The following is a 55827-nucleotide window of genomic DNA, read 5'->3' as shown; positions in this document are numbered from 1 at the left end:
ATTCGATATCGACCATGCCGCCGGCGACATATTTGAGGTCCCAGATATCGCCGTCGCCCTTTTCCTCGGCGATGGCGTCGCGCATTTCGGCGACGTCGGTGGCGATCACCGCAGCGACGCGCGAGCGCGTCAGCACGTCACGGATCACACCCTCGATCCGGGCGCGGAATTCCGGCAGCGCCGAGATCACCCGCGCGCGAGTCAGCGCCATGTGCTCCCAGGTCCAGGCCTCGCTCTGCTGGTAGTCGGCGAAAGAATCGATCCGCGATGCCAGCGGACCGGCGCGGCCCGACGGGCGCAGCCGCATGTCGACATCGTACAAGACGCCGTAATTGGTCTTGATGCGGAACGCCGAGATCAGCCGCTGCGTCAGCCGCGCGAAATATTGCGAGCCGTGCAGCGGGCGCGGCCCGTCGGAGTCCGGCGCCTCGCTGTCGAAATCATAGATCAGGATCAGGTCGAGATCGGACGATGCCGTCATCTCGCGGCTGCCGAGCTTGCCCATCGCCAGGATCGCGGTCTGCTGACCCTTGACGCGGCCGTGCTGGGTGGCGAACTGATCGACCACCAGACCGTGCAGCGTATGCGCGATGCCCTCCGCAACGTCGGCAAAGGCGAGACTCGCCTGCGGCGCCGTGACCGTGCCGGACAGGATGCGGGTGCCGATCAGGAACAGGCTCTCCTGCCCGAACAATCGCAGCCGGTCGAGAAATTCCTCGTAGGAATTGGCGTCCTGCAGGGTGGCCGCTAAGCGCAGCGACAGTTCATGCTGGTCGGGCATCGCGCCGAAGAAGCGCGGATCGATCAGCCCGTCCAAGATCTGCGGCTGCCGCGCCAGCATGTCGCCGAGCCGGGGGGCGGCGCCGAGCACGAGAGCCACCAGCGCCACCAGGTCGCGGTTCTGGCTGAGTAGCGAAATGAGCCGGCCGCCGCGGTGCAGCGCCTGCAGCAGCTGGTCGAAGGCGATCAGCGCGTTGTCCGGCTCTTCGGCCTTGACGAGGCCGGCGATCAGCGCCGGGATGAAGTCGATCAGCGCCTGCCGCGTCGTCTCGATCTTCAGCACGCGGTACTCGCCGGCGGTCCAGTGCTGCAGCGTTTCCGCCACCATCAGCGGCTTCTTGAAACCGAGTTTTGCGAGATGGTCGAGCAGTCGCGGGTCGGTCGGCCCGGTGCTGTAGTCGATGTCCGGCAACTGCATGTCGCCGGCCGGGTCGCCCTCGAACAGCCGGCTGTAATGGCCCTGCACGCAATCGAGCCGCTTCAGCAATTCGCGCGCGAACGAGGCGCGGTCGGTATGGCCGAAAAAGCGCGCGAAGCGCTCCATCGCCTCGGCGCTGTCCGGCAGCGTATGGGTCTGCTCGTCGGCGACCATCTGCAAGCGGTGCTCGACGCCTCGAAGGAAGCCGTAGGCCTCGGTCAGTTCGTCGCGGGCCGCAAAGGTGATCCAGTTACTCTCCGCCAGGATCGCCAGGGCCTCGAGCGTCGGGCGCACGCGCAGTTCCGGATGCCGGCCGCCGGCGATCAATTGCTGGGTCTGCGCGAAAAACTCGATCTCGCGGATGCCGCCGCGGCCGATCTTGACGTTGTGGCCCTCGACAGAGATCTCGCTCTGGCCGCGAAAGGTCTGCATCTGCCGCTTCATGTCGTGGACGTCGGCGAGCGCGGCAAAGTCGAGATGCTTGCGCCACACGAACGGCGCGATCTCCGACAGCAGCAACGCGCCCGCTGCCTCGTCGCCGGCGCACAGCCGCGCCTTGATCATCGCCGCGCGCTCCCAGGTGCGTCCCTCGCGCTCGTAGTAGTGCAGCGCCGAGGCGGTCGAGACCGCCACCGGCGTCGAGGCCGGATCGGGGCGCAGCCGCAGATCGACGCGGAACACGTAGCCGTCGCCGGTGCGCTGCTGCAGCAGCCGCGACAGGCCCTGCGCGACGCGAACGAAGAACGGCTGGGGCTCGACGTCGGGGCCAAGCGCATGCGCCTCGAGATCGAAGAACACGATCAGGTCGATGTCGCTGGAATAGTTCAGCTCGCCGGCGCCCATCTTGCCCATCGCCAGCACGATCAACCCGCTGCCGGCTTCCGGCTGTTCGGTGTCGCGCGGCAGCAGCCGGCCGCGCGCCGCCTCCTGGCACAGCAGATAGCGCAAGGCGGATTGCACGGCGATGTCGGCGAGGTCGGTCAGCGCCCGGGTCACCCGCATCACCGGCCAGAGGCCGCCGATGTCGCACAAGGCGATCAGCAGCGCGGCCTCGGCCTTCAGCCGCCGCAGCGACTGCATCACACGCGCATCGTCGCCGCTTGCGGCAACGTCACGCGCGGTCTGCGCGATCAGCGCGGCGAGATGGGCGTCGGGTTCGCAGCGCAGCAGCCGCAGCGTACGCGCGGGATCGGCGCGGATCAGGTCGAACAGATACGGAGACGCTTCGGCAATGCCGAGCAGGATCGCGCGGGCGACGGGGAATGACACGACGGCGGCACGCAACTCTTCGGCCTGCGCCGGCTCGATGTCATCGAGCCAGGCCGCAAACCGTTGCTCGGCGGCATCGGGTGCAGACAGTTGAGGTGCGCTGACGAAATGCGCGGCCAGATGGAACTGGCCGGCATCGTCTGTCGCGGATGAATTCATGCCTGCTTCTGTGGCACATTCGATGTTTGGGCCGCAAGGCCTTCGCGGACGACGATGGGCAACACCAGCGTGGCGCGCAGGCCGGGATGGCCGTCGCCGAGTTCGAGCGCGCCACCATGCAGGGTCGCGACCGCAGACGCCAGGCTGAGGCCGAGCCCCGATCCCGGCTGGGTGCGGCTGGCCTCCAGCCGAACGAAACGCTCGACCGCGTGCTTGCGATCGGCCTCGGGAATGCCCGGCCCATGATCGGTGACGCTGAGCCGCACCTCGTCGCCGTCGCGCTGCGCCTCGATCAGAATTTCATGCGCGCCGGGAACCGGAGCCGAATTGGTACCGGGCGGCTGGGCGGCATCCGGCCGGCCGTATTTGATGGCATTCTCGACCAGATTGGCGAGCGCCTGACTGACCAGTTCGCGGTTGCCATGCAGCCGCGCCGGCGACGCCTTGACGTTCAGCGTCAGCCCGGAATCCTCGGCCAGTGGCTCGTAGAGTTCCTGAATGCCTTCGGCGACTTCGGCGACGTCGAAATCGTCCATGTTTCCACGCGCCTGGCCGGACTCGGCGCGCGCGATCATCAGCAGCGCGTTGAAGGTGCGGATCAGCCCGTCGGACTCCTCGATGGTACGCTCCAGCGCCGCGCGGTATTCCGCCTCGTTGCCGGACCGCGCCAGCGCCTCCTCGGCGCGGTTTCGCAACCGCGTCAGCGGCGTCTTCAGATCATGCGCGATGTTATCGGAGACTTCCTTCAGCCCGGTCATCAGCGTCTCGATCCGCGCCAGCATCGCGTTGAGGTTTTCAGCGAGCCGGTCGAGCTCGTCGCCGGAGCGCCCTACCGGCAGCCGGCCGGACAGGTCGCCGGCCATGATGCCCTGCGTGGTGGCGGTCATGGCGTCGATCCGGCGCAGCACGCGGCGCGCCACGAAGATACCGCCGCCCAGGCCCAGCACGACGACGATCAGCACCGACCATTGCGCGGCATTGGCGACGATGCCGAACAGCCGCCGCCGTTCCTCAAGGTCGTGACCGATCAAGAGCCGAAAGCCGCTGCTCAATTGTTCGACCCGCACCAAAGCGTGGTGGTTCATCGTCTCCTGGTCGTCGAGCCGGCGGTACATCGTTTCGGACCAGCCGGTCGAGGCCATCACGCCCGGCTCCAGCGAGGCGACATTGCCGGCGATCGACTGCCCGGCCGGCGTGGTGACCAGATAGAGATTGGCGCCGGGCCGTAGCGCGCGGTTCTCGATCGCGAACACGATACCGCGCAGGCCGCGGCGGCCGAACAGGTCGCTGAGCTCGCTGATCTCCGCATCGACCGTGGTGGTGATCTGCTCATTGATCAGCCGCCGCGTGTTCCAGGCAAAATAGCCCAGCAGCGACGCCGCAAACAGCGCGAACAGCAGCAGATAGGCCAGCGTCAGGCGAAACGCCGTGGTGCGAATGAGTTTACCGAATGCCGTCACGAACAACTCTCAGGGACTATGCGGCCGGCGGCGCCGGGCGCTCGGTCATACTACCAGCCGGCCGCTGCAACCGACAGGGCGGGATTATGAGAGGTTGGTAATGTGCGGCCGAGCCGGTGATGGGTTAAAGCGGACGCCCAGACTGTCCGCACATCGGACAGCTAAGCGGAGCGCTCCGCGATCACCACCTGATACATGCCGTTGAAGCGCGTGCGCTTGCTCCAGCGGAAGCCGCCCGCGACCGGTCCGGCGTATTGCTCGATCTCCTTCGACCACATCGCCAGCGCAAACGGTTCGAGCCAGGTGAACACCTGATGCATTAGCGGTTTCAGCGGATGCCAGCGGTTCGGCTTGTGATAATCGACGAAGATGACCCGCCCCCCTGGCCTCACCAGCTTCAGCATCGCCGGGACGATCTGCAGCTTGACGTCGTCGGGCACCTCATGGAGCAGGAAGAAGCACGTCACGACGTCGAACTCCCTTTGCTCGGGGTCGGCGGCATCGCCGCGCGCGACATTGGCTTGCGACAGGCCCAGCAGCTTGTCGCGCGTCAGCTCGACCTGCAGCGGTGCGATATCGCGCACTTCAAGACGGCCGCGGCGGCCGATCTGTTCGGCGATCTGGCGGGAGAAGTTGCCGTAGACGGCTGCCGGCTGGAAAATCCGGTCGCCGGGCTTCACCGCCGCCAGCACGTCGTCGATCAGGCGCTGCGCGTTGCCCCACAGAATGGCCTGAACCACGACTTGCCGATCGAGGATATGGGTGAGCCACGGCGTCAGATAGGCCCAGGTGTAGACATCGCGCAGATAGGCGGGAACAGGCTTGGCGGCCAGTTCTCCGGAAGTGATATCAAGCACGTCTAGGTCCCCCTGGGGAATGGATAGGATGGCAAGGCCGTTCAAAATCCGATGCCCAGCAGGACGACGGCCGCCGCCAGCGTCAGCACGGCAGCGACGCCGTACGTCATCAGTCGCAGTATGGAGAGAGGGCCGGCGCGCATGTCCTTGAGGGTCAGGAATATCCGCTCCGCGCCATGCCAGAAGAACAGCGCGATCACCGCCAGCAGCACGAGCTTGGCGAACGGATTCTGCGCGAATGCCAATACGTGGTCATAGTCCGCAAAATTGGCTGGCAGTCCCCAGCCGCGCGGCATCATGAATCCGGTGATGACGATCAGCGCCGGGCCGAACAGCGCCGACAGCATGCCGCCGGCGCCGAACAGCAGCCAGAACACCGGGGCGTTGGTACGTTTCGGCGCGGGCCGAACAAGGGTGGTCTGTTTCACGACAGCGCTCCGATGATGATGACCACGACAAGCAGGCCGATCGAACAGGCGACCGCGAAAGCCAGTGCCACCGCGGTCATGGTCGATGGCGCAACGAGGTGGCCGCCGAGGATCAGTTTCGGCATCGTCTTCGGCAGGATCTGGAACCAGGTCATGACATGCCAGAGCATCACGGCGAGCAGCACCAGATGCAGCAGCAACGCGCCATTGCTGGTGGCCCACTGGCGATAGGCCTCAAAGGCCGCGGGGCCGCGCCACAGACAGACGAGGCCTGCGAGCAGGATCGCGCCATAAAGTGCGACGCCGACGCCGGTCAGTTCGCGCAGCGTATAGGCGCGATAGGGCTTCTGCGCCCACCAGTTACGCGGCTGGACGCGGTGATACGGACGACGCTCGCTCATGACGGGGCTCCCGATCGCACCGCGTGCAGGAAGAAGTCGAGCGCGCTGTTGGTCTTGTTCTGGTTGACGGCATTGGCGGGATCGACCGACTTCGGGCAGACGTCCGAGCAGATGCCGACCGCGGTGCACGACCACACGCCGTCCTCGCCATGGATCTGGTCGAGCCGCAACTGCTTGCCGCCGTCGCGCGAGTCGCTGTTGTAGCGTTGCAGCATGGCCATCGCGCCCGGCCCGATGAAGTCGGGATTGGCGCCGAATTGCGGGCACGCCGCGTAGCACAGCATGCAGTTGATGCAGTCGCTGAAGGATTCATAGGCAGCCATCTGCGCCGGCGTCTGCAGATAGGCGCCGTCCTCGATCCGCTTCTCGGCCTTCGGAATGATGAAGGGATAGATGCTCTCGATCTTCTTGACGAAATCGCCGACCGACACCACGAGGTCGCGCTCGATCGGGAAGTTCTGCAACGGCTCGACGGTCGCCACGCCGCCGGGCAGATCGCGCACGAAGGTGTTGCAGGCCAGCATCGGCTCGCCGTTCACCATCATGCCGCAGCTGCCGCAGATCGCCATCCGGCACGACCAGCGGAACGACAGCGTGCCGTCCTGGGTGTCCTTGATGGTCTGCAGCGCCTGCAGCACCGACATGTCGTCGGTGTACGGCACCTTGTAGCTGACGAACACCGGCTCCTCGTCGGAGGCCGGACGATAGCGCAGCACGCGCAGTTCGATCGTCTTGGTGGGGGTGATGGTGTCAGACATTCGCAGCGTCCTTGGAATCGGGGGCGCGCGGCGCGTTTACAGGCACTCCCTTTTGTGCAGCTTCTTCGTGCTCGCCGGCCGCGCCATAGGCGCGCTGCCCGGGCGGCGACTTGGTGATCTTCACCGCCTGGTAGGTGATCGCGGGCGCGGCATCGCCTTGATAGTGCGCCAGGCTGTGGCGCAGGAAGTTGGCGTCGTCGCGCGTCTCATAGCCGTCGAGCCGCTGGTGCGCGCCGCGTGACTCGGTGCGGGCCACCGCCGAATGCGCCATCGCCTGCGCGACGTCGAGCTGGAAGCCGAGTTCGATGGCGGTCACCCAGTCGGTATTCCAGGCGCGCGACTTGTCTTCCAGCGTGACGCCGGCATAGCGTTGCTTGAGTTCGCCGAGCTTGTCGCAGGTCTCCTGCATTTCCGGCCCGAGCCGATAGATGCCGCAGCCCTTCTCCATGCTGGCGCCCATTTCGGCGCGCAGCTTCGCGTGATGCTCGCCCTGCCCCTTCTGGTCGAGCAGCGCCAAGGCCTTGGCCTCGACGGCTCCGGCGAGATCGGAGCGGCGCGCCGCCGAGCTGCCGCGCGCAAAGAGCGCGGCCTGTTCGCCGGCGACGCGGCCGAACACGGAGAGTTCGGCCAGCGAGTTGGAGCCGAGCCGGTTGGCGCCGTGAATGCCGACGCTGGAGCATTCGCCGGCGGCATACAGCCCGGCCAGCGGCGAGGCGGTGTTGATGTCGACCTCGATGCCGCCCATCGTGTAGTGCACGGCCGGGCGCACCGGGATCGGCGCCTCCGCCGGATCGACGCCCATGAATTTCTCCGCCAGTTCGGCGATCAGCGGCAGCCGCTCCAGAATCTTGGCGCGGCCGAGATGGCGCAGGTCCAGCATCACCGCTTCGCCCTGCGGCGTCGTCACGGTGTTGCCCTTGCGCTGCTCGTGCCAGAACGCCTGGCTGAGCCGGTCGCGCGGGCCGAGCTCCATATATTTGTTACGCGGCTTGGGATCCGCCGGCCCGAGGCCGTAATCCTCAAGATAGCGCCGGCCGTCCTTGTTGAGCAGGAAGCCGCCCTCGCCTCGGCACGCCTCGGTAATGAGAATGCCGGTGCCCGGCAGGCAGGTCGGGTGATACTGCACGAACTCCATGTCGCGCAGCGGCACGCCGTGGCGATAGGCCATCGCCATGCCGTCGCCGGTGACGATGCCGCCATTGGTGTTCTGCCGGAACGCACGCCCTGCCCCGCCCGTGGCGACGACGACCGCGCGGGCATGGATGGTAGTGAATTCACCGGTCGCCAGCGACAGCATCACAGCGCCGTGGATGCGGCCGTCCTCCACCAGAAGATCGACGCAGAAGAATTCGTCGAACCGCTTGATCGAGGGAAACCGCGTCGAGGTCTGGAACAGGGTGTGCAGGATGTGGAAGCCGCTGCGATCGGCGGCGAACCAGGTGCGCTCTATCTTCATGCCGCCGAACGCACGGACATTGATATTACCGTCCGGCTTTCGGCTCCACGGGCAGCCCCAATGTTCGAGCTGCACCATCTCGCGCGTGCAATGCTCGACGAAGTACTCGACAACGTCCTGCTCGCACAGCCAGTCGCCGCCGGAAACGGTGTCGTTGAAATGATTGTCGAGCGTGTCGTGGGCTTGCACCACGCCGGCCGAGCCGCCCTCCGCCGCCACCGTGTGGCTGCGCATCGGATACACTTTGGAGACCAGCGCGACGGTCAGTTCGGGCGCGGATTCGGCCGCGGCGATCGCCGCCCGCAGGCCGGCGCCGCCGGCGCCGAGGATCAGGACATCGGCGTCAAAATGGTGCATTTGTCTTCCGATCGATGAGAACGCAGGGCCGGCGCGGCGCCGGCAGGGGAATTGCCCGGCAAGAGGTATCCGGCATGATGTGGCAGGTACCGTCGCTCGCGCCCGAAGGCTGGAACGACTCGTGGTCACCACGCGAGGAGTGCACGTTCATCTGGTTCCTGTAGCGTCGGAATGTCTGCTGCCCTGCACAATCATAAGCACGCTAGCGGTCATGCCGATTGATCTCGCTCAACACGCCGCGCATGACGCATTAGGGGAACGCGGCCTGACGCCCGGCGTTTGCCTGAAGCCTGCGCGTTCGTCGGCAGCCATCGCCGCGCCGTAGACCACGATCGCCGCCAATGGTTGAATGCTTTCAGGAGAATCCACGATGAAGCGCGTCACCACAGCCCTGGTTCTGGGCCTTTCGCTGGGAGCGGCCCTGCCCGCGGAGGCCAGGGACACGCCGCTGGCCGGCTATCGCTGGAAGAATCGCGTGCTGGTGGTGGTGGCGCCGAGCCGCCAGGACGGCAATCTGGTCGCGCAGCGCCGCATCTTCGAGCAGAATGCAAAGGGCATGGCAGAGCGCCAGATCGTGCTGATCGAAGCCGCCGGCGACGACGAGCGCGCGCGCGGAATTCGCGCTCAGCTCGGCGCAGACGACAAGGCGTTTAAAGTTTTGCTGGTCGGCAAGGATGGCAACACGGCGGCATCCTCGACAAAGCCGTTCAGCGCCGCGGAATTGTTCGGGAAGGTAGACGCCATGCCAATGCGCCGCGACGAGATGCGGCGCTAGAACGGCTTTGGTGGCAAGATAGCCGCGTCAGACCAGCGCGGCTTCAATACAGGCGACGCCCTACTTCACGCCGTCCCGGATCATATAGCCCGCGCCGCGGATGGTGTGCAGCAGCGGGCGTTCAAAACCCTTGTCGATCTTGCTGCGCAGCCGCGAGATGTGAACGTCGATGACGTTGGTCTGCGGGTCGAAATGATAGTCCCAGACGTTCTCCAGCAGCATGGTGCGGGTCACGACCTGGCCGGCGTGCTTCATCAGATATTCGAGCAACCGGAACTCGCGCGGCTGCAGCGTCAGTTCTTCGGTGCCGCGGGTGACGCGATGCGACAGGCGGTCGAGTTCGAGGTCGCCGACGCGGTAGCTGGTCTCTTCGGTGGGGCCGCCATTGCGCCGTGACAGCACCTCGACGCGCGCCAGCAGCTCGGCAAAGGCATAGGGCTTCGGCAGGTAGTCATCGCCGCCGGCGCGCAGGCCCTTGATGCGGTCATCGACCTGGCCGAGCGCCGACAGGATCAGCGCCGGGGTGTGATTGCCCTTCTCGCGCAAGCCGCCGATCACCGACAGCCCGTCGCGCTTGGGCAGCATGCGATCGACCACCAGCACGTCGTAGTCACCGCTGTCGGCCAGCGCAAAGCCTTCGTCGCCATCGCTGGCGTGGTCGGCGATGTGGCCGACCTCGCGAAACGCCTTGACCAGGTAGTCGGCGGATTCGCGGTCGTCTTCGATGATGAGCAATCGCATCTGGCGAGGGGATTCCGTTGCGGTGTCAGGCGGTGTCTTGGACAACTCGGTCAACATGGCGCGCACCGGGCTTTCATGCAAGGCGGCGGGATGCCTCTTGCGTCGTCCCGCAAACGAGGAAGGAAACAGGCGGTGAAGCTGGGGGAAACTTCACCGCCCGCTGATGCCTTCCGCACGAAGGGGGCGCTTCGCGCGGAAGGGGTTGGACGGGAACGAGCTTGTGGCCCGCTCCCTGGGAAAGTGCCGTCGGCGGGGGCGACATGCGTCCGGCACTCTCCGTTAGTGATGCCTAATTCGGATCAGCCTTTGGCGAGCGGGACCGCGACGAAGCGCGAGGAACCGCCGGAGCGAACCCGGATCAGCACGCTGTTCTTGTTGTCGTTACGCGCGGCGACGATCGCCTCGCGCACGTCACCGGGGCTGGTGACATTCTTGCCGGCGACTTCGAGAATGACGTCGCCTTCCTTGAAGCCACGCTCCGCCGCGGGGCTCTTCGGATCGACCTCGGTCACCACGACGCCATCGCGGCCGGCGCCGGCGACACTGCTCGACGGGGCCACCGTCAGGCCGAGCCGCGGCTCATTGGTGCCGCGGGACGAGTTGCCGCGATCGCCCTGGTCGAGATCGGCCTTGGCTTCCACCGTGTTCGGCAGCTGGCCCAGCGTCAGGGTCAGAACCTTGTCCTGGCCCTTCTGCAGCACGTTGATCTTGACCGAATTGCCCGGCGCGAAGCCGCCGATGGTGCGGGCGAGTTCACGGGCATCCTTGACCGGGGTGCCATTCACCGCGGTGATGACGTCACCCGACTGGATGCCGGCCTTCGCCGCCGGACCATCGGCCTGCGGCTCCGCCACCAGCGCGCCTTCGGCCTTCTTCAGGCCGAGGCTGTCGGCGATGTCCTGCGTCACCGGCTGGATCTGCACGCCGATCCAGCCGCGGCTGACGCTGCCCTTGTCCTTGAGCTGGGTGATCACTGTCTGCACGGTGGAGGCGGGAATCGAGAACGCGATGCCGACGCTGCCGCCGGACGGCGAGTAGATCGCCGTGTTGACGCCCATCACTTCGCCGGAGGTGTCGAACGCGGGGCCGCCGGAATTGCCCTTGTTCACCGCGGCGTCGATCTGGATGAAATCATCATACGGGCCGGAGCCGATGTCGCGACCACTGGCCGAGACGATGCCGGAGGTCACGGTGCCGCCGAGGCCGAACGGATTGCCGACCGCCAGTACCCAGTCGCCGATCCGCGGCTTGGTTTCCGACAATTTGGCGAACGGGAAGTTGCTGCCGCCCTCGACCTTGATCAGCGCGAGGTCGGTGCGCGGGTCGGTGCCGATCACCTTGGCGGTGTAGGTCTGGCCGCCATCGGTGGTGACCTCGACCTTGTCGGCGCCGTCGACGACATGGTTGTTGGTCACGGCAAAGCCGTCCGCCGAGACGAAGAAGCCGGAGCCCTGGCCGCTGACGACACCGCCACGGCCGCCGCCGCGCGGGGCGCCGCGCATACCCGGCGGCATGCCGTCCTGGCCGAAGCGCTTGAAGAAACGCTCCATCGGCGAACCCGGCTGGAACGGCGAATCCTCATTGCCGCCATTGCCGTCCTCGCGCGACGACACCTTCTCCTTCATGTTGACCTTGACCGAGATCACCGACGGTTTGACGCGCTCGACGATGTCGGCAAAGCCGACCGGAGCCGCAGCCTGCGCCTTGACCTGCTTGTCGACCTGCGCATGCGCTGCGGTCGAAAAGACGTCGTGCGGCGCCGGGCTCAGGCCATAGGCGGCAACGCCGAGGCCGGCCACCACGGAGGCCATCAGCGCAATTTTTCGCGCAGCGAACAGCGGGCGGCGGACCGGCTTGTAGGAAGGCATCTGGTTGAAATCGGGCGTCTGGTCGGTCATCGAAAATCTCCGGATAGAAGGTGCGGGGGGCAAGGGCACCGTGTGATCCGAAGATGGGACTTGCCACCTTACCGCGCACTGGCGAGGGCATTAAGCTTTGGTAATGCAGCGCGGCAGGCGTGCGGCGGGAGGTCGCAGACGCTCCCGCCGGAATTCCTGATTTCCGTGCGGGAAGCAGATTTTCGCAGGCTGATCTCGCAAGACTAGCTGCGCAGCCCCGGTGCTTCCTGGCCGCTCCTAGCTACATATTCCGTATACCCACCGCCGTACTGGTGGATGCCGTCGGGCGTCAGCTCCAGCACGCGGTTGGAGAGGGCGGCGAGGAAGTGGCGGTCATGCGAGACGAACAGCATGGTGCCCTCATATTGCGACAACGCCGTGATCAGCATTTCCTTGGTGGCGAGATCGAGATGGTTGGTCGGCTCGTCGAGCACCAGAAAATTCGGCGGATCGAACAGCATCAGCGCCATCACAAGCCGCGCCTTCTCGCCGCCTGACAATACGCGGCAGCGCTTCTCGACGTCGTCGCCGGAAAAGCCGAAGCAGCCGGCCAGCGCACGCAAGGAGCCCTGCCCGGCCTGCGGAAACGCATCTTCCAGCGACTGGAACACGGTGCGCTCGCCGTCCAGCAGCTCCATGGCGTGCTGCGCGAAATAGCCCATCTTGACGCTGCCGCCGAGCGCCACCTGGCCGTCATCGGGCACGGTCGTCCCGGTCACCAGCTTCAACAGCGTCGACTTGCCGGCACCGTTGATCCCCATCACCGCCCAGCGCTCGCGGCGGCGGATCGAGAAGTCCAGTCCTTCATAAATCGTGCGGCTACCATAGCCCTTGTGGACGTTCTTCAGGCTGACGACGTCCTCGCCAGAGCGCGGCGCCGGCAGGAAGTCGAACGACACCGCCTGCCGTCGCTTCGGCGGCACCACGCGCTCGATCTTGTCGAGCTTCTTGACGCGGCTCTGCACCTGGGCGGCATGGGAGGCGCGCGCCTTGAAGCGCTCGATGAAGGAGATCTCCTTCGCCAGCATCGCCTGCTGGCGCTCAAACTGCGCCTGCTGCTGCTTTTCGGCCAGCGCGCGCTGCTGCTCGTAGAACTCGTAGTTGCCGCCATAGGTGGTCAGCCCGCCGCCGTCGATCTCGACCACCTTGTTGATGATGCGGTTGATGAACTCGCGGTCATGCGAGGTCATCAAGAGCGCGCCTTCATAACCTTTCAGGAACTGTTCGAGCCAGATCAGGCTTTCGAGATCGAGATGGTTGGAAGGCTCGTCGAGCAGCATCACGTCGGGCCGCCGCAGCAGGATCTGCGCCAGCGCCACACGCATCTTCCAGCCGCCGGACAATTTGCCGACGTCGCCGTCCATCATCTCCTGGCTGAACGAAAGACCCGACAACACTTCGCGGGCGCGGCCTTCCAGCGCATAGCCATCGAGCTCCTCGAAGCGCGCCTGCACCTCGCCGTAGCGTTCGATGATGGCGTCCATCTCGTCGATCCTGTCGGGATCGCCCATCGCCGTTTCCAGCGCCTTCAGCTCGGTGGCGACCTCGCTGACCGGGCCCACGCCGTTCATCACCTCGGCGACCGCGCTGCGGCCTTCCATCTCGCCGACGTCCTGGCTGAAATAGCCGATCGAGACATTGCGCTCGACCACGACCTGGCCCTCGTCGGGCAGCTCGCGGCCGGTAATCATGCGGAACAAAGTGGTCTTGCCGGCGCCGTTGGGGCCGACCAGCCCGATCTTCTCGCCCTTCAGTAGTGCCGCGGAGGCCTCGATGAACAGGATCTGATGGCCATTCTGCTTGGAGATATTGTCGAGACGGATCATATGGGGGCGTGCCTTGGCGGTATTCGGGAGAAGGTTTGGGCCGCCTTATGGCACATTGCGGCTGCGAAGGGGGATCAGATTGGTGGCAGCCCCCGGCGCGCGGCGCGGGATCAGGGCTTGTCGGCGCCCGACCCGGCCAGCACCCGCTCCAGGCGGGCTTCCTCGTCGGCGGTGAGCGTCAGCGGCGTCATGGAAAGCGTGCCTTGGGGGTCGGGCCGGGACAGCGTTCGGCCGCCTTATGGCACAGGATAGCCGCTGCCTCGCCTGCGAGCGCGCCCGAATGGCCGATCCTTCACACCATCGGCCATGAGTACGTTCGCTTGTCCGCCAGAGGCGCACAGCACGCAGCCAAGGAGCTTTCTTCCCAGCTTGGCTGAGATTATCGGTTGAATGACGGCTGCTTTTTTCACACCCAAGGGTCGCAGAATGCCGCAACGTATTGACCTGCTCGCCGCGATCGCCAGCATGGCAGCAGAGGCCGCACCGGACAGGATAGCGCGGATCGCCATCGACGGCGTCGACGGCGCAGGGAAGACAACCTTTGCAGACGAGCTTGCCGATATCGTGCGCGATCTAGACAGGCCCGTCATCAGGGCGTCCGTCGATCGCTTTCACAACCCGAAGGAGGTTCGCTATGCGCAAGGCAGGCAGTCCCCGATCGGATTTTTCGAGGATTCGTATAACTATACTTTATTGAAGCAATATCTTCTGACCCCGCTCGGTCCCAGCGGCAGCGGCCGATACTGCGTCGCGGCGTTCGATCTCCACTCTGACACAGGCGTCCCATTCGCCGCGCAGGACGCTCCTCCTGGATCGATTCTGTTACTGGACGGCATCTTTCTGCATCGGCCGGAGTTACGCCGCTGTTGGGACGCGTCGATCTTCCTGCGTGTCGATTTTGCGGTCTCAATTGCACGCAACGCGATCAGGGACGGCACCTCCCCGGATCCGTTGGCCGCCTCCAATCGTAGATACGTGGAAGGGCAAAGGATCTATTTGAGCACATGCGCGCCGGAGACCCATGCCACCGTGGTCGTGGACAACAACGATCTTGCAGCGCCCGCGATCGTAGATCCAGCATCCAGGGAGCGTGGTGCGACCTAGGACTGCTTTTCCGCCTCGCCGCCCAGCACCCGCTCCAGGCGGGCTTCCTCGTCGGCAGTGAGCGTCAGCGGCGTACCGTCGGCGCCGGTCTCGACCACGGGGCGGCGCCGGTAGCTGCGCCACAGCGCCACGCCGCCACCCAGCAGCAGCACCGGGGTCAGCAGCCACAGCAACAGCGTCTGCAGTTCGAAGCGCGGCTTCAGCAACACGAACTCGCCGTAGCGCGCGACCAGGAAATCCATCACCTGGCTGTTGCTGTCACCGGCGGTGATCCGCTCGCGTACCAGCAGGCGCAGGTCGCGCGCCAAAGGCGCATCGGAATCGTCGATCGACTGGTTCTGGCACACCATGCAGCGCAGCTCGCGCGACAATTCGCGGGCGCGGGATTCCTGCGCGGGATTGGCGAGGATCTCGTCGGGCTGCACGGCGTAAGCGGGGGCCGCGAACGCGATGGATAGCAACAGCAGGACTTGACAAAAATATCGCATAATGCGATTTTTCTGCCCATGCCTTCGGTCGTCTTTGAGCCGCCCGCGAGACGGCAATGGATGAAGCTGCCCCAGCAGTTGCGCGAGCGCATTCTGGCCAAGCTCGAGGTTTTTGCGCGAACCGGACAAGGCGACGTGAAAAAGCTGAAAGGACAAGATGGTGCACGGCTCCGGGTGGGAGATTATCGCGTCATCTTCTATCAGGAATTCGACGAGATTGTTGTCATTGCCGTTGGCCATCGACGAGAAATTTACGACTGAGGTGAAGCAATGAAAGTCGAATTCAGGAAAACGCCCTCCGGCGAGGTCGCGATCATTCCCCGCGCGGAGTACGAGCGCCTGATGGTCCTGTCGAACGAAGCCGAGGAGGACATCGGGACCGCAAGGCTCGTTGCGAAGGCGAAGCGGGACAAGGGAGTGCGCCTGCCGCTTTCGGTCGTTCAGCAATTGGCCAATGGCGAGAACCCGATCCGGGTGCTGCGGCAGTTTCGCGGCATGACGCAGGCTGATCTGGCCACCGCCGAAGGCGTGCAGATCACGCAGAACTATCTGTCCGACCTCGAAACCGGCAAGCGGAAAGGCCCGATCGCCCTGCATCGTAAACTCGCGAAGGCGCTCGACGTGCCGCTGGATTGTCTGGATCCCATTGCAGTCACCGACCAAGAGGCAGAGCCGGAACGTTTTGCTCGCCGCAAATCAGTGATCGCGGGCATGAAGCGGTTGCGAGGGCAGCGCTGACTCTCACTCCGCCGGCTGCAGCGCGCGCGAGGCTTTCGCGGGCTGCAGCGCGCGCGAGGCTTTCGCGGGCTTCGGCGCGCCGACGCGCAGGCGGCGATCCGACAGCGACAGCAGCCCGCCGAACGCCATCAGCAGCGGGCCGAACCAGATCAACAGCACCATCGGCTTGTGATAGATCCGAACCGCAAGGCCGCCATCGGCCGCGGTATCGCCGAGCGAGATGTAGATCTGGCTGAAGCCGCGCGACAGCAGCGCTGCTTCGGTGGTCGAGGATTGCCGCGCGGTAAAGTTGCGCTTCGACGGCGACAGCGTGCCGATTACGTCGCCGTTCAGCCGAATCGTGAAATGCGCCAGCATCTCCTGGAAATTCTCGGCGCGCCGTTGCGTGATGTCGTCGAGCCGCAACTCATAGCCGGCGAGTTTCGCGGTGTCGGTCGGCTTCAGCGTGCCGATATATTCGCTGTTCCAGGTCGTTTCGCAGACGATGCCGATCAACGCCACGCCAACCCCGGCATGGGCGAAGGCCGTGCCCCAGGTCGAGCGCGGCAGGCCGCGGGCGCGGCGCCATGTCGTGCCGAGGGGCGCCCGGAACAGGCTGACGCGCTCGGCGATATCGGTGACGGCGCCGGCGATCACGAATACCGCAAGGCCGATCGCCAGCGGCGCCAGCGCCGCGCCGCCCGAGGTCCAGGCCCACACCATCGCCACCGCGACGAGGGCGGCGATGCCGGCGGCCATCAGCCGCTGCGCGACGCCGGCGAGATCGCCGCGCTTCCACGCCAGCAGCGGCCCAAACGGCACCGCCAATAGCAGCGGCACGAACAGCGGGCCGAAGGTCAGGTTGAAGAACGGCGCGCCGACCGAGATCTTGGCGCCGGTGATCATCTCCAGCGCCAGCGGATACAGCGTGCCGACGAACACCGTGGCGCAGGCAGTGGTGAGGAACAGGTTGTTCAGCACCAATGCGCCCTCGCGCGAGATCGGCGCGAACAGTCCGCCCTGCTTCAGCGCGTGCGCCCGCCACATGTACAGCATCAGGCTGCCGCCGATGAAGAAGCACAGGATCATCAGGATGAACACGCCGCGCGTCGGATCGGTGGCAAAAGCATGCACCGAGGTCAGCACGCCGGAGCGCACCAGGAAAGTGCCGAGCAGCGACAGCGAGAACGTCAGGATCGCCAGCAAGATGGTCCAGACCTTGAGCGCATTGCGCTTCTCCATCACCACCGCGGAATGCAGCAGCGCGGTGCCGGCCAGCCACGGCATCAAGGAGGCGTTCTCGACCGGGTCCCAGAACCACCAGCCGCCCCAGCCGAGTTCATAATAGGCCCAGTACGAGCCCATCGCGATGCCGAGCGTGAGGAACACCCACGCCACCAGCGTCCACGGCCGCACCCAGCGCGCCCAGGCGGCGTCGATGCGGCCTTCCATCAAAGCGGCGACGGCGAAGGAGAACGAGATCGAGAAGCCGACATAGCCGAGATAGAGCATCGGCGGATGCACCGCGAGGCCGATATCCTGCAGCACCGGATTGAGGTCGCGGCCCTCGATCGGCGGATTGGCTAGGCGCAAAAACGGGTTCGAGGTCATCAGGATGAACAGATAGAACGCGCTGGCGATCCAGCCCTGCACTGCCAGCACATTGGCGCGCAGCGTCAGCGGCAGGTTGTTGCCGAAGGCGGCGACGAGGCCGCCGAACAGCGCCAGGATCGAGACCCACAGCAGCATCGAGCCTTCGTGGTTCCCCCATACGCCGGTGATCTTGTAGAGCAGCGGCTTTGACGAATGCGAGTTCTCGACGACGTTGGCGACGGAGAAATCCGACGTGATGTACAGCGCCGTCAGCGCGGCGAACGACAGCCCGACGAACAGCAGCTGCGCCAGCGCGGTCGAGCGGCCGACGTTCATCAGCGCGGGATCGCGCAATTGCGTGCCGAGGATCGGCACCGTCGACTGGATCAGCGCCAGCGCCAGCGCCAGCACCAATGCGTAGTGACCTGCTTCGGCGATCATCGCGTGATACTCGCAGGCGCGTTCGGCGCGCTCGTCGCGACCGGCTTGCCGCCCTCGCCTTCCTGCCACCTTCCCTGCTTCTTCAGCGCGTCGGCGACTTCCTTCGGCATGTAGTTCTCGTCATGCTTGGCCAGCACGGTATCGGCCCTGAACACACCGGACGCATCCAGCGCGCCTTCGGTGACCACGCCCTGCCCCTCGCGGAACAGGTCGGGCAGGATGCCCTTGTAGGTCACCGGCAACGTCGCGCCGCCGTCCGACACCTTGAAACTGATCGCCAGATTGTCGCCGCGCACCAGGGAGCCCTGCTCGACCATGCCGCCGAGCCGGAAGCGCTTGCCGACCGGCGGCTGCTTTTCCATCGCCATGGTCGGCGTCGAGAAGAACACGATGGAGGAACTGAGCGCGTTGAGCACCAGCCCGGCGGCGATCGCCAGAACCACCAGCGCGCCCCCGATCATCGTCAATCGTCGTTGCTTGCGAGTCATGATTGCCTCTCAAGAAGCATGATGTCATCCGAAAACCGCTGCACACTTTTCGGCATCATGCTTACCCGTCAAATCCGAAGCTCTTGAGCCCGTCGTTGAGCTGCTGCAGCTTGCCGGCGTCGGTGCCGACCGCCTGGCGTGCCTCGATCAGCGCGCCCTTCGCCTTGTCGCGATCGCCCAGCACCATATAGGCACGCACCAGCCGCAACCATCCCTCGACGTCGCTGCCATCCTGCTTCAGGCGCGTGGCGAGGCGATCGACCATGCCCAGCACCATCGCGTTGCGGTCGCCCGCTTCCATGCCCTGCGCCGCAGCCATCGTCTCGCTGGACAGCGCCGGCAGCGCGGGGCCGCCGACCCGCGCCAGCGCGGCCTGCACCGTCGTGCGCCACGGCGCGTCCGCCGGCGCCTTGGCGAGCATGCCGCCCCAGATCGCGGCGGCGTCCTGATTGCGGCCATCCTGCTCGGCGGCAAGCCCGAGGAAGTAGCGCGCCTTGACCTCATTGGCGTCTTGCGCCACCGCGCGTTCGAATTCGGCCTTGGCGTCGGCGGTGATCACGCCATTGGCGGCGGCCGCGATGGCCTCGCCGAGATCGGCACGGCGGCCGGGGCTGTCGCCGGCATGGGCGATGGCGTTGCGGTAGGCGGCGACCGCCTCGTCGAAACGACCGAGCTTGACCAGCACCGGCGCCAGCACGTTCCAGCCGCGGCCGTCGGTCGGGTTCTGTTCGAGATGCGCCTGCACCTGCGCCACCAGATTATCGAGCGGCTGCGCCACGGTAGGCGTCTGGCTGCGCGACGCCAGCGGGACGTCAGGCATATCGGGCGAGCCGAGCCGTCCATAAAACGCCACGGCGATCAGCGGCAGTCCGATCAGCGCAACCAGCGCGACAGCGCGGCGAAAGATCGGGCGGTTCTTGGCGGGAACCGCGCGTTCGGCCTCGTCGGCGGCGAGCAGCCTGCGGCTGATCTCGACCCGGGCGGCGGTGGCTTCATTCGGGCCGATCAGCCCGATCTCCGCATCGCGGCCGACCTCGGCCAACTGGTCCTTGTAGACCGCGGCCTCGGTGCCGCCGGCCGTCGAGCGCGCCCGGCCGAGCGGCCACAGCACGGCAAAGATCGCCGCGGCGGTCATCAGCGCGAACACAAACCACAGCGTCATCGACAGTTTCCGTCCCGGTGTCACCGCCTCAAAGCGGTCGTCACGGGTCGGGTTACACCATTTCTGAACCGGCCGCGCAATTGACATTTACGGCACTGCGTGAGGGAAAAGTTGATGTGAATCAACGTGTAGGGCCCAGGCGGCGGGTTCGGCAGAGACCTCTGATGAAGTTCAAGCAGCAGGCGGCGCTTCGATGAACGCCGAGAACCGGGAACACCGTCGCGGAATTCACGGTCCGATTGGCTACTTGTTGCGGAGCAGAAGCTTCAGGATGCCGTCCGCGTGCGTTCCAAAGGGCGGTCGCATCATTTTCGCGATGTTCCATCGGGGTTGGCGGAACAGGACGCGCTCGTGCGAAAATGAATCGAAACCCGCCTTGCCATGATAGCGCCCCCAGCCGGAAGGGCCGATCCCGCCGAACGGCAACGCGCTGATGCCGGCGTACAGGACCGTTTCGTTGATACTGACGGCTCCCGATTGCGTCCGCGAGATCAGCGCGTCAAGGCGATCGTTGACCTCACCGAACCAGTAGATGACGAGCGCCGACGGCAGCCCGCGAATGGTCGCCGTGGCTTCCTCGATGTCGTCATAGGCGATCACGGGAAGCAGCGGCCCGAAGATCTCTTCCTGCATGACGGCGCTGTCGGGCGACGGCGCGTCGATCACTTTCGGCGTATGGCGCGGCGCCGCCACCGCCGCATCGAACAACGGAATGACGCGCTGGTTGTTCTCCAGATCGTGCTGGCGCGACAGCGCCCGGTCGGACCCGATCGCGGAATAATCGCCGTTTTCCGGCTGAGGATACAGGCTGGCTGCAGCGCGCCGCAGCGCGGCGATCAATGCATCCTTGCTCTCGCGCGGCACCAGGACATAGTCAGGTGCCACGCAGGTCTGCCCGGCATTGATCAACTTGCCCGCCATGATCGACTGAGCAGCCATGTCGAGATCCGCGCTGCGGTCGATGACCACCGGCGACTTGCCGCCCAGTTCCAGAATGACGGGCGTCATCTGCCGTGCCGCGGCCTGCGCCACGACGGCGCCGACGCGCGACGAGCCGGTGAACAACAGCAAATCCAGCGGCAGCTCGGTCACGGCCCGGGCCACCTCGGCATCGCCCGTCACCACCGCCACGACCGACGGATCGAAGGTCTTGCCGAGATGGGATGCGATGAGGTCGGCGGTGCGCGGCGTCAGTTCGGACGGCTTGATCAACGTCCGGCATCCGGCCGACAGCGCACCGATCAACGGCATCAAGGTCAGTTGCAGCGGATAGTTGGAGGGCGCCACGATTCCGGCGACGCCTCGCGGTTGCGGCCGGATTTCACCGGCAGCGGGCCAGAACGGAAAACCGAGCCGGATCTTTTTCGCCGCGGCCCAGCGCTTCAGCCTGGGCAGCGTATCGTCGATGGCCGACAGCACGACCACGACTTCCGTGAGCAACGTCTCGTGCCGCGACCGTCCGCGGAAATCCGCATCGATGGCGGCGACATAGGCATCGGCGTGATCGATGAGGCTTCGCCGCAACGCCTTCAGCGCGCCGCGACGCTGGTCGAGCGTCAGGCCTCCGTCGAGCAGGAACGCGGCGCGCAGGCCGTCGAAGGCGGGCTGGACAGCGGGGGCCGAGGTCGATTGGGCGATCATGTCTGTCACGCTGTCGGTTGATAGGATCGGCCGCGCCACTCGACCGATTTTCCACGGTAATAGCCTATCAGGGCATTCCACTGGATGGCGAGCGTCAGGATAACCCCGAGCGGATGCAGCAGCACGGCCCGCGCGGGCTCCCCGCATTTGACGGCCTGGGCGATACGCGCGGCGGTCTGCAGGCCGACGAGCCCGGCCAGCAGCGGCAACGGCGCGACGGGCGCACCCAGCAATCCGGCGACAAGCAGCACCGACGGCAGCAACCAGCCGCCGATCAGCAGCGTGCTCCAGACCGGCAGGGCGACCGGCTTGGCCATGCCTTCCGTCGCATTCTTGGAAAACCCGCTCCACACGGCGGCGGCGGTATCATACATGCGGCAGGTTGCAAGCGGCGTTGCATCGACAAGATCGGTGCGAAAGCCGGAGCGGCGGAAATGCCGCGCCAGTTGCAGCCCGTCATGCATGGCCAGAGCCACGGCGGCATGGCCCCCACAGGCACGATAGGCCTGGGCGCGCACCATCATCAACTGGCCGCAGGCCGCCGTGAGGGCTTCGTTCGCGGGCATCGCGCGCATGAAAAAAATCGGCAGATAGCCATAGATCAGGCCGTTGATCATCGGCACCACCGCGCTTTCGACGATGCCGACGACGCGCTGGCGCGGCACGCCGCTGACCAGATCGACATCGGCGTTCGTGAGCGCCGCGGCCGCATCCGGCGCCAGCGTGACGTCGGCATCGACGAACAGCAGGAAGTCGGACTGCGCGTGGGACGCAAGCAGATGGCAGGCGTGCGGTTTGCCCTTCCAGTTCAGCGGCAGCGGCGGCGCTGTTACCAGCCGGAGTCGGGCATCGCCCGAGGCGCGCTTGGCCACGATAGCGGCGGTGCTGTCGGTCGATCCGTCATCGAGCACGATCACCTCGATCGTCGCGCCGCGGCTGGCCAGCGCCGCATCGATGCAGGCCAGAATCGTTCGCTCTTCATTGCGGGCCGGGATCAGGATGGCGACCGACGGGACTTTCCCGGAAGCGCGCGGGCGGCGCAGCAACAGGCAGTTGGCAAATGTATTGCAGACCGGAATGAGGCCGAGACACAGGGCCAGCACGACGAGGGCGGTCATCACTTGTCTGCTCCGTGTTCGGCATGAAAACGTCGGCCCTGCACCATCGCCCGCAGACGGCGCCAGGCGTCGTAGAACGGGTTGACGCCCATCGTGCCCTCGAGCCAGAGGTCGAAGGCGTTTGCATCGCGCGCGATCGACGCGGCCCCCAATCGGTCCATGGTGCGTTCGAGCGCGGCTTCCAGCCGCGCCAGTCGCTCGGACACTGGCAGCGCGCCGAGCATATCGCCATCGACCGCCTCGCCGAACTGCAACAGCATCTCCGGCTGCTTTTCAAGCCACAGCGGATATTCGATCGCCAGCGGAACGAAGGTCACGCCGGCGACGTGGTCCGGAAGGTGGGCGATGCCGGCGCCGCACGCCAATGGCCGTTCACGCGGATCGGCAAAGCGCCCTTGCGCGGCGACGATGAGCAACCCGTTGGGGAGCGCCAGCACCGCCTTGCTTGTGGCGATGAAATCGGCGGCGCCGCGCCTTGTGTTCTGCGCCACGCCGAACGAACCGATCTTGCCGAGGAAACCGTACTGGTCGAGCATCCCGGCATCGACCGGCGTGTAGACGCGGTGTTGCGGAAACAGATGTTTCGCCAGCAAGACATAGACCACGCCATCCCACCAGGACGGATGGTTGCTGTAGATCACGATCCGAGCCGTCGCGGCTGTGGGCGGCGGCATCGCGCGGGCGATGCGCGCGGCGTGAAAGCCGCTTTTGAAAGTCCGCTCGAATATCCAGCCGAACAGCCGGAAGACGGGCACCGACCGTTGGGCAATGGCGAGCGCGGCGCGATCGTCCGCGCTGCGCTTCAACATGGTCACGTCGCGGGGACCGCGCGGCGGTCGGCATCCAGCGCGTCCGCCGCGATCCAGCCGGACATCATCACCATCGGCATGCCCGGCCCCGGATGCGCGGCGCCACCGGCCAGATACAGGTTCTGCACGAAACGGCTGCGATTGCCCGGCTTGAACGCGCCGGTGAACTTGCCATGGCTGGCAAGGCCGTAGATGGCGCCGTTCAGCACCTTGTAGCGGTCATGGATGTCCTGCGGCGTGAGGTGCCGCTCGAACACGATGCGGTCCTCGATATCCGTCAACCCGGCGGTGCGCTTCAGCTTGTCGAGAATGACCTGACGATATTTCGGGAACATCTCCGACCAGTTGTGATGCGGCCGCAGATACGGCGTGTGCACCAGCACGTAAAGCGCCTCGCCGCCTTCCGGCGCCACGCTCGGATCAGACTGCGCCGGCGCCGCAATATAGCAGGTCGGGTCCGGTGCCGGCTCGCCGCGCTTGTAGATGGCGTCGAACTCCTCATGGGCATCGTCGGAAAACACGAAGTCATGATGCAGCAGGTGATCGTAACGCTTGTTGAGGCCGAGATAGAGCACCACGCCCGAGCACGCCGGCTCATAGCCCGCATTGTTATAGTGCTTGGCCGCATTGCCGCCGACCAGCTCGTCATAGGTGCGGATCGAATCCATGTTGGAGATCACGGCAGAGGCCGCAATGCGCTCGCCACCGGCCAGCACGATGCCCTGAACGGCATCGCCCTCGATCACGATCTTCTCGACCTCGCGGCCGGTGTGATAGGCCACGCCGAGTTTCTCGCCGAGCTTCTTCAGAGCCTCGGCGACCGCGCGGGTGCCGCCGACCGGATACCAGACGCCGCCGCTGGTCTGCATATGGGCGATCGAGCACAGCACCGCGGGCGATGCGAACGGCGACGAGCCGACATACTGCACGAAATGATCGAGCATCTGCGACACTCGTTCGTCCGGGATCATCCCGCGAATGGTGCCCGCAACCGACCGTCCCATCCGCAGCGACAGCACATCGCGCAACGTCGCCGGATTCATGCTCTCGCGGATATTCATGGTGTCGCGGATGTCTTCGACCGATTTCCAGAAGAAGAACCGTTCCGAGACGTCATGCAGATGCTCGGAGACGCGCAGGAATTTTTCGTAGCCTTCGGCCAGCCCCTTTTTGCCGGAGAAAGCCTCGGCCTTCTTTCCCATCGCCGGCACGTCCTCGATCAGATCGAGCACGTCGCCTTCATTGAAGAAACAGCGCCACTGCGGATCGAGCCGGATCAGCGGCAGCCAGTCCTCCATCGACTCGCCGGCCTCGGCAAAGATGCGCTTGAGAACGCTCGGCACAGTGAGGATGGTCGGCCCCATGTCGAACCGGAAGCCCTCTTCCTCCAGCACCGCGGCCTTGCCACCGAGCCAGGAATTCTTGTCGTAGACGGCCACGCGATGGCCGCGCGCCGCGGCCACGACCGCGGCGGCGAGGCCGCCCAGTCCGGAGCCGATCACGACGATCGGATGCTCGTTCGTTTTGTTGATGACGGTCTTGTCCATTTTCGTCCCAATGCCCCGTCGCAGCTAACCGTTTCCGGCGGCAACCTTGTCCTGAAGTTGTTCCAGCGGGCGCGGCGCTTCTGCGGCCGACGGGATGCGGTCCGCCAAACCGAGATCCGTCAACACAAGATCGCTGGAGATCCTCGCGCTCTCATAGATCACCGGCAAGCCCGATCCGGGATGGGTGCCGCCACCCACGAGATAGACGCCCTCGACATCATCGAAGCGGTTATGCGGGCGGAAATACAGCATCTGGTCGAGGCCGTGCGCCAGATTGAAGGTCGCGCCGCGAAACACCGACACCTGATCACGCCAGTCGTTCGGCGTGAAGATCTTCTCGTAGCGGATCCGGCTGCGCAAATCGGTCAGGCCCAGGCCTTCCAGCCGGTCGATCACCGTATTGCGGAACGACTGCGTCTCCTTGCTCCAGTCGATGCCGCCGCAATGGCCGACCGGCACCAGCACGTAAAGCGAGGCGTTGCCGTCCTTCGCAAAGGACGGATCGGTTCGGCCGGGATTGCAGACATAGATCGACGGATGGCTGGGCACCACCGCAGCCTCTTCGATCTCGGCGATGTTGGCGGCGTAATCCTCGGCGAGAAAGATCGTGTGATGGTCGAGCTGATCGTACTGACCTTCGATGCCGAGATAGAGCATGTAGGTCGAGCAGGAATACTTCGCACTTTCGATCTTCTTGTCCGACCAGCGCTTGCGCAGCCGGTCGGGGATCAGGGTCGAGGCGGCATGGGCGAAGTCGGCGTTCATGATCGAGGCATCGGCGCGGGTGAAACCCGACTTCGTCTTGACGCCGAGCGCCCGCTTGCCTTCGAAAACGATTTCGCTCACCGGCTCGCCCAGCCTGATGTCGACACCGAGGTCGCGTGCCGCACGCGCCATGCCTTCGCTGACGGCGCCGCAGCCGCCGACCGGATGCCACACGCCGAACTCGAATTCGAGAAAGGCGAGAAACGTGAACAGGTTCGGGCAGCGGAACGGCGACATGCCGAGATATTTGGTCTGGAATGAAAACGCCAGTCGCACGCGGGGATCGCGGAAGAAGCGCTGCAACTCGTCATCGACCGACGACAGCGGCACGATGAAGCGCAGCGCCGACACGACGCTGGGAGCGAGATAATCGAGCAGGCTCAGAAACGGGCGCTTCAGCACCGGTACGAAAGCCGCGAGCTTCTTGCGGTTGGCCTCAATGAAGCGGCGGATCTGGCGCGCATCGTGAGGGTCGAGCTTGCCGATCTCGCGCTCGAGATCGTCCATGTGTCCGGAAATATGCACATCCGGACCGTTCTCGAATGCCAGGCGATAGCTCGGATCGACGCGTGTCATCTCTACGTAGTCCTGCATGCGCAGTCCGCAGCGCGTAAACAGCGACTCCAGAATCTGCGGGTACAGGAAGAACGTCGGACCCATGTCGAAGCGGAAACCGTCCTCGGCAAACACCTTGGTGCGGCCGCCGACCTCGGTGTCCTTTTCGAACAGCGTCACCTTGGTGCCGGCCGCGGCCAGCAGCATGGCGGTCGCCAGACCACCGGGACCGGCGCCGATCACGACTGCGTCTTTTTGACGCTCACCTCGCGCAGCCGTCATCGGTCGATTCCACGCCTGTTTGCCAGGCGCTGCTCGTGGACTTGATGTCGAAGTTCGATTCGTATGATCACTGTCTCGTCTCGATGCGCACCCCTATGACACCGACAGTGAGCGCACATCACCGTGGTGGACACAATGCTTGCACATTGCAGGCCAACATTGGATCTTTTGCAGCCGCCAGACAAGCAGCCCCATAATTTCAACGCTGGAGCGACAGACTCGATGCCCCTACTCCTATACGGTCTCCCAACTGCACTGGTTTCAATTTTTCTTCTGGCGGGCACGCCGGCCATCGCCGGCGAGGTCAATGTCACCGTATCAGGCGTGGTCGCCAACGGGACCTACGTTTTTGCCGCACTTTGTACGTCGAGCCTCGATCCCGACACCTGTCAAAAAGGTGATCGAAAGATTGCGACCGGACCGAATGTTCGCTTCACGTTCGAGAACGTACCGCCGGGTCGACTGGCTGTTGCGGCCTATCAGGATCTCGATGGCAGCGGATCCATCGAGCGTACCAATCTAGGCTTGCCGCGCGAGCCGTTCGGTTTTTCGAACGATGCCGGACGCGCGCGGCGGCCCACCTTCGAGGCGGCGGCGTTCAACGTCGGTTCGGGCACCAGCAACGTCAATGTCCGGCTACGGACACTATCTCAGGCGGCCGGCGCCCAGGAATAACGTGTCCGTCGAATCGAAAACACGATTGCGACAGCCAGGCCCGACGCGGCAATGGCGATCAGGACGCCCCACGCCTGAAGCACGGCGCCGGTCGAGCCGCCCGAGCGGACGGAAGCTTCGAAGGCCTGGATCATCCAGGCATTCGGCGTGAACCAGCCGATCTCCTGCATCCAGGGCGGCATCAGATAGCGCGGCACCATGCTGCCGCCGATGGCCGACACCAGCAGCACCGCGAAGGTCGTCGCACTTTCAGATTGTTTGCGGCTTTTGCAGACCGCGACAATGCCAAGTCCGATGGCGGCTGCGGCCGATGCAGCAATGAGGCAGGTCCCGAGCCAGAATGCCAGCCGCGACAAATCGAAGGTCGCGCCGAACAAGAACCACGCCACCGCAAACACGATCAGGGCCTGGATCGTGCCCTGCACGATGAGGAAAGCAAACTTGCCCGTCACCACGGCGGCCATGCCGCCGCGTCCCATCGTGAGCCGCTGCGAGATGCCGCTGTCGCGCTCGTCGATCAGCGTCAGCGCGCCGTGGCTGGCGGCGAACAGCAGGAAGACCGCCACGACGGCACCCGCATAATACAGCACGTTGCCCTGCCGGGCACCGGGTTCGGTCGATTGGGTCTCGACGATTCGCGCGAAGGAGAAGCCAGATTCGGATTTTTCCGCCTGCTGTTTCTTGAAGGCGGCATCCAGAAATTCGCGTTCGTCCTTGGCGATGGCTCCCGATGCTTCGACATCGGCGAGGATGCGGGCCAGCGCGACGTTGGGGAGTTTCTCGTTCAATGTCCGCTGCGCCTGCCCGATCATGATGGCGGCAGCCAGCGGCCGCGTCGCATCCTCGATGACGAGGATGGGCGGCGGGCCCTGGTCCGGTCGGCGCGCCAGATCGCCACGAAGGATCAGGCCGACATCGACATTTCCGCGACGAACGTCATCGATCATGGCTGCTTCGCTACCAGCCGTCGACTGTACGATCCGGAGCGACGGCTCGGCGTCGATTGCGGCGACGAATCTGAGCGTATTCTCGGTTTTTGCCAGATCGAGCAGCCCGACCTTCAGCTTCAGCTCCTTGCCGGTCGCGCCCGAAAAAATCGCAGCGAACACGACGAACAGCGCCGCCGGAAGTACGAACGTCATCAGCAGGGCCGTTCGGTCGCGCAAAGCGGCTAGCGCCATGACCCAGCTCGACGCGAAAATCATGCGGATCATGCTTCAGCCTTTACAAGAAGCGTGTAGGCGTCCGAGAGATTGGGCTCGCGCACGCGCATTTCGACGATTCGCAAACCGGCCTCGGCCATGGCGTCGGACAGCGGCCCGACATCGGTGTAGTTGCGTTTCTGCAGGACGACCCAGCGCGTGGGGCCATAGCATACCGCGCCATGCGCGACCAGAAACGCGGCCTGGTGTTCATTCGCAGCGTCTTGCAAAAGTAGCTCCACGGGTCGCTGCCCGGCAAAAATCGTATCCATCAGATCGCCGGGCGACTCGTCGCGGAGGATGCGTCCTCCGGCAAGAACGATGATGCGATCCGCAAGATGCTCCACCACGTCGAAATCGTGCGTGACCACCAGAATGGCGCAGCCGGCATCGCGAACACGCCGCATCACATCTTGAACGACCCGTTTGGCGTCGGCATCCAGACCGGCGGTTGGTTCATCGAGGATCATGAGTTTCGGTGAACTCATCAGCGCGACCGCGATGTTGACGCGACGCCGATAGCCACCGGACAATCGGGATACCCGCGTATCCGTGACCTGTGTGCAGCCGGCCATGTCCAGCGCGTTGGACGCGCCGATGCCGGCGTCGCGACGCGATGCGCCATCCATCATCGAGAACGCCACGCAGTTCTCGCGGGCCGTAAGCCACGGATAGAGCGCAATCTCTTGTGGCACGAGACTGGTTTCCGTCTTGTTGCACCGGACAAGGCCAGTGCGGGCCAACAAGGTGCCGGTCAGAACGCGAATGAGCGTCGATTTCCCGGCACCATTGGGGCCGGCAAGGGCGGTGACTTCACCGGCGCACATGCGTAGCGAAACATCTTTTAAAACGTCACCTGATTGATACCCGGCGAAAATATGCGCAAGTTCGGCAACCGATGTGCTCTCACGTTGTGACTTCAACATTCGGTAGAATGGCCTTCCTTGCATGGCGGTACGGCGCCATCATATCAGCTTCGTCTGGTCCCGGAAATCGGCAGAACGGCAATAGACCTGCACAAGACGAATTCGGCGCGCGGCCAATCAGCCTGTCTTCTTTGGTTTGCGCTCGACCACGGCCATCGCGTTGTCCGCGGCGCGGCTCATCAGCGCGGCGTATTCGGCGCCGAACAGCAATTCGCAGAACCGGATCGCGGCCTTGGCCTGCGCCTGGCGATAGGCGCGGATGCGGGCCTCGCCGGCGCGCAGCGACTGCACCAGCGCCTCGGTGGATTTCTCGACATATTGCTGCAGGTCGGAATAGGTCCGCAGCGTTACCTCGTTGATCGCCAGCTCCGAGGCGTAGGTACGGCACACCGCGACGAAATTGATCAGCGCGACGGTCTCGTCGACATCCGCGGGGTCGATACGGGCGGTTGGCGAAATGTCCTTGTCGGCGCGCTGGCGCAGCAGCCGGCGCACCCTGCCCGGCACGCTCTCGATCTCGGATTGCAGCGTGCTGGAGATTTCGACCCGGATCGCCGCCATCTGCCGGCCCCACACCGAATCGTTGCGCATGTCGAGTTCGGTGCGCAGGCCGCGCACGCCGTCATGGGCGGTTTTCAGCAGTTCAGGGGCGGTGTCGAACTTGCCGCGCCGGATGTCGGTGCGCAGCTGATGCGCAACCCGTGTCAGCTCGGCCAGGGCCATCGTCACGGCGACGCCGTAGGGCGTGGCGGCGACGCGGATCTCGTCGTCGGAGGCGGCGATCTTGACCGCGAGGCGGATGATCTGCCACGGCGACGCCATCCGCTGCATCACCAGAGACAGCGAAAACGGCAATACCTGCGGCGTCACCAGCACCGGCACGTTCAGCGCCCCATTGACTGAGGCGCTCTGGGAATCGGTGAAGGTCCGCAGCAGGCTGGGCAGCTTGGCGGCAAAGGCGTCGAGCGCCTCGCGGGCACGCAGCACGGCGCCAAGCGCCGGCAGGTCCTCGACCGCATGCGGCGGACCGATCCGCGCGGTGCCGCGGCCGTTCGGGCCGGGCGTCGTGACCTGGGTGATCAGGGCGGCGGCGGCCTGCTGGAATTTGCGCACCGCGCGTTCGATCTCGGAGGCGGTGGGCTCGGGCTGCGCCTGCATCACGGCCTCGAACGCCTGCACGGCGTCCACGGCGTCGCGCTCCAGCCATTGCCAGATCGGCAGCAGCGAGGCGCGGCGGATCTCCCCCGGCCGCCCCGCGGCGGTGCCCTCGATCAGGAACGGTTCGATCGATTTGAAGATCAGCCGGGTGGGATCCTCGACCCGGGCCCGCACCGCATCGGGCGAGCCGCGCACCACGCCGCGCAACTGGTCGAGCACGAAATTGGCGACCTTGACGTCCTCGCCGCGGGCAATGGCGCGCTCATACTCGCGCATCAGCAGTGCCTGCGACTGCGACGGCAGTTGGGCCAGATAGTCCCGGAGGCGATCGATCGACGTCTTGCTCATGCAGTTCTGAATCCATGCTCTCGGCAGGTAACGGGCCGAAAACAGCCACCGGACGTTCTAGCAGCGCCGGCGTTAAGAACCGGTTGAGGACGACCCGTCAGCCGGCCGCCGTCCAGCCGCCTTCGAGACTGCGGCAGGCGGTGCCGCGCGCGGACCTGATGTCGCCGCTGACCGTGATCGTATGCGAAAAGCCGCGGCACTGCGCGCCTTTCTGGTCGTAGGCGGGACCGGCCACGATATTGCCGTAGCGGCCCGAGGCCGGGTTGCGCCACGGCACCGGCGCGCCCGGCGCGCCGCGGTCAAGCGCGGCGATCTGCGCCTCATAGGCCAGCCGGCGGTCCTCGTCATTGAGGGCTGCTCCGAATTTGGCGCCGATCAGCCCGCCAAACGCCGCATTGGTCACGGCGGCGGCGGCCTCGGCCTCGCTGGCCAGCCCGACCGCGTTCTTGGTGCTGCTGTAGGCGCTTTTCAGCGCGCCCGTCCCCAGCCCGGCGCCGCCCTCGGAACCGGTGAGGTCGCAGCCGCCCAGCGCCAGTCCGGCGGCGAGCAGCGCAAACGCATGAAATTTAGGCATGGACGCAGACCTCGAACGCAACAACGGGCAGCAAAGATCAAAGACGTTACGAACCGGATAATTCGGGCGGGAACGGGGCAACCGGACCAGGCGCAGGCGCGGCCTTCGTCGGTCCAGGCCTTGATCGATTTCCGGGCGACGCCCGCCGCGCGCCGCACAACGCCGCTTTTAAAATGGATATAATCATTTTATTCTTGTCAAAGGACCGTTGTCCATCGGCTTTCCGGCCGACCCGCAGCGACCCGGCCTGCCACGAAGGAACCTGAGTTGTGAGCCCGACCATTTCGGCGAATACGCCCGATGACGTCGCCGAGACCACGGCGAGCACGCTGGCGGCGATCGGCGAGCGGATCCGCGAGCTTCGCCAGGCCCGCAACATGACGCTGCAATCGCTGGCCGACATCACCCGGCTCAGCGTCTCGATGATCAGCCTGGTCGAGCGCGGCAAGGCCTCGCCATCGATCGGGTCGCTGATCTCGGTCGCCAGCGCGCTCGGCATCACGATGTCGGAGCTGATGGCCAGCGAGCCGTCGTCGGAAGACGAGCTGGTGGTGCGGGTGGGACAGCAGCGCGGCGTCGAGACCGCGCAGCATGTGATCCGCAAGCTGATCCGCGAGGACCGCAGCCGCGGCGTCTCCATCGCCATCAACGAATACCAGCCCGACACCGGCAGCGCCGACATCGCGGTCAGCCATTCCGGCTTCGAATATGGCTATGTGCTGGAAGGCACGCTGACCGTCGAGATCGAGGGCACGGCCCACGTCCTCAAGCCGGGCGACCTGATCTCCTATCATTCGCGCCGCGCGCACAGGATCTGGAATTTCGGCCGCCGCAAGGTGCGCGCGCTGTGGTTCAATCTGGACAAGGCTTAGCGCAACGAGCTTCGTTGCCGCGTCCGGCGCGAACTATTTCGCCGAACTCATTTCGGCCCTTCGGGCCCATGACGACGGCTGCGAGGGTTCGGGCACCGGGTTCCCGGCCTGCCGGGCCGCCATCTGCCAGGCCACGATGGCATCCCGCAACTCGCCGACCGCCTCCTCCTGGGTATCGCCGAACGCCGAGCATCCCGGAAGATCCGGCGCGATGGCGATGAAACCTTCGTCTTCCTCGCTGTAGAAGACGTGCGCCGGGTATCGTTGCGCTTCTGTCACGAGTTGCTCTCTGCTTCGCTGGCGTCGGGCTTCCAGTACTTTTCGATCATACCCTGCAACTGCCGGGCTTGATATGGCTTGATGACGCCGTTCCGGTTCTGAAAATTCAGGAGTTCGGCCTCGCCGGGCCGCGAATAGGCGTTGTGATCACCTTTTTGGCCCTTGGCGACGAAGCCCAGCCACTCCGCAACCTTGCAGGCGTCGGCATAGCGAACATTCTTCGCATTGCTCCGAATCGACACAATGAGCTTATCGCGTGTGGTCACTGTCTGCGATCCACCTTCCGGCGCCCACGACCGGTGAAGTTCAGGGGAACCATAGCGCAGGATCGGTATCTGCGAACACCGCCCTTTTACACCCCCGGCAGCACCAGCTCGGCGCGCAGGCCGCCGATCGGGGCGGTGCCGAGGGTCAGGCTGCCGCCATAGAGCGCGGCGAGGTCGACCACGATCGACAGGCCGAGGCCCGAGCCCGGCTTGGTCTCGTCGAGCCGCTGGCCACGGCGAGAGACCTGCGCACGTTCCGCCGCCGACAATCCGCGGCCGTCATCATCGACGATGATGCGTAGTCTTGGCGCGACATCGGTCGCGCTTTGCCGTTCCACCAGCACCTCGATGAAAACGCGGCTGTCCGCCCATTTGCAGGCATTGTCGACGAGGTTGCCGGCCATCTCCTCGAGGTCCTGCTTCTCGCCGCGAAATCGGGCGGTGGCGTCGGCCTCGACGTCGATGGCGATGCCGCGGTCGCGGTGGATCTTTTCCATCGTGCGGCGCAGCGCCTCGATGGTCGGCGCCACCTCGGTCACGGTGCCGACAATGGTCAGCCGTGCGGCGATCCGCGCCCGCTCCAGGTGATGCGCCACCTGGTCGCGCATCACGTCGGCCTGCTCAAGCACCTTGGCCGCCAACGGATCGCCGCTGCGGCTCGCGGCCTCGTTCACGATCACCGACAGCGGCGTCTTGATGGCATGGGCGAGATTGCCGACATGAGTGCGGGCGCGCTCGACGATGGCGCGGTTGGCGTCGATCAGCGCGTTGGTCTCGCGCGCCAGCGTCGCGATCTCGACCGGGAAGTCGCCCTCCAGCCGCTCGGCGCGGCCGGAGCGGATGTCGGCGATGGCGTCGGAGATGCGTTTCAGCGGCGCGAGGCCGAAGCGGACCTGGAAGATCGTGGTCAGCACCAGCACGATCGAGAGGGCTGCAAAGGTGCCGGCGAGATACCAGTCGAAGGTCCGCGTCTCCTCGACGATCTCGGTGGCGTCGCCGGCGACGCTTACGCGGAATTTGCCGTCGGCGCCGAGATCGACCGGCCGCTCGACCATGCGCAGCCGCTGGTCCTCGGGGCCATCGACATAGCCCTGCCGGATGCCGGACGACGTCAATTCGACGCCCTGGTCCTCGAGCTTCGGCAGCTTCTTGTCCCACAGCGAGCGCGACGCTTTCTTCTCAGCTTTGGGATCGTCGACCGGCGCGATTTCCCAGTACCAGCCGGACAAAGGCAGCTCGAACAGGGGCTCGCCGAGCGACTGCATTTCGTGGTCGGGGGTGTCGGGGGCTGCGACCTCGGCGACCAGCGTGCGCAGATACAGATTGAGCCTGCGGTCGAAGGCGCGCTCGGTCGCCGAGCGGTACACCGAGGACAGGATGATCCCGGTGATCACCAGGATCACCACCACCCAGGCGGTCGCCGACAGGAACAGCCGGGTGGCGAGCGAGGAGCCGCGCATCACGCGGCTACGCCGACACAGCCACGACGCGCCGGCCGCGCCTCCTTCACCCTCCCCTGGAGGGGGAGGGTCGAGGGCGCCGTCAGGCGCGGTCGGGGTGGGGTGACGGCGGTGCGGTGGCGTGAAGGTGCTGCGTCCATCACGGACGCTGTCACCCCACCCCGGTGCCCATCATGCTTCGCATGCCGGGCACCGACCCTCCCCCTCCAGGGGAGGGTCAAGATCAGCGCCGTGAGATGGTTGCGACCGATCGCTCCCGATGAGGAGACGTGAAGAGCTCCTCGCCCCGTCATCATTCACTCGCCACCGGCGGCGTCAGCAGATAGCCGAGGCCGCGTACGGTCTGGATGATGTCGACGTCGAGCTTCTTGCGGATGCGGCCGACGAACACCTCGATGGTGTTGCTGTCGCGGTCGAAATCCTGGTCGTAGAGATGCTCGACCAGCTCGGTGCGCGAGATCACCCGCCCGGTGTGGTGCATCAGATAGGCCAGCAGGCGATATTCGTGGGATGTCATCTTGATCGTCGCGCCATTGACGCTGACGCGCCCGGTCCGCGTATCCAGCACCACCGGCCCGCAGGTCAGCTCGGATTGCGCGTGGCCGGCGGTGCGGCGCAGCAGCGCGCGGATCCGCGCCAGCACTTCTTCGAGGTGAAACGGCTTGGCGACATAGTCGTCGGCGCCGGCATCGAAGCCCTGCACCTTGTCGCTCCAGCGGTCGCGCGCGGTGAGGATCAGAACTGGCATCGCGCGCTTGTTGCGGCGCCAGGCTTCCAGCACCGCGATGCCGTCCATCTTGGGCAGCCCGATGTCCAGAACCACCGCGTCGTAAGGCTCGTTGTCGCCGAGGAACAGCCCCTCCTCGCCGTCGAAGGCGCGATCGACGACATAGCCGGCCTCGACCAGCGCGGTGGTGAGCTGGCGGTTCAGATCGGGATCATCCTCGACGACAAGCAGGCGCAAAACGAAATCCTCTCGGGCGACATCACGGCCGCCAGCATGCGCCTGAAAGCCGTGAACGGCGAATGAACGGCGGCGCCTGCCCAAATTACTTTTTCTTCACCACCGCCTTGACCACCCGCTCGATCATGCCGGGGGCGTCCTGGCCGGTCAGGGCGCTGACCTTTTCGCGGGTTCGGCCGCTGATATAGACGCCTAGCACGCCGAACCGGAACCCCCAATAGGTCACCAGCAGCGCGGTGGCGTTGACCAAAGCGTTGATGGTCTGGATGTCTCCGGTCCAGAACTCGTGCATCAGCACGGCCCAGAGGGCGGCGCATTCGAGCGTCAGCTCGAACGCATAGGCCGGGCGCCACCATTTCTGCACCGGATCGTCGCTGGCGATCTCGGCGCGCATGGTCTGTTGCGTCTCGGAGATCGCGACGCGCTGCGTCTCCGCCTCGGCCTGGATCATCTGCGCCCACTGCGCCTCCGCCTCGGCCAGCCGGGCCGGGTCTACCGCCGGCAGCTGCGCCTGCACCGCCGCCGGCGTCGCCACCGCCGAGCCGATCGCCTTGGCGAGAATCTCGCCGGCCACGCCGCCGAGTGGCCCGCCGAGCGCGGTGCCGAGTACCGGCGCGCCCAATCCGATCACCTGTCTGGCCAGATCACCCCATTCCATATTCATGCCCTCCGAAAGGCCGCGGTGACCGCGGCGATGATGCGGGATATTGTTGAAGACGCAGCGGCGGCGGGTGCGTCCGCCGGCAAAGCCGGCGCCGCGGGCATCGCCGGCGCCAGCGGCGGCGACGAGGCCAGCACCACCGGCGCATCGCCGAGCGCAGCCTTCCACTTGCCGAGCCACGCCTTGCGCTGCGAAAGGCCGATGGTGCCGCCGTTCAGCCGTCGGGTGACGTTCAGCACATCATCGGCTTTTGCGAATGGCAGGCAGCCGCGATTGACGAAATCGGACACGCCGCACAGCAGGAAAAAGCGCGGGTCGATCAGCCATTCGGGATGCGCCACGACATCGAGGCCGGTGGACTTGCTGACCCGCTGATAGCCCTCGCGCCCGGTGGTCTGCGAGGCGCCGCGGCCGCGAAACGTCCAGCCGTCGTCGGAGCCGGTGCGGTTGCCCATCCGGCCGTTGTAGACCTTGTTGGCCAGCGCGCGCGGATTGCCGGCATAGGGCTGCGCGCTGGCCATGGTCGGAAACCGCGACGGCCACACCTGCATCATGCGGCCGGCGCTATAGTTCAGGTTTTCCACCACGTCGCGGCCGGCGCCGCATTCGTGGGAGATCTGCGCCATCACATGCGCGACCAGCAGCGGCGACGAGATGCCGTAGCGCGCGAACACCGCGGGCGCAGATGCGATCATGCCGGCGCGCAGCACCGGCACTTTCGCGTCGCCATTGGGCCACAGGCGCGTCAAGGCGGCGCCGAAGGACGCATCTTGCATGGTCGTTCTCCAGGGTTGACGGAACGATGGCTGGGGATCGCGCAAGGCCACTCAGGCGATGCGGTGACCGTAAAAACTGTTCTGCGCCGCCGCGATATAGCCGTCGTTGGTTTCCATCATCGCGAACACCGCGATCGTATCGCCGGCGGCAAGCTTGAGCAGCGCCTGCGACTGCAGCATCGTCTTGTTGCTCACCACGCTGCCGGCGGTCTGCACCCTGGCGTCGTCGAGCAATTCGGTGCCGTTCTTGTAGAGCGTCGCGGTGACGGTCGAAGGCACCGTGGCGTTGGCCTTGAACATCAAACGGAAGCCGAGCAGATAATATCCGGCCGTCGGTGCCACGAACTGATTGTTCGCGGTATCGAACGCGCTCTGGTCGTTGTGCCGGGCGCTGTTGAACGAGATCCTGGTGAAGGTGTTGGCGGCGCAATATTTGTCGAAGTTCAGATAGGCGAGAAATTTCGGCGACTGCTGCAGCGTAACCTGGCCGTTCGACTTGTCGATCGACAGCGCCGTGAAGAAGCCCGATCCATCCGGCGACACTTTGACGGTGAAATTATCGTCACCGAGATTGCCGAACAGCGCGCGCGTCGAGAACCCGTCCTGAAAGATCACGCCGACATCACGTTCCGCAGCCGCCTTGTTCAGCGTCAGGCGCATATCGCCGCTGCCCGGCGTCACATCGTCCTGTGACAGCAGCACGGCATCGGATTTCACGCTGAGCCGGTTACCGGCGTTCGCACGGGTGTTGATGCCGACATGCGCAGCGTTGTCGAGCGCCAGACTGCGCAGGTCGCGCCAGATAGCGCCGTCGAACACCATCATCACGGCATCCGCCACCGACCACACGCACCAGCCGCGCTTCGGCGCGAGAAACGCCCACGCGCCGTCCTGGAAACTGGCGATGGCGTGGCCCTGCCCGGCCCACGCCCCGCCCGCCGCCGCCGCCACGACATGGCGCTGGCCTTCGGCGGGCGACACCGGCGGCGTGCTGCGGATCATGTCGAGCACGGCGATCTGGATCGCGGCGTCGAGTATCCGCAGCGCCTCATTATGCGTGACATGCTTCTGCGCCTGGCCGCCCTCGATGAAGGGCAGCCCGAGATTGGGAGTGTCGGTCATGTGGATATCCCTGCAGCGAACGTCTGTTTTTCACCCTCCCCTGGAGGGGGAGGGTCGAGCGCGCCATCAGGCGTGCTCGGGGTGGGGTGAAGGCGGTGCGATGGGGCAACCGACGTGAGGCCGTCGCGGACGCTGTCACCCCACCCCGGCGCCCATCATGCTTCGCATGTCGGGCGCCGACCCTCCCCCTCCAGGGGAGGGTCAAATCACAGCGACAGCGATACTACACTTGCAGCGTCACCTCCGCGACCTGCCCCGCGCCGACCGTGGCGGAGAGCTGTGCGACACGAATGTGCAGCGCGGTTTGCGGCGCGCCGAAATCGGCGAGCTCGTGGGCCGTCGCGTATATCGCCTGCGATGTCGCGACCTCGAACGTCCGCACCACGCTGCCGCCGGACAGGATCTGCAGCCGATACGCTTCGGCAGCTTCGCCGAGCGGCACCTCGATGCCCCAGCCGTCGCCGTCCTGCCTGCTGCGGCGGATCCACGAAACATGCACGCCGTCGGCCTGCCGGATGGCGCGGAGATGCGCCGGCGCCCAGGGTTTCAGCGCGGTGGCGTCCGGCGTCACCGTCAGCGCCACCGCGCTGGCATCGTCATGGCTGCGACCGCAGGCGACAATGCGCAGCCGCATCGCGCGGTCGAGCCGGTCGAGCCCCACAGCAATCGGCACCAGCCGTGAATCGAGCATCACGAAGGCCGCGCCCGCCGGCAGCACCGCGACCATCGCGGGCTCCGAACCCGCCTGCCCGCGCAGCAGAAGCGACAGCAGCCAGGTCTGGCTGCCGACCAGCTCGGCCTGCGCGAATTGCAGCACTTCCCAGCCGCCGTCGGGATGGCGCAGCGCCGCGGCATTGCCGCCCGCCAGCACGCGCGCCTCGCTCAGCGACGTCAGCGCGCCGCCGTACAATCGCACGCGAACACGATTGCCGCGGTCCCAGCGCGCCACCGGCCCGGCCGGCAGCGCGTCCAGCGTCTCACCGAGCACGGAAGGCGCCGTCGCCGTGGCGGCGATCTGATAGCTCGCCTGATCCGGCGACCGCCAGATCGCGACCGTGCCCGGCCACGGCCTGGCGAACACCGCCAGCCGCGTCAGCACGTCGGGTTGCGCGGGATCGATCGGCGGCAGATTGAGCGCATGGACGGCGACCTGCCCGAGCGCGGCGGGGATCGAAGGCCGGCGGATGTCCGGCACGGCCAGCGGCACCGCAAACACCTCCGGGTCGATGCTGCGCGCCGTGACCGCGCGCGATTGCGTATCGACGAGGCCGTCGATCTCGAACAGCCGGCGCCGTCCCTTCAGCGTCAGCGCCACGACATCGCCCGGCGCCAGTTTCAGCGCGTTCATGCCGAGGCCGAATTCCGCGCGCTCGCGGCCGGCCCACATATCCTGCAGCCAGATCTCGGCGCGCCTTGTCGCCGCCGCCTCGTCGGTGATGATCGCGAGGTCGGCGTGCAGCATCCGGCTGGCGCCGCCGGTCAGTTTTCGCGAGGTCACCGCCGCGCGGCGATAGTCGCCCAGCGGATCGCTGAAGCCGAGCGAGACCTGGCGCGGCAGCTCGGTCTCCTGCGCGCGGGTCAGCCGCGACAGCGCCACCTTTCCGGCATCGACCAGATCGTCCTCGGCGATTTCCATCACGGCCATGCCACCGCGCGGCACGAAGCGCAGCGTGCCGTCGGCGGCGGTGGCGTTGAACGCGTAAGCGCTGGCCAGCGGCTCGATCATCGCGCGCGGCGTCATCGGGCGGTCCACCACATAGCCGTCGCAACTGTCGCGCAACGCCGAGGCATCGACGCCGCCGACACCGGCGTCCGCCAGCAGCGCCGCGACCAGCGCATCGAGCGGCGCGCCGCCGAGCCGGCCACTCAGCCAGTGCCCGGCGTGCCAGTTGGCGGCGTCGCCCCAGATGTCATCGGCGGCCGGAAACACCGGGAACGGCCGGGCGTCCCAGGTCCACAGATGGATCGCGGAGACCTCGACCATCCGCCCGCCATAGATTGGCGAGACCGGATTGTCGGTCGCATCGGCGCCGAACGCGGGATCGAAGGCCTGCAGCACCGCCTCAAGATAGCGCCGCTGCATCAGATCGTCGCGCGCGCCATCGGAGAAATACGGCGCGAAATTCTCCGAGGATTTCGGATCGGGAAACACGCTGGGCTGGTTGGCGCCCTTGTCGACCGCGGGACAGCCGAGTTCGGTGAGCCAGATCGGCTTGCTGCCCGGCACCCAGCCGGTCGGCGCGCCCAGTTCGACGCCGCCGGCGCGCTCGACATGCAGGTTCGACCACCAGCTCCACAGATCCTTGACGCGGTAGGTCCAGGGCTTGCCGAGCCCGTCGGTGATATCGACGCGGTCCTGCGCGTCGCGCGCCTCGTCATCGGAATAGTACCAGTCATAGGCCTCGCAGCGGCGGACATTGCCGCGCAAAAAGCCGCGGTCATAGATCGAGGTCGCCTGCTGCGAATCCAGATGGCCGGCCTCGTCGCGCCAGTCGGCCAATGGCGCATAGTAATCGATGCCGACCGCGCCGATCGCGGGCGAGGCCCACAGCGGATCGAGCGGAAACCGCACGTCGCCGTCGAAAACATCGGCGCCATATTCGGTCCAGTCCGCGCCGTAAGTCACCAGCGCGCCGGGCAGCGTCGCCTTGACCTCGGCCGCCAGCGACACCAGCGCATCGACCGCCGGATAGAAGCCGCCGGCGCGCAGCCGCGTCAGCGCCTTCAGCTCCGAGCCGATCAGGAAGGCATCGACCCCGCCGGCGGCGGCGCAGAGCTGCGCATAATGCAGCACCAGCCGGCGATAGTTCCAGATGCCGCCGCTGAAGAAATTCGCCACCTGCGCGGCAACCGCCGCGGTGCCCTGCGGCGAGCCCGGCCGTCCCGGTGCGGGATCGCAGGTGATGCGACCACGCCACGGATAGGTCGGCTGCGACGCCGCGCCGCTATAGGGGTCGGTGAGCGCATTGCCGGCGGCGATGTCCATCATCACGAACGGATACAGCGTCACTTTCAGCCCGCGCGCTTTCAGCTCGGCGATCAGATGCGTCACGCTGGCATCCGACGGCGTACCGCCGAACGCCGCGCGACCCTCGATCTGCGATACCAGATAGGCCGATGCGCGCGTCACGCCATCGACCGACCAGGCCAGCGGACTGGTGGTCTTGGCGGCATTGTCGATCCCCGGCCGCACGACGCAATGGCCGGCGCGGAGATCGGACCCGAACCACGCCACCACGAGCGCCACGCGCTCGAGGTTCGGACAGACGCCCTGCAACTCGTCAAGCGCCGCCACCACATCGGAGCGCGCATGCGCGACATGGCGGTTCTCCGGCGCCGACTGGCCGGGTCCCGTCACCTGCACCACGGCCGACGGCTCGTAGCCGAATTCGGTACTGCCGGGGATCAGCGTGACGGCGCGCGTCATGTTTTCCAGCAGGCCGATCGGGCGCACCACCTCGAACGACAATTGCGGAATCCGGTTGCCGAAACTTGCCAGCGCGAGGCGCTTGAACACGACATAGGCCAGCCCGCGATAGGCCGGCGCATTGCCGGCGCCTTCTTTCGCCACGATCAGCCCGTCAGGTGGCTGGGTCTCGTCGCCGCGATAGACGCGGAGATTGATGCCATCGAGATCGAGCGGCTTGCCGTCGGCCCAAATCCGACTGACGCGGCCGATGCGGCCCTCGCACAGCCCGACGGCGAAATTGGCGAAGTACGTATAGTCCGTCGTCGTGCCCGTCGAACTGGCGCCGGCCGCGGCAAAGCCCTTGCCGCCGCTGTCGTCCGCGTTCTCCGTCGTCGTCGCGACTTCTTCGAGCTGCGTCGCCCAGATCACCTGGCCGCTCAACCGCGCGCGGCCATAGACGCGCGGGATCGGCGCGCCTTCGGTCGAGGCCATCACGTCGAGATCGGCGAGCCGTGGCCCGGTCGTGCTGCGATCGCCGCCGCCGCTGCCGAACAAGGCCTGGTCGAGCATGTTGCCGGCCACCGCGCCTGCGATGCGTCCGGCGATCGCGCCGATCGGCCCGAACACCGCGCCGAGCGCGCCGCCTGCCGATGAAAGTACGAGCGCTGCCATCAGCCTACTCCGGGAAATGCAAAGGCAAAGGCCAGCCGCCGCCGCCACCACGGCGCCAGCGCTACCTCGCAGACCGACGCGCCGTCATGCGCGTGCACCATGGTGGCCTCGCCGGTCGCGATCGCCGCGTGCTTGGCGACCAGCCCCGCGCGCCAGCGGAACAGCAGGATGTCGCCGGCACCGAACGTATCGAGCGCAACCGGCACGAGATGCCGCAACGCCGCCTCCGCCAGCGCTTCCTCGCCTGATGCTTCCGCCCAGTCCGGCGCATAAGGCGGCGGCGCTTCCGGCTCACAGCCGACGCAGCCCCGCCACACCCCGCGCACCAGACCGAGACAATCGCAGCCTGTGCCCTTCAGCGACGCCTGATGCCGGTAGCGCGTGCCGATCCAGTCGCGCGCCTCGGCGACAATGGCGGCGCGGGTGAGCGGATGGGGCATGGGAAATCTCTGATCGAAGTGTGGATTTCTTCCCTCTCCCCTTGTGGGAGAGGGTGGATCGAACGCGAAGCGTTCGAGACGGGTGAGGGGTAGCCGCAGTCTCCGACTGTGCAGCCCCCTCATCCGACCGCGCTGCGCGCGGCCACCTTCTCCCACAAGGGGAGAAGGAAGAGGCCGCGACTTTCGCGCATTGTGCGGCTTAGCTATTCGCTGGTGATTATTTGGTGACACTCACCCCACGCTCTTCGGCAGCACCAGTGACGCGCCGCTGTCGCTGACGGTGCCGGCATTGGGATAGCTGAGGACGAAACCGTTGCCGGGATGGATCCGCATTGAAGCGTCGGGATCATCACAAAGCGAAAGTGCACCAAGCTATGGACGCCGACAAGCCGGCATGACTTTGACGTTGTCCAGTTTTGAGATGAAAGCGACCAAGTCGAGCCGTCGGAAAATGTCCGGTATCTTGCATACAGCGGCTGGCAGATTGCCGGGCTGTCTGGTCGCGTTTGACTCAAAACAGACATCGGCAATTACGGACCGCCGCTTGCGACAACGCCAATGTGCTCTTCGAGTTGACGAATACGCGTCGTGTTGTTGGATTGAACGCGGTGCAGCCGCTTGGCTGCGCGTGACACCGCCTTCGCGCACCACGGCAGCAAATATCTGACGATCCGACAGATCCACCTGTTCGGCGATATCTCATCAAGAGATGTTTTTGATCCTTATTATTCATTTCATACGATGAGTAGCATTGGGTATAGCCTGATCTGAGACGACGGCATCATCAGAATAAAAAGGACATCCCATGATCGTCACGGTATTTCGCTCCCGGATGAAGCCCGGTGCCCAGGACGAGTATGGTCCGATGGCAAAACGCATGAGCGAACTGGCGAGAACAATCCCCGGCTACATATCGCACAAGGGTTTCGTTGCGGACGATGGGGAGTGGGTGACGATCGTCGAGTTCGAGACCGAGGAAGCGCTTCATCAATGGCGTATTGATCCCGAGCACGGCAAGGCAAAGAGGCGTGGCGTAGAGTCCTTTTTCAGCGAATTCAAATACCAGATTTGCAGCGTTATTCGGGAGCGGATGTGGACAGCAAAGGCGCCCCGCTGCGCTTGAATGATCATCAATCGAAAGCAAGGGAGGCGATCGGAATGGAAATTTCAGCCGTAGTGCTGGCGCGCGCCGACAGTTTATTTCAACAATAGTCTATGTAGGTTGTTGGCACACAGCGGCTGGCGGATTGCCGGGCTGTCTGGTCGCGTTTGATCCAAGGCGGTCCTAGCTCGCTAGAGTCAGAACACATCGATAGTTGGGAACCGAGCGTCCCCTGTGATGCAATCCCAAAGGTAGATTGCAAGACCGATGTCACCGGTCCAAAGCGAATACCGACCGCGGCCAGCAACCATCTGAGCACCGCGATACTGGAAGATGGCAGTCATGGCAAACCGGCGCGCGCGGTCGAGCCAAATCTGATCATTCGTGCGTCGGTAGAGCTTGAGGAATGCGTAGCCATTTCCACCCGTGCCGTGGCAAAGGTTCGAGCCCTTTGTTAGCGGTCCGGCGGTCCAAGCAAAGCGCCCGCCATCCAACAGAAGCGCGTCGAATTCCGGCGTAGCGAAGGGCGCGTCAGCAAAGGTCGTAACCATTCCCGGCGCGCCGTGACAGTGCTGGCATATGAACAGTCGCTTCTCGCGCTTGCTTCTCGGACCCCATGTTGCTCCAATTTCGTACCGCCATGCATTCGCTTCAAGCGTCTTCGGCACAAATTCGGCCACGTGCGCTCGCTGCGCCGCCGTCAACCAATTCCATCCGAGCAATAAAGGGATGACGTTGCCGGCGAAGCCGTGAACTGGCCCGAGAAAGCGGTCTTTCGCACCGTAAAGATCCTGGGTCCAAAGTGGACCTTGCGGCGTGTCCTCCAGTTCGGCAAATAGCCGCGCTGCCTGCACTTGAAAGAGGCCGCGCCATCGCTCTTCCTCCGTCAACTTGCCCATGTGGACTGCCGCAACCATCGACCCCGGCATACCCCACATGAGTTCTCGGATTGGCAGTCCATCATTTGATTCGGCGCGCCTATAAACCAGGTCGGCGAGGCTCGATGTCGGCTCAAGGCGCATTGCGAGAAGTGCCGCCCCCATGTCGCCGCGAAGCAGTGAGCCATGCTTCTCGTAACCAGTCGGCGAACTGGCTTGGTGGTCGATAACTGTCCGATCTATCAGCTCTGGCAGCACAGAGCGAAAGTCTTCGGCGACACGGGTAGCCCCTATCCGATGTAAGTAATCGAGTGCCCAAATGACACCCGCCGCGCCCTTGTAGAAGCTGGGGTCGCCATCTCCCACCCCGTCGTCACTGGGGTGAGCCGGCCAGAAGGTGTCGGGATGGAAATGGGTGACCGCATCGGCCGCAATTTCTTCGATCGCCACCCGAACATCCGATTCGTTCCAAGCGTCCTGTACAAGCGGACGATGACGTCCAGGGGTAATCATTGCGTAGGGGCTCCTGAGCGCTATCCATCTGTATTTCAGATGAGGCAAGTAAGGATCGCACGATTGAACGAAAGCTATTTTAAAGCGTGCCGCTCGGCAAACCGACTGCACCATCTGAAATGGTTCAACGCGGCGCAGCAATGAGGAGTCAATGTCTCCCTCTGGCACTTTTCGGACCTGAGGCGATCTCCAATTTAAGGCTGCAATACGGCGGATAGCGGACCTGCCTCAAGCTCCCACACAAGCGCGCAATTTATGAGTACACGCCTAGAGACCCCTCATCCGACGCGGACTTCGTCCGCGCCACCTTCTCCCACAAGGGGAGAAGGAGGAGGCCGCGACTTTCGCGCATGATGCCGCTTGGCTCTTCGCTGGTGATTATGTGGTGAAACTCACCCCACGCTCTTCGGCAACACCAGCGACGCGCCGCTGTCGCTGACGGTGCCGGCGTTGGGATAGCTGAGGACGAAGTCGTTGCCGGGGATATGCGGGAAGCCGCGAAAATTGTCGGCGTTGGCGAAGCGGTCGCGGCAGGTCGCCAGCAGCTTGTCGCAGCCGGCGGTGAGCGTGAAGGCGTCGCCGATCGCGACTGGCTCGGGCATCGCCTGCCACAGCGTCAGCCGTACCTCGCCGTCGATGTTTCGATGCAGCTTGATCTCGATCGACAGCCCGGCATTGCCGCCGCTGACCCAGCTCAATCGGCCGGCGCTGAACCAGCGGTCGGCAAAGCCGTCGAGCCCCGTGGCGGTGAACAGCGACGTGCCCTCGACCGCCTGCACGCTGCCGCTGCCGCGATAGGCCGCGCTGGCGAGATCGACGCGGCACCGGGCATCGCCGAGATCGGCGCCGCATTTCGCGGTGTAGAGCCGGCCGCTCTCCTGCGACAGCAGATCGGCCTGCCCACGCAATTCGGCGGTGAAGGCGGTGCCCTCGCGCCTGACCTCGCCGAGCCTTCCGCGCGCCACCAGAAGCTTCAACGTCACGTCGCTCCAGTCGACCAGCCAGGCCTCGATTCCGGCGGCGTCATAGCGCCCGGCGGCGAGATCGGCCTCGGTCAGCACGTCGTCATCGAGCGCGCCGGCCACCTCGCCGCCATCGACCGACAGATCGAAGCGCTGCGAGGCCTCCGACGCGCCAAAGCCGGTGCCGGCGCGATAGGTCACGCCGTCGATGACCAGATCGCGATCATGGTCGGTAAAACCCAGCACGCCGCCATCGCGGCGCGACAGCTTCCACAGCTGCGCCAGCGTGGTGACGCCGGAGTCCAGTCTGGCCTGCAGTGCTGCGGGAACGCTTCTCATGGCCCTTCCTTTCTTACCCTCCCCTGGAGGGGGAGGGTCGACGAGCCAGACGCGAAGCGTCTTGCGAGACGGGGTGGGGTGGGCCGCGAGCGCAACTATCAAACGTGTCACCCCACCCCGCTCATCCCAATGCTGCGCATCGCGATGAGCGACCCTCCCCCTCCAGGGGAGGGTGAAAGATCATGGCCGGATCTCCACGATCGGAATTTTCGGGATCGCCCCGGCGGTGAAGGCGGACAGATCGACTTCGAGATAGTCGGTGTCGAACCGCACCGGCACATCGAACAGGAAACCGGCGGTGATTGATGCGCCCGCCGGCGGCCGGTGCAGGGTCGCGAAGGTCACCATGCCGGTCGTCACATCGACACCGAAGCGGTCGCTTGCGACTTCCACGCCGCCGACCGCGACGCGCACGCTGCCGCTCACCGGCTTGGCAATCGGCCGCGCATAGGGCGCCGGTCCCTCGCCATAGCTTTTCAGCAATTGATAGGTCGCGGTGGTGCCGTCGCCGGCGCCGATGCCCTGGTCGAATGGCGACGGCGGCTGCCCAGGCTGCGCCGACGAATGGTCGAGCCGGTCGCGCCAGCGAAAGCCATGAAGCTGGCCACGGCGTTCCTCGAAGAACGCCACCACGCTTTGCAGCGCACCGAGCGTCTTGATGCCGTAGCCGGCGTCATAGCGTCGCCGCGAATGCGCCCAGCGCGCATTGCGCTGCTCGCGCCCGGAGCCGAACGACACGATCTCGGTGCGCCGCTCCGGCCCGCCGGCGCTCTTCATGGTGATGTCGAGCGGAAACAGGATCTCGTGGAAGGCGGTCATGATGATTTCCATGAAGAAGGCCGTCATCCTGAGGCGCTCGCTCGAAGAGCGAGCCTCGAAGGATGCGACCACAAACGCTGGCGTCTGCGGCACATCCTTCGAGGCCGTCGCATGTGCGACGGCACCTCAGGATGACGGCGGAGTTTGTTGCAACACCGGGATCACAAACTCCGCTGCCCCCTCGCCACCGCGCGCGCGATCTGGCCGGTGAGGTAGCTCTCCGAGCGGCGAAAACTCTCGGCATCGGGCGTCGCGATCGAGATATGGATATTGTTGCCGCCGCCACCGCCGGCGACGCCGAGCCGGCCGTCGGCGCCGCGCTGCAGCGGCATGATCGCCTCGGGCCCGGCCTCGCCGGCGAGGCCCACGCCGCCATCACCCAACGGAAAGTAACTGGGCGCGCCGATCACGCCGCCGGCGGCGAACAGCCGCATGTTTGTCGACGGCGTGCCGGACAGCCCCGACGTCAGCGCCTGCAACCCGCCGCCCAGCGCGCTCTCCAGCGGCCTGAACGCCGCCTTGACGGCCAGATCCGACAATTTCAGCGCCAGCGATTTCAAGACGTCCTCGAACGCCTTGCCGCCGGTGACCGAACTGGCAAAGGCCTGCGTCATCACTTTGGAAAAGCCGCTCACCGCCGCGGTCAGATCCAGCGTCTTGCCACGCAGGCTGTCGAGCGTGCCGGAGGCCGACCAGTCGCTGCTATCACTCATGGCGCACTCCCTGGTCCGGAAAGCGTTGCATCAATTGTTCGAGCCCGCCGCGATCGATCGGCGTCACGGCGGCGCCGCGCACGCCGATCACCGCCTGCGAAAGCTCGCGCGGCGTCATCTGACAGAACGCGTCAGGCGAAAGCCTGAGCACGCCGAAGCCGAACTGCATCGCCTCGTCCCACGGAAACGGCTTCATGACGTTGTCCGCTCCGTGAAGGTCGCCGCGATCAGCTCGGCCGCGATGCCGACGAAGCCGGCCGCGCCGCCCACCGCGGTCATCGCCGCCACCTCGTCGTCGCCGATCGCTTCGCCGGCGCCGCGCAGACCGGCGCCGAGGATGCGGATCAGATCGCGCGCCGACAATTTTCCCGAGCCGAAGCGTTCGGTCAGCGCCACCAGGTCGCCGGCGCCGAACGCCGCCTCCAGCTCGGCCAGCGCGCCGAGCGTCAGCACCAGCGTATGCCGGCGCCCGCCGAGCACGGCTTCGATTTCACCGCGATGGGAATTCGGCATGTGGATCTCCTGTTTACCCTCCCCTCGAGGGGGAGGGTCGACGAGCCAGACGCGAAGCGTCTTGCGAGACGGGGTGGGGTGAGCCACGCGCGCAACTATCGAAAGTGTCACCCCACCCCGCTCATCTCGATGCTACGCATCGCGATGAACGACCCTCCCCCTCCAGGGGAGGGTGAGATCACAGCGCCGCAAAATTCAGCGCGCCGGCGCTTTCGAGGGCGACGTCGAAAATCACCTCGCCATTATGCTCGCCGGAAAACTCCAGGCTGGCGATCTGGAACAGGCCCTGGATGGCGCCGAAATCCGGCACCATGACCTGGCAGTCGAGGATCGCGCCGTCGAAGAACGCCTGCCGCGCCATCGCGTCCGACGCGCCGTCCCGGAACAGCCCGCGGCCGGACACCGAGGCGCGGCGCACGCCGGCGCCGGCCAGCAGCTCGCGCCAGCGATCGACGGATTCGGCGTGCGTGATGTCGACCAGCTCGGCGTTGAAGGCGATCCGCCGGCTGCGCAATCCGGCGACGGTGACATAGCCCGCGCCGCTATCGATCTTGACCAAAAGGTCCTTGCCCTTCTGTGCGCCCATGATGTGCTCCGTTAAATCGAGGGTTCGGTGACGGCGCGAAACCGCACCAGAGAATGATAGGTGCGGCCGTCGGCCTCGCGGCGGATGTCGGCGATGGCAAAGCGCAGCGTCACGAGGCGATGACCGGCGGGCGCCAGCGGCGCGTCGTCGAGCGCGGCGAGCAACGCGCCGGTGATGACATGGGCCTCCTTGTGGCCGCCCTGCCGCGACCAGGCGTGCAGCGTAAGCTGATGCTCCTGGGCCGGCGCGTCGTCGCCCGAAATATCCGTGAGGCGGGCGTCGCCGAGCGTCACATAGGGAAAGGCCGCGTCGCGCGGCGGCGCGTCATGGACATGCGGCCCGCCGAGCGCGGCGGCAAGTCCTGTGTCCGAGACGAGCGCGGCATGGATCGCGGCGCGCAGCGCGACATGGGCAGCAGGCATGGTGAACTCCCTGGGACTAGTCGATGCGCCACTCGGCCTCGATCTCGACGAAGCGGCCGTCGTCGATGTCGCGGAACGACACGATGCGATAAAGTCGCGCGCCGTCGCGCAGCCGGTGCTGCAAGCTCAGCGCCACGCCCCCGCGCAGCACGACGCGCACGCGCACGCTCGCGCCATCCGCATCGGCCTCGACGTCGCGCCGCGCGGCGATCGGCATTACCGCGGCCCATAGCGTGGCCTGCGGCGCGTAGCTGCGGCTGACGCCGCCCTGCCCGTCCTCGAGCTCGACCGGCGCCTCGATCATGAGCCGCGTCTTCAATCGCCCGGCGTCGATCATAGCGACACCCCCCGATACGGGCCGAGCAGCGCGGCGACGCCGGCCGGCAGCAGCGCAGCGTTGCCGCCGATCGCCACCACGCCGCGAAAATCGTACCAATGCGCCACCAGCATTCGCAGCGCCTGGCAAAGCTGTGCCGGCACGTCGGCGCCCTCGTTGCCGTAGCCGAGCTCGACATCGAGCTCGATGCCGGCCGCAGCCCGGCCCGGCGCCGGCCATGCCCAGCCGGGCGACGCGACCGCATCCGCCGCGACGTCGACCACGAAGCGCTGCACGTCGAGCGCATGCGAAACGCCGGCCGCGTCATACACCCGTGCCGCCACCACGCGGCGCAGCGGCCCGGCGCGCAGGATGAGGCGGCCATCCTTCGGCCAGCCATCGCGCACGACGCGCCAGGTCTGCGTCAGCAGCGCGCGCCGCGTCAGCGCCTCGATCTGGCCGCGCGCCGCCGCGATCAGCGCCGCGATCACCGCGTCGTCGTCCTCATGTTCGACGCGCAAAAACGCCTTCGCCTCAGCGAGCGACAACGGCTCGCCGGCTGGCGGCACAAGGATGATCGGCATGGTCGCTCCTGTGGACGGGGTGAGTTGACAGATCGCGCGCGGACGGGCTCACATCCGCCGATGAAGCCGCCGCTCAAAACATGCATTGCTGCACTGGTCGCGCTCGCGCTGATCGCGCCCGCCTCCGCGATGGTCGGCGGCGCGCCGGAGAGCAGCAGCGGCATCGCCGCCTCGATGATCACGATCGTCGGCTCGCGCGGCAATTTCTGTTCCGGCGCGCTGATCGCGCCTGACCTGGTGCTGACCGCGGCGCATTGCCTGCACGGCAACACCGACACCAAGATCGTGCTGTATGACGCCAGCCGCGCGCCAAGCTTGCGCGACGTCCGCCGCGTGGCGCTGCATCCGCAGTTCAACCCGCAGGGCATCCAGGCGCGCCGCGCCAGCGCCGACGTGGCCTTGCTGCAACTGAGCCAGCCTTTATCGAAGCCGGTGGCTGCGCTCGGCGTGCCGCTGGAGCCGATCGCCGCCGGTCAATCCTTCACGATCGCCGGCATCGGCGTCACCCGGCCGGGCGACGGCAAGAGCGGCGGCACGGTGCGCGCGGCATCGTTGATCTCCACCAGCCAGCCCGGCCGGCTGCAGATCAGACTGGTCGATCCGGCGAGTGGCGGGCTTGGCGCCTGCACCGGCGATTCCGGCGCGCCGGTCGTGCAGCCGCAATCCGGCCGCGCGACCATCATCGGCGTGGTGTCATGGTCGACGGGTCCGAACAACACCGCCGGCTGCGGCGGCCTCACCGGCGTGACCCCGCTGACGCTGTACCGCGACTGGGTGGTGCAGACGGCGCGCGGCTGGGGCGCGGGGCTGTAGGCATCGACACCGTTTGACCCATATCAACGCAAGGTTGTGGATCAAACGGTTATTCTTCTTCGACTGAGGCAAGATGTCGGAGGAAATAATGACCGATTCCACCCAACCGGACTCCACTCCGCAGCCTGGCTCGCCCAAGCCTTCGCGCAAGGCCCGCAAGCCTTCGACGGCCAAGGCAGCACCGGAAAAGCGCATGCCGTTCCACACCCGCGCAGACGAGGAACCCGACGTCTATCATGACCATGCCTGCCCGGCCGGCAAACGCATCCTCGCCACCAACTATGAGGAAGGCACCGGCGGACGGCAGCGCTGCAGCATCTGCGCCAAATACGGCTATGAGCAATATGCAACGTGGATGGCGGCAAATCTTCGGGAGCGCGAGGCCGATGTTGCCAAGCGCACAAAAAAGCTCAACGACGTTCTTGCCGACATTCAGAAGCTGGAAGACGAAATCAAGCAACTGAAGGCCGACAAGAAGCCACTCGGCGATCGGGCATCAAGGCTGATACGGTTGAACGAGACCGCCGAGCGCTTCACTGGCGAGATCAACAAAAAAGCGCTCTTCCTGAACGAGCGCAGGGAATTGTCGAAAAACTACACCGAGGCCTATTCGGGCGTAACTGCGAAGCACCCGCTCGAACACGTCGAACTGCTCGCCGACGTCGGTATGAATGAAGCCCGCGACCGATCTGCGCATGCCAAGAAGTGCGTGATGTACGGATGGCTGAATTTCAACGGCGGCCTAGCCACCTTCCCGTCCAATCCCAAGCAAATCAGCGACTGGTCCTTGCACGAGAGCCGATTTCGCGACAGCCCCGACGATTACAGCCGCGCCAGCTACATCGCCAGCCTGACCGATTCATTGCACGCAGCCGATGCGCGTCTCGCCGACAGCGATCCGGCAGCTCACGATCCGGTCCATGGCGCAACCAACTGGTATAGTCCCAAGGCGCTCAGAAGTATGGGACTGCAGCCACCGGACTGGAGCAAGAAATTCAAGCGGGTGAAGGTGGAGGGGATCGACGACGACGATTTCATTTTCATGATCGATCCTGCCAAGGACGGCAAACAATATCTCTACCGGCCGGACGGCACGGCGCGACCATAGCGTTGGTGCAGCAACGCTCCGGCGCCGCGAAAAACGTCGGGGTGGTGTCATGGTAAACCGGGGCGAATAATACCGCCGGCTGCGGCGGCCTCGCCGGCGTGACGCCGCCGACGCTGTACCGCGATTGGGTGGTGCAGACGGCAAGAGGCTGAGGCGCGGGGCTGTGAGGGCCTGCGCAAATTTTGGGCAAGTGCCTCGACGATTCACCACGCTCAGAGAGTTCCATTGCAACGACGCGGGACGCGCTCTTACCTTGGATCAACCAAGGGGGGTGGCGATGGCGAAACCCGGCGAAGTTGCCGACTACATCCACGAGATGTGCCTTCATCTGGCCGGCATGGCCAAGAACTCCAACATGCACACTCTGTGCTACCTCCTGCAATTGAGCGCGCTGGAAGCGGCGGATTTGTCGGGTCTTCCCCGCCCTCAAAAAACGCGACGCAAGCAACCGTTGAGACGGCTGCTCTCCTGATCACCGGCTGATATCCGATGTAGGGACGCCGCATGGCGTCCGATGCCGCAGCCGGTGCGATAGAAGGGCGGGCGTCGTTTTCGGCATGCTTACAACAGCCGTATCCGCGGCCCGCCGAAAGTCCGCTTCGACATCATCGCGGTGATCGCCCAGACCAGCGCGTCGAGCCGGTCCGGCGAGCGGCCGGACGACAGGCCGTTCAGGCCGAAGTCGCACATCTCGTCTTCCAGCTCCGGGAAGGCGCCGACATGCTTCACCCTGCCCTGCTCGTACAACGCCGCCACCGGCTCGGCGCGCAGATATTTGCCGCGCGTGGCGTGCACCTCGCGCAGCGGCACCTCACTATCGACCTCGCGCAGCACCGCGCGGACCATCTCGCCGCCCATATTGACCTCGGCCACCAGCGTGTCGGCGTGCAATCGCCGATACAGCGCCACGGCCTTGTGCGCCCAGGCGGCCGGCGACAGGCCGCGCGCGGAGGCGTCCTCCAGCACGAAGTACATATCGTTCTCGGTGCGTCCGGCGGCGACGATGCCGCAGGCATCCGCGCCGGGTTTTGACGAGCCCGGCGGATCGATCGCCACCACGATGCGCGGCAGATCAGGCGCGGCGTCCACCCGGCAGGCCTCGATCCGCGCCCGCGACCACAGCGCGTCCGGCCGGTCCTCGATCAACTCGCCTGACAGTTCCTGCCGGCCCATTCGCGTGCCGGCATAGCGGCCGACCACGGCGTCGAGAAACGCCGGCGCCAGGAACGCCGCATTGGCCTGCGTCGGCGCCCGCGTCACCCGCGTGCGTGGGTCGGTCAGCAGCCGCTTGATGATCGGCAAAGGCCGCGGCGTCGTGGTGATGAGCTGGCGCGGCCGGTCGCCGAGCCGCAGCCCGAATTGCAGCGTGTCGAACGCCGCTTCCGCATAGCGCCATTTCGCCAGCTCGTCGCACCACGCCGCCTCGAATTGCGGACCGCGCAGCGCGTCCGGCTCCTCCGCGGAATACACATTGGCGATCGCGCCGTTCGGCCATTCCAGCCGCTTGCGCGTCGCGGTCCATTGCGGCCGCTCGGCGCGCGGCGAGACGTTCAAAATGCCGGACTCGCCCTCGATCATCACGTCGCGGGCGTCCGACCAGCTCTCGCCGACCAGCGCGAGGCGGCCATGCGCGCGATGGGCGAATGGCGGAAGGCCGAGCGCCATCGCCCGCAGCCATTCGGCGCCGGTGCGCGTCTTGCCGGCGCCGCGACCGCCGAGGCTCAGCCAGGTCGTCCACGGCCCGCCATTGTTGCCGGTCTCGGCATGTTCCTGATGCCGATGCGCCAGCGCCGCGAAATCATGCTGCAGGCGAAGCTGGGCCTGGAGGTTCGCCTGCGCCAGCCAGTCCGTCGTCAGCCCGGCTTGCGACAAACGCCTCAATGCGGCGCGCAAGCGCGTCACGGAATCCATCGAGGTCGGCGGGCATGTCGTCATGCTGGGCATCGGCACTCACGCTTCCCGGCTCGCGCAGCGCGCGCACCTTGAACAGGGTCTGGGTCAGGGTCGACAGCGTGCGGGCCACGCGCTCGGATTCCGAGGGCCGCATGGCGACGCCGCCGCCGGTGCGCCGCTCCACCCTGGCCAACTCGCGGACCACCGCCTGCTCCAGCCGCAGCGCCAGCGGCAGCGCATCCTTGTCGGCCGCTTCGGCCTCCAGGATGGCGGCCTCGGCGGCCAAGGCCGCGGCGCTAGTGCCCGTGGCCGGCGCGGTGCCGCGCAACTCCGCCGGCAATTCGCGCGGCGGCCTGTCGCGCCGCATCGGCCAGCCCTGCCGCTTGGCGGTCGCGGTCACCGTGTTGCGATTCATGCCATAGGATTCCGCGATCGACGCCGTCGTCTCGTCGGTCTCCACATAGCGCCGGCGGATGTCGGCGAGCGCCTCGTCCGTGAAACCGCGGACGCGATTGTGCAGCGGTGGATCGTTCATGGGGGGCACCGGGCGTAACCGCCATTGGCTGCTGGACGGGTGGTAACTTCAAAGGCCTGTGGGCGGTTCAGCCCAAAGGGCGTAGTCCGCCGGGCAAAATTAACGGCGCTGCTGCGGCGGCTTATGGCGCGAAGCACGCCTAGCCCGCACTACAATCTAAGGCAGACTAGCTGGCATTCAACTCTTAAAAGCGCGGCTGTTTCTTGTCACAAGCGCTGCTCGGTAAGACGTTCCCGCAGGTGAATTGCTGTCTGGTCAATGCTTGGATAGACCGTGGTGGCGTTAATGTTTATGCGGTCAAGCTGGCGGAGAATTTGCGCCTTGTTCTGGATCGTGACCCGGCTAATTTCGATCCCCTCTTGGCCCGCATCGGGAAGGGCCGCCTCGTGCCCAAAGAGCAGAAAGGCGCCGGACTGCGATTTGATTCGCGTGTTGGTGCGCTTGGCTTTAACGCAGATGATTGACCTAAGATCGTCGGGAACGATCCGCCCTTCAAAAAACCCCTTCTCAGACTTGATGTGGTGGAGAAGTTTTCCAGCGACGTTCGTCTCGTTGAAAGCATCTTGGTCGAGACTGAGATCAATTTCGTTCTTCTGTACGTAGGTCAGGTTTGAGAGGTTTGCTAGGCAACTCACAGTGTCCGAATCGTAATATTTCACGCGATCTGATGAAACCTGGAAGACGATAACCTCACCGTCGATCTTGAGTTCATCCGGCTTGCCCGAGCAGGCGAAAAAAAGTGCCACCAGCGGATTTCCAGAGATGTCGAGCAGCCGTGTTGGAAGGCCGTAGTGCTGCATTCGAACGATGCGGTCGAAGCAATACTGATCTCCATGAAACTCATCGTGATGAGCTATCAGCAACTCCTTGCAAAGACGATCTTCGCTCGGCATAAACTGCCAATCGCCATTTTCCCATTTGCGCAGCAGGGACGGCGTCAGTTCATACCGGGCGTCCATGTGACCTCGAAAGAACGTCTCGGTCGCCTCCTTTGCCGACGAGCCGTAGAGCAGTTTCAAGAATGACTCCACGCTGTCGGCAACGCCAAGGATTTTCTTGTCGCGAGGCGGTGGCTGGATCCCAACAACGGCAGGGGCAAGCGCGCCTTGCGACACGAGGTCGGCAAAATCGGGCTTGATTTTAGCTAGCCGAGCTAGAACCTCCTTCGCGTCGCCTTCTCGGACTGCCCAGTGAGTGCGGTAAAGCTGAAAACGATCCGCACCAAACACCGCCCCGGCCGTCTCGATGTTTTCAAATACTACTTCACCAAAATCGATAAGAGTCACGAAGGTGGTAGAGACCTCTTTTCGCTCTGGCGCGGTGTAGGAGATACGACCGTACTTAATGAGCATGGATACGACGCTGCCGGTCGATCTGATCTCGCTGCACAAAAAGGTAGGCAGCGTCTCAAGAAAGGAAATCGCTGTGGGATCAAGGCCCTCAAGTCTTTTTTCGATATCAGGAGGCGTGTACTCGAACATGCGCCCACGGCCCATGGTTACCACACCGACGTTTCCCTCGATATACTCCCAGTTACCGAAGGAAATGTAATTGAAGCTGTTTACCATTCGCCTAAAGTCCATACGGTGAGATTAGCCCGAATGGCATGACTCGCTACCCCTCGATTAACCGCG

Annotated in this window: 56 protein-coding genes and 1 pseudogene (1 of these 57 running past the window's edge); 11 read left to right on the top strand and 46 right to left on the bottom strand. The window is 65.5% G+C overall.

The window, feature by feature from the left end; all coding sequences use genetic code 11:
• The 7 genes from FNL56_RS12480 to frdA all read right to left on the bottom strand — a co-directional run.
• Positions 1-2626, bottom strand: partial view of a bifunctional [glutamine synthetase] adenylyltransferase/[glutamine synthetase]-adenylyl-L-tyrosine phosphorylase gene (locus FNL56_RS12480; protein WP_143573043.1) — the 5' portion only. Its footprint begins 341 nt before the window's first position; the window shows 2626 of its 2967 coding nt (coding positions 1-2626); its start codon is at positions 2624-2626; the stop codon falls past the left edge of the window.
• On the bottom strand, positions 2623-4086 hold the full coding sequence (locus FNL56_RS12475; RefSeq protein WP_143573042.1) for a sensor histidine kinase: 1464 nt from the start codon (positions 4084-4086) through the stop codon (positions 2623-2625). Before FNL56_RS12475 ends, FNL56_RS12480 begins: the two co-directional genes overlap by 4 nt.
• 161 nt (positions 4087-4247) lie before the next feature.
• Entirely contained in the window at positions 4248-4943 is a 696-nt protein-coding gene (gene rquA / locus FNL56_RS12470; RefSeq protein ID WP_143573041.1) for a rhodoquinone biosynthesis methyltransferase RquA, read from the bottom strand.
• Positions 4944-4984: 41 nt separating this feature from the next.
• Complete coding sequence (gene frdD, locus FNL56_RS12465; RefSeq protein WP_143582023.1) at positions 4985-5371, bottom strand: fumarate reductase subunit FrdD; 387 nt, start codon at positions 5369-5371, stop codon at positions 4985-4987.
• Positions 5368-5772, bottom strand: a complete 405-nt coding sequence (locus FNL56_RS12460; RefSeq protein ID WP_143573039.1) for a fumarate reductase subunit C — start codon at positions 5770-5772, stop codon at positions 5368-5370. The genes frdD and FNL56_RS12460 overlap by 4 nt, the downstream gene beginning before the upstream one ends.
• Positions 5769-6530, bottom strand: a complete 762-nt coding sequence (locus FNL56_RS12455) for a succinate dehydrogenase/fumarate reductase iron-sulfur subunit (RefSeq protein WP_143573038.1) — start codon at positions 6528-6530, stop codon at positions 5769-5771. Before FNL56_RS12455 ends, FNL56_RS12460 begins: the two co-directional genes overlap by 4 nt.
• Positions 6523-8343, bottom strand: a complete 1821-nt coding sequence (gene frdA / locus FNL56_RS12450) for a fumarate reductase (quinol) flavoprotein subunit (RefSeq protein WP_143573037.1) — start codon at positions 8341-8343, stop codon at positions 6523-6525. The genes FNL56_RS12455 and frdA overlap by 8 nt, the downstream gene beginning before the upstream one ends.
• 370 nt (positions 8344-8713) lie before the next feature.
• Here frdA and FNL56_RS12445 point away from each other — a divergent pair, with 370 nt between their 5' ends.
• Positions 8714-9118: a DUF4174 domain-containing protein gene (locus FNL56_RS12445; RefSeq protein ID WP_143573036.1), complete on the top strand. Its 405-nt coding sequence runs from the start codon at positions 8714-8716 to the stop codon at positions 9116-9118.
• Between the two features lie 60 nt (positions 9119-9178).
• Here FNL56_RS12445 and FNL56_RS12440 read toward each other — a convergent pair whose 3' ends face one another.
• The 3 genes from FNL56_RS12440 to FNL56_RS12430 all read right to left on the bottom strand — a co-directional run bounded on the left by FNL56_RS12440 (position 9179) and on the right by FNL56_RS12430 (position 13583).
• Positions 9179-9859, bottom strand: a complete 681-nt coding sequence (locus FNL56_RS12440) for a response regulator transcription factor (protein ID WP_210245498.1) — start codon at positions 9857-9859, stop codon at positions 9179-9181.
• A 299-nt stretch (positions 9860-10158) separates the two neighbouring features.
• Entirely contained in the window at positions 10159-11757 is a 1599-nt protein-coding gene (locus tag FNL56_RS12435) for a Do family serine endopeptidase (protein WP_143573035.1), read from the bottom strand.
• Positions 11758-11960: 203 nt separating this feature from the next.
• Positions 11961-13583 (bottom strand): ABC-F family ATP-binding cassette domain-containing protein, encoded by a 1623-nt coding sequence (locus FNL56_RS12430; protein WP_143573034.1) that lies wholly within the window; start codon positions 13581-13583, stop codon positions 11961-11963.
• A gap of 426 nt (positions 13584-14009) precedes the next feature.
• Between FNL56_RS12430 and FNL56_RS12425 the strand changes: the two genes are divergently transcribed.
• On the top strand, positions 14010-14687 hold the full coding sequence (locus tag FNL56_RS12425; protein ID WP_143573033.1) for a uridine kinase: 678 nt from the start codon (positions 14010-14012) through the stop codon (positions 14685-14687).
• Here FNL56_RS12425 and FNL56_RS12420 read toward each other — a convergent pair.
• Complete coding sequence (locus FNL56_RS12420) at positions 14684-15175, bottom strand: cytochrome c-type biogenesis protein (RefSeq protein WP_143573032.1); 492 nt, start codon at positions 15173-15175, stop codon at positions 14684-14686. The genes FNL56_RS12425 and FNL56_RS12420 overlap by 4 nt on opposite strands.
• Before the next feature lie 60 nt (positions 15176-15235).
• On the opposite strand from FNL56_RS12420, the gene FNL56_RS12415 reads away from it, so the two are divergent.
• Positions 15236-15436: a type II toxin-antitoxin system RelE/ParE family toxin gene (locus tag FNL56_RS12415; RefSeq protein WP_246660946.1), complete on the top strand. Its 201-nt coding sequence runs from the start codon at positions 15236-15238 to the stop codon at positions 15434-15436.
• Positions 15437-15445: 9 nt separating this feature from the next.
• Positions 15446-15913: a helix-turn-helix transcriptional regulator gene (locus tag FNL56_RS12410; RefSeq protein WP_143573030.1), complete on the top strand. Its 468-nt coding sequence runs from the start codon at positions 15446-15448 to the stop codon at positions 15911-15913.
• A 3-nt stretch (positions 15914-15916) separates the two neighbouring features.
• Here FNL56_RS12410 and FNL56_RS12405 read toward each other — a convergent pair whose 3' ends face one another.
• From FNL56_RS12405 to crtI, 8 genes are all read right to left on the bottom strand, one after another.
• On the bottom strand, positions 15917-17926 hold the full coding sequence (locus tag FNL56_RS12405) for a heme lyase CcmF/NrfE family subunit (RefSeq protein ID WP_143582022.1): 2010 nt from the start codon (positions 17924-17926) through the stop codon (positions 15917-15919).
• Positions 17923-18414 carry a cytochrome c maturation protein CcmE gene (ccmE, locus tag FNL56_RS12400; protein ID WP_143573028.1) on the bottom strand — a complete coding sequence of 164 codons (492 nt, stop codon included), beginning with the start codon at positions 18412-18414 and terminating at the stop codon, positions 17923-17925. Before ccmE ends, FNL56_RS12405 begins: the two co-directional genes overlap by 4 nt.
• Positions 18415-18475: 61 nt before the next feature.
• Entirely contained in the window at positions 18476-19576 is a 1101-nt protein-coding gene (gene ccmI / locus FNL56_RS12395; RefSeq protein ID WP_143577854.1) for a c-type cytochrome biogenesis protein CcmI, read from the bottom strand.
• Between the two features lie 243 nt (positions 19577-19819).
• On the bottom strand, positions 19820-21217 hold the full coding sequence (locus FNL56_RS12390) for an aldehyde dehydrogenase family protein (RefSeq protein WP_143577853.1): 1398 nt from the start codon (positions 21215-21217) through the stop codon (positions 19820-19822).
• Between the two features lie 5 nt (positions 21218-21222).
• Positions 21223-22335, bottom strand: coding sequence for a glycosyltransferase (locus FNL56_RS12385; protein WP_143573025.1), 1113 nt, complete (start codon positions 22333-22335; stop codon positions 21223-21225).
• Positions 22335-23144: a lysophospholipid acyltransferase family protein gene (locus FNL56_RS12380; protein ID WP_143582021.1), complete on the bottom strand. Its 810-nt coding sequence runs from the start codon at positions 23142-23144 to the stop codon at positions 22335-22337. Before FNL56_RS12380 ends, FNL56_RS12385 begins: the two co-directional genes overlap by 1 nt.
• A gap of 2 nt (positions 23145-23146) precedes the next feature.
• Positions 23147-24691, bottom strand: a complete 1545-nt coding sequence (locus FNL56_RS12375) for a phytoene desaturase family protein (protein ID WP_143573023.1) — start codon at positions 24689-24691, stop codon at positions 23147-23149.
• Positions 24692-24715: 24 nt separating this feature from the next.
• On the bottom strand, positions 24716-26293 hold the full coding sequence (gene crtI / locus FNL56_RS12370) for a phytoene desaturase family protein (protein WP_143573022.1): 1578 nt from the start codon (positions 26291-26293) through the stop codon (positions 24716-24718).
• Positions 26294-26452: 159 nt separating this feature from the next.
• Here crtI and FNL56_RS12365 point away from each other — a divergent pair, with 159 nt between their 5' ends.
• The gene (locus FNL56_RS12365; protein WP_246660945.1) at positions 26453-26968 is read left to right on the top strand and encodes a DUF2141 domain-containing protein; all 516 of its coding nucleotides are present in this window, start codon (positions 26453-26455) and stop codon (positions 26966-26968) included.
• On the opposite strand, the gene FNL56_RS12360 is transcribed toward FNL56_RS12365, so the two are convergent.
• From FNL56_RS12360 to FNL56_RS12345, 4 genes are all read right to left on the bottom strand, one after another.
• Positions 26944-28182, bottom strand: coding sequence for an ABC transporter permease (locus FNL56_RS12360; RefSeq protein ID WP_368039344.1), 1239 nt, complete (start codon positions 28180-28182; stop codon positions 26944-26946). The genes FNL56_RS12365 and FNL56_RS12360 overlap by 25 nt on opposite strands.
• Entirely contained in the window at positions 28179-29096 is a 918-nt protein-coding gene (locus tag FNL56_RS12355; RefSeq protein WP_168202917.1) for an ABC transporter ATP-binding protein, read from the bottom strand. Before FNL56_RS12355 ends, FNL56_RS12360 begins: the two co-directional genes overlap by 4 nt.
• 117 nt (positions 29097-29213) lie before the next feature.
• On the bottom strand, positions 29214-30602 hold the full coding sequence (locus FNL56_RS12350) for a hypothetical protein (protein ID WP_143573020.1): 1389 nt from the start codon (positions 30600-30602) through the stop codon (positions 29214-29216).
• 97 nt (positions 30603-30699) lie between these two features.
• Complete coding sequence (locus tag FNL56_RS12345) at positions 30700-31176, bottom strand: RT0821/Lpp0805 family surface protein (protein ID WP_143573019.1); 477 nt, start codon at positions 31174-31176, stop codon at positions 30700-30702.
• A gap of 269 nt (positions 31177-31445) precedes the next feature.
• On the opposite strand from FNL56_RS12345, the gene FNL56_RS12340 reads away from it, so the two are divergent.
• A complete protein-coding gene (locus FNL56_RS12340; RefSeq protein WP_143573018.1) occupies positions 31446-32048 on the top strand; it encodes a helix-turn-helix domain-containing protein in 603 nt (200 codons plus the stop codon).
• A 33-nt stretch (positions 32049-32081) separates the two neighbouring features.
• On the opposite strand, the gene FNL56_RS12335 is transcribed toward FNL56_RS12340, so the two are convergent.
• The 10 genes from FNL56_RS12335 to FNL56_RS28825 all read right to left on the bottom strand — a co-directional run bounded on the left by FNL56_RS12335 (position 32082) and on the right by FNL56_RS28825 (position 42732).
• Positions 32082-32327: a type II toxin-antitoxin system HicB family antitoxin gene (locus FNL56_RS12335; protein WP_143573017.1), complete on the bottom strand. Its 246-nt coding sequence runs from the start codon at positions 32325-32327 to the stop codon at positions 32082-32084.
• Positions 32324-32593 carry a type II toxin-antitoxin system HicA family toxin gene (locus tag FNL56_RS12330; RefSeq protein ID WP_143573016.1) on the bottom strand — a complete coding sequence of 90 codons (270 nt, stop codon included), beginning with the start codon at positions 32591-32593 and terminating at the stop codon, positions 32324-32326. Before FNL56_RS12330 ends, FNL56_RS12335 begins: the two co-directional genes overlap by 4 nt.
• Before the next feature lie 86 nt (positions 32594-32679).
• Positions 32680-34053 carry a sensor histidine kinase gene (locus FNL56_RS12325; protein WP_143576141.1) on the bottom strand — a complete coding sequence of 458 codons (1374 nt, stop codon included), beginning with the start codon at positions 34051-34053 and terminating at the stop codon, positions 32680-32682.
• 292 nt (positions 34054-34345) lie between these two features.
• Entirely contained in the window at positions 34346-35017 is a 672-nt protein-coding gene (locus tag FNL56_RS12320; protein ID WP_143573015.1) for a response regulator transcription factor, read from the bottom strand.
• 85 nt (positions 35018-35102) lie between these two features.
• On the bottom strand, positions 35103-35675 hold the full coding sequence (locus FNL56_RS12315) for a 3TM-type holin (RefSeq protein WP_143573014.1): 573 nt from the start codon (positions 35673-35675) through the stop codon (positions 35103-35105).
• A gap of 2 nt (positions 35676-35677) precedes the next feature.
• On the bottom strand, positions 35678-36454 hold the full coding sequence (locus FNL56_RS12310) for a glycoside hydrolase family 19 protein (protein WP_143582020.1): 777 nt from the start codon (positions 36452-36454) through the stop codon (positions 35678-35680).
• A 51-nt stretch (positions 36455-36505) separates the two neighbouring features.
• Positions 36506-37576, bottom strand: coding sequence for a DUF2793 domain-containing protein (locus FNL56_RS27680; RefSeq protein WP_168202916.1), 1071 nt, complete (start codon positions 37574-37576; stop codon positions 36506-36508).
• A gap of 223 nt (positions 37577-37799) precedes the next feature.
• Positions 37800-41657, bottom strand: a complete 3858-nt coding sequence (locus FNL56_RS12300; protein WP_143582019.1) for a baseplate multidomain protein megatron — start codon at positions 41655-41657, stop codon at positions 37800-37802.
• The gene (locus tag FNL56_RS12295; protein WP_143573011.1) at positions 41657-42097 is read right to left on the bottom strand and encodes an NlpC/P60 family protein; all 441 of its coding nucleotides are present in this window, start codon (positions 42095-42097) and stop codon (positions 41657-41659) included. The genes FNL56_RS12300 and FNL56_RS12295 overlap by 1 nt, the downstream gene beginning before the upstream one ends.
• Positions 42098-42627: 530 nt before the next feature.
• Entirely contained in the window at positions 42628-42732 is a 105-nt protein-coding gene (locus tag FNL56_RS28825) for a helix-turn-helix domain-containing protein (RefSeq protein ID WP_368039343.1), read from the bottom strand.
• A 170-nt stretch (positions 42733-42902) separates the two neighbouring features.
• Between FNL56_RS28825 and FNL56_RS12285 the strand changes: the two genes are divergently transcribed.
• Positions 42903-43220 carry an antibiotic biosynthesis monooxygenase family protein gene (locus FNL56_RS12285; protein ID WP_143582018.1) on the top strand — a complete coding sequence of 106 codons (318 nt, stop codon included), beginning with the start codon at positions 42903-42905 and terminating at the stop codon, positions 43218-43220.
• A gap of 176 nt (positions 43221-43396) precedes the next feature.
• Here FNL56_RS12285 and FNL56_RS12280 read toward each other — a convergent pair whose 3' ends face one another.
• The 10 genes from FNL56_RS12280 to FNL56_RS12235 all read right to left on the bottom strand — a co-directional run bounded on the left by FNL56_RS12280 (position 43397) and on the right by FNL56_RS12235 (position 49844).
• Positions 43397-44527, bottom strand: coding sequence for a lanthionine synthetase C family protein (locus tag FNL56_RS12280; RefSeq protein ID WP_246660944.1), 1131 nt, complete (start codon positions 44525-44527; stop codon positions 43397-43399).
• Between the two features lie 455 nt (positions 44528-44982).
• Positions 44983-45891, bottom strand: coding sequence for a DUF2163 domain-containing protein (locus FNL56_RS12275; protein WP_143573008.1), 909 nt, complete (start codon positions 45889-45891; stop codon positions 44983-44985).
• A gap of 180 nt (positions 45892-46071) precedes the next feature.
• Complete coding sequence (locus FNL56_RS12270) at positions 46072-46710, bottom strand: DUF2460 domain-containing protein (protein ID WP_143573007.1); 639 nt, start codon at positions 46708-46710, stop codon at positions 46072-46074.
• 161 nt (positions 46711-46871) lie between these two features.
• On the bottom strand, positions 46872-47423 hold the full coding sequence (locus FNL56_RS12265; RefSeq protein WP_143573006.1) for a phage tail tape measure protein: 552 nt from the start codon (positions 47421-47423) through the stop codon (positions 46872-46874).
• Entirely contained in the window at positions 47416-47619 is a 204-nt protein-coding gene (locus FNL56_RS12260; RefSeq protein ID WP_143582017.1) for a rcc01693 family protein, read from the bottom strand. Before FNL56_RS12260 ends, FNL56_RS12265 begins: the two co-directional genes overlap by 8 nt.
• Entirely contained in the window at positions 47616-47936 is a 321-nt protein-coding gene (locus FNL56_RS12255; RefSeq protein ID WP_143573004.1) for a gene transfer agent family protein, read from the bottom strand. The genes FNL56_RS12260 and FNL56_RS12255 overlap by 4 nt, the downstream gene beginning before the upstream one ends.
• Before the next feature lie 178 nt (positions 47937-48114).
• The gene (locus FNL56_RS12250) at positions 48115-48522 is read right to left on the bottom strand and encodes a phage major tail protein, TP901-1 family (protein ID WP_143573003.1); all 408 of its coding nucleotides are present in this window, start codon (positions 48520-48522) and stop codon (positions 48115-48117) included.
• Positions 48523-48533: 11 nt separating this feature from the next.
• Positions 48534-48944, bottom strand: coding sequence for a DUF3168 domain-containing protein (locus tag FNL56_RS12245; protein ID WP_143573002.1), 411 nt, complete (start codon positions 48942-48944; stop codon positions 48534-48536).
• Between the two features lie 16 nt (positions 48945-48960).
• Positions 48961-49281 carry a head-tail adaptor protein gene (locus tag FNL56_RS12240; RefSeq protein WP_143573001.1) on the bottom strand — a complete coding sequence of 107 codons (321 nt, stop codon included), beginning with the start codon at positions 49279-49281 and terminating at the stop codon, positions 48961-48963.
• Positions 49278-49844, bottom strand: a complete 567-nt coding sequence (locus FNL56_RS12235; protein WP_143573000.1) for a head-tail connector protein — start codon at positions 49842-49844, stop codon at positions 49278-49280. The genes FNL56_RS12240 and FNL56_RS12235 overlap by 4 nt, the downstream gene beginning before the upstream one ends.
• A 60-nt stretch (positions 49845-49904) precedes the next feature.
• Here FNL56_RS12235 and FNL56_RS12230 point away from each other — a divergent pair, with 60 nt between their 5' ends.
• From FNL56_RS12230 to FNL56_RS12215, 4 genes and pseudogenes are all read left to right on the top strand, one after another.
• Complete coding sequence (locus tag FNL56_RS12230) at positions 49905-50657, top strand: S1 family peptidase (protein ID WP_246661648.1); 753 nt, start codon at positions 49905-49907, stop codon at positions 50655-50657.
• 88 nt (positions 50658-50745) lie between these two features.
• Complete coding sequence (locus FNL56_RS12225) at positions 50746-51765, top strand: hypothetical protein (protein WP_143572999.1); 1020 nt, start codon at positions 50746-50748, stop codon at positions 51763-51765.
• Between the two features lie 35 nt (positions 51766-51800).
• A pseudogene (locus FNL56_RS28400) lies at positions 51801-51917 on the top strand (S1 family peptidase); the annotation flags it as partial.
• Positions 51918-52042: 125 nt separating this feature from the next.
• A complete protein-coding gene (locus FNL56_RS12215; RefSeq protein ID WP_143572998.1) occupies positions 52043-52237 on the top strand; it encodes a hypothetical protein in 195 nt (64 codons plus the stop codon).
• 89 nt (positions 52238-52326) lie between these two features.
• On the opposite strand, the gene FNL56_RS12210 is transcribed toward FNL56_RS12215, so the two are convergent.
• The 3 genes from FNL56_RS12210 to FNL56_RS12200 form a co-directional block, all read right to left on the bottom strand.
• On the bottom strand, positions 52327-53676 hold the full coding sequence (locus tag FNL56_RS12210) for a DNA-packaging protein (RefSeq protein WP_143576139.1): 1350 nt from the start codon (positions 53674-53676) through the stop codon (positions 52327-52329).
• Positions 53564-54193, bottom strand: coding sequence for a hypothetical protein (locus tag FNL56_RS12205; RefSeq protein WP_143572997.1), 630 nt, complete (start codon positions 54191-54193; stop codon positions 53564-53566). Before FNL56_RS12205 ends, FNL56_RS12210 begins: the two co-directional genes overlap by 113 nt.
• Positions 54194-54399: 206 nt before the next feature.
• A complete protein-coding gene (locus tag FNL56_RS12200) occupies positions 54400-55761 on the bottom strand; it encodes an FRG domain-containing protein (protein ID WP_246660942.1) in 1362 nt (453 codons plus the stop codon).
• Positions 55762-55827 lie beyond the last annotated feature (66 nt).

Origin of the sequence: Tardiphaga sp. vice304 (genome assembly GCF_007018905.1) — a bacterium.
Classification (GTDB): domain Bacteria; phylum Pseudomonadota; class Alphaproteobacteria; order Rhizobiales; family Xanthobacteraceae; genus Tardiphaga.
Note: the sequence above shows the minus strand (reverse complement) of the source record. Positions and strands in the feature narration are given on the sequence as shown.

What these genes read in the sequence shown, in the direction of transcription:
- FNL56_RS12460 (WP_143573039.1), bottom strand. Translation starts at nt 5,772, where the DNA reads ATGAGCGAGCGTCGTCCGTATCACCGCGTCCAGCCGCGTAACTGGTGG.
- FNL56_RS12455 (WP_143573038.1), bottom strand. Translation starts at nt 6,530, where the DNA reads ATGTCTGACACCATCACCCCCACCAAGACGATCGAACTGCGCGTGCTG.
- frdA (WP_143573037.1), bottom strand. Translation starts at nt 8,343, where the DNA reads ATGCACCATTTTGACGCCGATGTCCTGATCCTCGGCGCCGGCGGCGCC.
- FNL56_RS12445 (WP_143573036.1), top strand. Translation starts at nt 8,714, where the DNA reads ATGAAGCGCGTCACCACAGCCCTGGTTCTGGGCCTTTCGCTGGGAGCG.
- FNL56_RS12440 (WP_210245498.1), bottom strand. Translation starts at nt 9,859, where the DNA reads ATGCGATTGCTCATCATCGAAGACGACCGCGAATCCGCCGACTACCTG.
- FNL56_RS12435 (WP_143573035.1), bottom strand. Translation starts at nt 11,757, where the DNA reads ATGACCGACCAGACGCCCGATTTCAACCAGATGCCTTCCTACAAGCCG.
- FNL56_RS12430 (WP_143573034.1), bottom strand. Translation starts at nt 13,583, where the DNA reads ATGATCCGTCTCGACAATATCTCCAAGCAGAATGGCCATCAGATCCTG.
- FNL56_RS12425 (WP_143573033.1), top strand. Translation starts at nt 14,010, where the DNA reads ATGCCGCAACGTATTGACCTGCTCGCCGCGATCGCCAGCATGGCAGCA.
- FNL56_RS12420 (WP_143573032.1), bottom strand. Translation starts at nt 15,175, where the DNA reads ATGCGATATTTTTGTCAAGTCCTGCTGTTGCTATCCATCGCGTTCGCG.
- FNL56_RS12415 (WP_246660946.1), top strand. Translation starts at nt 15,236, where the DNA reads ATGAAGCTGCCCCAGCAGTTGCGCGAGCGCATTCTGGCCAAGCTCGAG.
- FNL56_RS12410 (WP_143573030.1), top strand. Translation starts at nt 15,446, where the DNA reads ATGAAAGTCGAATTCAGGAAAACGCCCTCCGGCGAGGTCGCGATCATT.
- FNL56_RS12405 (WP_143582022.1), bottom strand. Translation starts at nt 17,926, where the DNA reads ATGATCGCCGAAGCAGGTCACTACGCATTGGTGCTGGCGCTGGCGCTG.
- ccmE (WP_143573028.1), bottom strand. Translation starts at nt 18,414, where the DNA reads ATGACTCGCAAGCAACGACGATTGACGATGATCGGGGGCGCGCTGGTG.
- ccmI (WP_143577854.1), bottom strand. Translation starts at nt 19,576, where the DNA reads ATGACGCTGTGGTTTGTGTTCGCGCTGATGACCGCCGCGGCGATCTTT.
- FNL56_RS12390 (WP_143577853.1), bottom strand. Translation starts at nt 21,217, where the DNA reads ATGATCGCCCAATCGACCTCGGCCCCCGCTGTCCAGCCCGCCTTCGAC.
- FNL56_RS12385 (WP_143573025.1), bottom strand. Translation starts at nt 22,335, where the DNA reads ATGACCGCCCTCGTCGTGCTGGCCCTGTGTCTCGGCCTCATTCCGGTC.
- FNL56_RS12380 (WP_143582021.1), bottom strand. Translation starts at nt 23,144, where the DNA reads ATGTTGAAGCGCAGCGCGGACGATCGCGCCGCGCTCGCCATTGCCCAA.
- FNL56_RS12375 (WP_143573023.1), bottom strand. Translation starts at nt 24,691, where the DNA reads ATGGACAAGACCGTCATCAACAAAACGAACGAGCATCCGATCGTCGTG.
- crtI (WP_143573022.1), bottom strand. Translation starts at nt 26,293, where the DNA reads ATGACGGCTGCGCGAGGTGAGCGTCAAAAAGACGCAGTCGTGATCGGC.
- FNL56_RS12360 (WP_368039344.1), bottom strand. Translation starts at nt 28,182, where the DNA reads ATGATCCGCATGATTTTCGCGTCGAGCTGGGTCATGGCGCTAGCCGCT.
- FNL56_RS12355 (WP_168202917.1), bottom strand. Translation starts at nt 29,096, where the DNA reads ATGTTGAAGTCACAACGTGAGAGCACATCGGTTGCCGAACTTGCGCAT.
- FNL56_RS12350 (WP_143573020.1), bottom strand. Translation starts at nt 30,602, where the DNA reads ATGAGCAAGACGTCGATCGATCGCCTCCGGGACTATCTGGCCCAACTG.
- FNL56_RS12345 (WP_143573019.1), bottom strand. Translation starts at nt 31,176, where the DNA reads ATGCCTAAATTTCATGCGTTTGCGCTGCTCGCCGCCGGACTGGCGCTG.
- FNL56_RS12325 (WP_143576141.1), bottom strand. Translation starts at nt 34,053, where the DNA reads ATGCGCGGCTCCTCGCTCGCCACCCGGCTGTTCCTGTCGGCGACCGCC.
- FNL56_RS12315 (WP_143573014.1), bottom strand. Translation starts at nt 35,675, where the DNA reads ATGGAATGGGGTGATCTGGCCAGACAGGTGATCGGATTGGGCGCGCCG.
- FNL56_RS12310 (WP_143582020.1), bottom strand. Translation starts at nt 36,454, where the DNA reads ATGCAAGATGCGTCCTTCGGCGCCGCCTTGACGCGCCTGTGGCCCAAT.
- FNL56_RS27680 (WP_168202916.1), bottom strand. Translation starts at nt 37,576, where the DNA reads ATGACCGACACTCCCAATCTCGGGCTGCCCTTCATCGAGGGCGGCCAG.
- FNL56_RS12300 (WP_143582019.1), bottom strand. Translation starts at nt 41,657, where the DNA reads ATGGCAGCGCTCGTACTTTCATCGGCAGGCGGCGCGCTCGGCGCGGTG.
- FNL56_RS12295 (WP_143573011.1), bottom strand. Translation starts at nt 42,097, where the DNA reads ATGCCCCATCCGCTCACCCGCGCCGCCATTGTCGCCGAGGCGCGCGAC.
- FNL56_RS12285 (WP_143582018.1), top strand. Translation starts at nt 42,903, where the DNA reads ATGATCGTCACGGTATTTCGCTCCCGGATGAAGCCCGGTGCCCAGGAC.
- FNL56_RS12275 (WP_143573008.1), bottom strand. Translation starts at nt 45,891, where the DNA reads ATGAGAAGCGTTCCCGCAGCACTGCAGGCCAGACTGGACTCCGGCGTC.
- FNL56_RS12270 (WP_143573007.1), bottom strand. Translation starts at nt 46,710, where the DNA reads ATGACCGCCTTCCACGAGATCCTGTTTCCGCTCGACATCACCATGAAG.
- FNL56_RS12265 (WP_143573006.1), bottom strand. Translation starts at nt 47,423, where the DNA reads ATGAGTGATAGCAGCGACTGGTCGGCCTCCGGCACGCTCGACAGCCTG.
- FNL56_RS12260 (WP_143582017.1), bottom strand. Translation starts at nt 47,619, where the DNA reads ATGAAGCCGTTTCCGTGGGACGAGGCGATGCAGTTCGGCTTCGGCGTG.
- FNL56_RS12255 (WP_143573004.1), bottom strand. Translation starts at nt 47,936, where the DNA reads ATGCCGAATTCCCATCGCGGTGAAATCGAAGCCGTGCTCGGCGGGCGC.
- FNL56_RS12250 (WP_143573003.1), bottom strand. Translation starts at nt 48,522, where the DNA reads ATGGGCGCACAGAAGGGCAAGGACCTTTTGGTCAAGATCGATAGCGGC.
- FNL56_RS12245 (WP_143573002.1), bottom strand. Translation starts at nt 48,944, where the DNA reads ATGCCTGCTGCCCATGTCGCGCTGCGCGCCGCGATCCATGCCGCGCTC.
- FNL56_RS12240 (WP_143573001.1), bottom strand. Translation starts at nt 49,281, where the DNA reads ATGATCGACGCCGGGCGATTGAAGACGCGGCTCATGATCGAGGCGCCG.
- FNL56_RS12235 (WP_143573000.1), bottom strand. Translation starts at nt 49,844, where the DNA reads ATGCCGATCATCCTTGTGCCGCCAGCCGGCGAGCCGTTGTCGCTCGCT.
- FNL56_RS12230 (WP_246661648.1), top strand. Translation starts at nt 49,905, where the DNA reads ATGAAGCCGCCGCTCAAAACATGCATTGCTGCACTGGTCGCGCTCGCG.
- FNL56_RS12225 (WP_143572999.1), top strand. Translation starts at nt 50,746, where the DNA reads ATGACCGATTCCACCCAACCGGACTCCACTCCGCAGCCTGGCTCGCCC.
- FNL56_RS12215 (WP_143572998.1), top strand. Translation starts at nt 52,043, where the DNA reads ATGGCGAAACCCGGCGAAGTTGCCGACTACATCCACGAGATGTGCCTT.
- FNL56_RS12210 (WP_143576139.1), bottom strand. Translation starts at nt 53,676, where the DNA reads ATGGATTCCGTGACGCGCTTGCGCGCCGCATTGAGGCGTTTGTCGCAA.
- FNL56_RS12205 (WP_143572997.1), bottom strand. Translation starts at nt 54,193, where the DNA reads ATGAACGATCCACCGCTGCACAATCGCGTCCGCGGTTTCACGGACGAG.
- FNL56_RS12200 (WP_246660942.1), bottom strand. Translation starts at nt 55,761, where the DNA reads ATGGTAAACAGCTTCAATTACATTTCCTTCGGTAACTGGGAGTATATC.